Origin of the sequence: Methylobacterium iners, from assembly GCF_022179305.1 — a bacterium.
GTDB classification, from domain to species: domain Bacteria; phylum Pseudomonadota; class Alphaproteobacteria; order Rhizobiales; family Beijerinckiaceae; genus Methylobacterium; species Methylobacterium iners.
The window spans coordinates 1-40414 of record NZ_BPQP01000042.1; the positions used below are offsets into that span (position 1 = coordinate 1).

Consider the following 40414-nt stretch of genomic DNA (forward strand, 5'->3'; position numbering starts at 1 on the left):
TCACGGCCGCGTCGGCGCGCACGCGCTCGATATGGGCCCAGCAGCGCTCCGTCACCTCGCGGATGAGGTTGAGGTCGTAGGGGGTCCAGGCCCGCGGCACCCGGTCGTGGATCGCCATGAGGGCGGTCAGCCGGTCCTCCTTGGTCAGCGGCATGCAGATCGTGGCGGTAATGCCGATGGCCTGGAAGGTCGCCGCCTCCTCGGGCGGGAGCTCGGAGAGGTTGTCGTTGATGATCAGCGGCTCGCCGGCGCCGAGGTTGCGCACCGCGAGCTGCCCGAAATCAGCGAGGCTGTAATGGCCGACGATGCTCGGCGAGCCCTCGGCCGCCCAGTCGCCGCGGATGGTGAACCCGTCCTCGTCCGGGTCCATGTCGGCATAGGCGCAGTTCGAGAGGCCGAGATGCTCCGCCACCATCCGCGTCGTGGTGGCCAGGATGGCGTCGGCGTCGGTGCTGGTGACGGTGGCCCGGCCCAGTGCGTCAAGGAAGCTGAGGCGGGCCTCGTTCTCCCGCGATTCCTCCTGCGCCCGGCGCCGCGCGGTGATGTCGATCGCGGTGCCCAGTGCCCGCACGCAGCGGCCGGTCTCGTCGAACATGCCCCGGCCCTTGGCGGCAACCCAGCGCACGAGGCCGTCCTCCCGGCCGATCGTGCGGTACTCCACGTCGTAGGTGGCCCGCTTCATGGGATCGAGGGCCGAGGCGAAGGCCGCGGCGGTCGCCTCGCGATCCTCGGGGTGCAGCCCGGCGTAGAAGTCGTCGATGCTGCAGGGCGCGTCCGACGAGATGCCGAACATCGCCTTGGTGCGGTCCGACCAGGTCAGCACGTCGGTGAACGGGTTGAAATCCCAGGTGCCGATCTCGGCCGCCTCGATGGCGAGGTTCCGCGATTCCTCGCTGAAGGCGAGACGTTCCCGGTCGGCCTGCCGCTCGGCCGTCAGGGCCGCGTTCTCGCTCTCGAGGGCGGTCACGCGCTCCCGCTCCAGCGTCACGTCGAGCTGGCTGGCGAAGAAGTAGGCCAGCTTGCCGGCGGCGTCGTGGACCGGCGCCATGAGCAGCCGGTTCCAGAACGGCGTACCGTCCTTGCGGTGGTTGCGGATGTCGGTCTCAACGGCGCGCGGCGCGGCGATGGCCTCGCGGAGCTTCTGCACGACGGCCGGATCGGTCTCCGGTCCCTGCAGGAAGCGGCAGTTGCGCCCCACGATCTCGTCGCGATCGTAGCCGGTCAGGCGGCAGAACGAGTCGTTGACGAAGACGATTGGGTTGTCGGGCAGCCGCGGGTTCGTGATGATCATCGGCATGCGCGTGGCGTGCACGGCCGCGACGAAGGGATCAATCCCCCCATCCGTACCCGCTATCTCGGCGCTGATCCGCGCCTCGTCCCGTTCGACCTGCTCCGGAATCGCCCGCGGGTCCGGCGGTTTGGCGAAGTCACTCATGGGGCGGAGGCTCTACCAGACAACGCGCGGCTTTCCACCGCGATGTTGTCGCGATCGGGGCGGCGATGCGGGTGCGCCCGGGGACAGGTCAGCCGGGCGCGCGTCCCCTCCCGGTTCACCAGTAAAAGCACGAGGAGATCCTCGCGCGGGCTCTACAGCCTCGGGTTGTCGAGCCGCCACGACTGTTTTGCCCTGTACAATCAAGTCTCCATCCTCCGGGCCGGACGCCCGAAACCAGCAGACGGCGCGCCGCTCGACCCTCATCTGTCCGCGAAAACAAACTTATGTAGAAAATACCGGCCCGTTAACCGGCGCTTAGGTGGGATTGCGGTTCCCTATCCTTCGCCGCCACGCCTTGGCCTTTAGGCGAATTGACGGGTCTTGTCGTGGCACTCTTCAGCACGGACGTCGCAGCGAAGCTCGCGGCCCTGGATCGCTCCCAGGCGGTCATCGAATTCGCGCTGGACGGCACCATCCTGACGGCCAACGCGAACTTCCTGGCGGCCGTCGGCTACAGCCTGCGGGAGGTGAAGGGCCAGCATCACCGCATGTTCGTCGACCCGGCCGAGCGGGAGAGCGAGGCCTATCGCGGTTTCTGGGCCTCCCTCGGTCGCGGCGAGTTCCAGGCCGGCGAGTACCGCAGGGTCGCCAAGGGCGGGCGCGAGATCTGGCTGCAGGCGACCTACAACCCGATCCTCGGGCCGACCGGGCGCCCGCGCAAGATCGTCAAGTTCGCCAGCGACATCACCGCGCAGAAGCTGAGCAACGCCGATTCCACCGGCAAGGTCGCCGCCATCGGCCGGTCTCAGGGCATCATCGAATTCGCCCTCGACGGCACGATCCTGACCGCCAACGCCAACTTCCTCGCCGTGGTCGGCTACGGGCTCGAGGAGGTCCAGGGCCAGCACCACCGGATGTTCGTCGATCCGGCCGAGCGCGAGAGCGAGGAGTACCGCGCGTTCTGGGCGGCCCTGCGCCGGGGCGAGTTCCAGGCCGCCGAGTTCCGCCGCATCGCCAAGGGCGGTGGGGAGATCTGGATCCAGGCCACCTACAACCCGATCCTCGACCCGGCCGGACGGCCCATCAAGGTCGTGAAGTTCGCCACCGACATCACGGCCGAGGTCGCCAAGCGCCGGCAGTTCCAGCTTCTCTCGCTGGTCGCCAACGAGACGGACAACTCCGTCATCGTCACGGACCCCCAGCAGCGCATCCTCTACGTCAACGGCGGCTTCGAGCGGCTCACCGGCTACGCGCAGGCGGAGGTGCTGGGCAAGAAGCCGGGGGAGGAGGGGTGTTTTGGAAGGGCATGGCGCGCTCCTGGAAGACGCCGGCATCCGGCACGAGAAACAGCTTCACAGGGGTGCGACGCATGGCATTGCACCGAGGCAAGCATACGGCAACCACCCCGTCTGAGCAAATGATAGCATGGTTTTCAGATGCGGGCGCAAGATTTTTACGGATTAAAAATCCGCGACTTCAGGCGTAAACATTTTCATCATTCAAATGATATTTCAACGAAATCTAGATTTATATTTTCCACTCTCCACAAAAATACGTATTGCTTATCAACAGCGTGGGTCGAAAATTGGATGTTTTCCCATCAGCCAAACGCGATCTTCTGTCACCGTGTAGTTTCGCAGATGGCGGTTGCCCCCAGGGCCCGTCGACCCTTCAAGGCCAAGGCAAATCTGTCCCTCCGGCGAGCGGAGGTCGCTTACTTCGTGCAGGCATGCAAGGAGTACTCATGTCGTCCATCATGCGAACGTCCGCTTCGCGTGACGACGAGGCGAGGCTTCTCCGGCCAGTTTTCGTCGAGGCGGAACGTCCGCTTAGGGGCGAAAGGCCAGTCCGGTTGCTGCCCGTAGCAGACCTCCACACGGGCAAGCTGATTGAGTTCGGACCCTGTTACAGACGAAGCCGAGCGTCCAAGGCCCTACCGCTTTGCCATCACCATTCGCGCACTCTCCAACGGCGCCGCGCTCAACGCCAACGGCCCGTCGAAAGGCCGCTCGTGCAACGCGATGACGCCGAGCGTCGTCACCATCGCGGCCGAGAACAGCAGGAGGGTCACGGCCTGGGGCACCGGCTTGTCCACGTGGATCAGGGCGAGCGCGATCAGCGTCAGGCCCGCCAGCACCATGAGGGTCAGCCATTTCGACTGGTCGCCCTGGGCGTCGCTCAGCGCCAGGCGCTCGCCGCGGGCGGCGCGCAGGTTCATCACGGCGTCGAGCAGCGCGGCGTGGGCGGGTGCGCCCGCCTCCGTCGTGTGGCGCGGATCGGCCACCGCCTGCATCAGCGCGCCGAGCGCCTCGCCGGCCGCGTTCGAGGAGGCACCCTCCGTCATCCTCGGCCATTCGTCGGCGATCAGCGCCTCGGCATAGGCGAGGAGCCGCTTGCGGATGTCGCTCATGTCCGAGGCCGTGGCGAGGCTGAGATCGTGGGCGGCGAGCAGGTTCGTCCGCTCGGACTGGACGATGCGGCTCGCCTGGCGCTGCCGCTCCCAGGCGTCGTTGGCCACGAAGCTCGTGAGCAGGGCGAGCATCACCGAGATGGCGTTGAAGTAGGGAGCGACGATGCCGAGCCCGAGCCTGCGCAGCAAGGGCTGCGTCGGGCGCAGGTTCGAGACGAGCCAGAGCAGCCCGCTCACGACGGCGAAGCTCGCCCCGAGAAGCGTGAAGATGAGCCAGACCGGCTGGTCGAGCCAAGCACCCAGGATCACGTGCGCGCCTCGCGCCGGTTGCGACGGCGGTGAGCGTAAGGGAGTGGGGCTACGGAAGGGTGAATGGAAGCACCTCTCCTCCCCCTTGTGGGGAGAAGCCGGAGGTGGGGGTGGTTCCGCTTGGTGAGCGGCAGGGTCGGCCAGCCACCCCCACCCCTGACCCTCCCCACGAGGGGGAGGGGAGCCCTCACCGCCCCTTGCGCGTCGTCTCGTCCTTGCAGGGCTTGATCGTCCTGGGGTCCGGCCGGGCTTCCGGCGCCGGGGCCTCGAAGATCGCGAGGTAGTGGCTGCCGCCCTCGAGCTTGTGGAAGCCGGTCTCGCGGTAGCCGACCGCCGAGAGCTCGCAGCGCAGCAGCGCCGGCGGGGTGCCGTGGCGGGAGGGGATGTCGTCCTCGTCGACGATGCCGACGCGCCCGCCCGGCTTCATCGCCGCCGCCAGGTTGTGGAGCAGGCCGAAGGGCTGGCTGATCTCGTGGTACATGTGGACGAGCACCGCCGCGTCGACCGAGGCCGGCGGCAGCCGCGGGTCGTGGGCCTCGCCGCGCACTACGCGCACGTTGGTGAGGCCGCTCTTGGCGACCCGTGCCCCGAGCTCCTTAAGGTAGCGGGGGATCACGTCCTCGGCGAAGACCTGGCCGCCCGGCCCGACGCGCTCGGCGAGCCGCACCGTGTAGTAGCCGGAGCCCGCGCCGATATCGGCCACCGTCTCGCCGGGCGTGATCCGCATGAGGCGCGCGACCTGGCCGACCTCGTCGGCCTTGTCCCGCCCCGCCTCCGGCGCCCAGACCGAGGTGATGATCTCGGCCACCGGCCGGTCGGGCTTCGGGAAGGCCTGGGCCGGCGCGCCCGGGGGCGCCAGCGGCTCGGCCCGAGCCGGCGCCGCCAGGCAGAGCCCGACCAGCAAAGCCGCCGTCGCGGCGGCGAGGGGAAAGCGTCCTGCGTGAGCCATTACCCCATAACGCTCGGAGGCCCGCGGGGATGCGCTTGCGTCAAGACGCCCGCCGGACCGCGTGGCCCGGCGCGCCGCCTGTCGCCTCAGGCGGCCCGGACGGTGGCGAGGAACCGGGCGACCTCCGCGCTAAGGTGCCCGGACTGGCGGGACAGTTCCGAGGCGGAATCGAGGACCTGCCGCGCGGCCTGGCCCGTCTCCTCCACGGCGCTCGCGACGCCCGAGATGTTGCTGGTCACGTCGCCGACGCCGGAAGCGGCCTGGGCGACGTTGCGGACGATCTCCTGGGTCGCCGCGCCCTGCTGGTCGACGGCGTCGGTGATGACGACCGCCATGCCGCTGATCTCGCGGATGCGGTCGGCGATTCCCGTGATCGCCGCGACCGTCTGCCCGGTCGAGCCCTGGATGCGGGTGATCTGCCCGCCGATCTTGTCGGTCGCGCGCGAGGTCTGGGCGGCGAGCTCCTTGACCCCGGTGGCGACGACGGCGAAGCCCCGGCCGGCCTCGCCGGCACGCGCCGCCTCGATGGTGGCGTTGAGCGCCAGCAGGTTGGTCTGGCCGGCGATGGTCGAGATCATCGCCACGACGTCCCCGATCTGGGACGCCGCCGCGCTCAGCTCGTGCACGAGGTCCGCGGTCGCGGCCGCCTCGGCCACGGCGCGCTTGGCGAGGTCGGCCGACCCGCCGACCTGGCGGCCGATCTCGGCCACGGAGCTCCCCAGCTCCTCGGCCGCCGCGGAGACCATGGTGACGTTGGTGCTCGCCTCCTCGGCGGCGGCGGCCACGGTCGTGGACCGGCCGTCCGCGTCGCCGTCAAGGTCATGACTTCGGCCGTCGCCTGCAGCTCGGCGGCGGAAGCCGAGACCTGGCCGATGATGCTGCCCACCGCGGCCTCGAACCGGTCGGCCATGTCCTGCATCGCACTCTGCCGGTCGCGGGCCGCGACGGCGTCGGCGGTCAGGCGCGCCTCCGCCTCCTCGGCGGCCTTGCGCTGGGCCTGGACCTTGATGGCCTCGACGGAGCGTCCGACCGTGCCGATCTCGTCGCCGCGCGCGGCCTCCGCGATGTCGACGCCGAAATCGCCCTGCGCCATGCGGTCGAGGGACCGGACCAGCGACCGGAGCGGGTGCGTGATGTTCATCATCAGGTAGAGGGCCGACGCGAACAGGATCACGATGGTAACGGAGTGGGCGGTCACGCCGACCCGCGTCGCGAGCGTGAGATGTTCCCCGACCTCGGTGCTCGCTTCGTTGGTGAAGCGGCGCGCGTTCGTCAGCGCCTCGTCGGTCTGCTTGCCCGCATCCGCGAGGAGGGCCTGGATCGACTGCCGGATGGCGCCGACGGCGGCGGCATCGACGGCCTGGTTGCGCAGGTCCGCGCGTCCGACGCGCGCGAAATCCTCGATCATCGCGGCCAGGCGCGTCAGGTCGTGCTGCGCCGCCTTCAGGACGTCGGGCTTCAGCGCGATCGCGATCGGGCGCTCCAGCTCGCGCGCCGCCTTGACGGCCTCGGCCTTGCTGTCGGCGACCGCCTTCGCGGCCTCGGCCGGCGAACGCGCGAAGTCGATGGTCTTGTAGCCGGTTTCCATTCGGCTCAGCGCAACATTGGCGCCGGCAATGCTTTCGAGAATCGTCTGCTCACGCACGAGGGCTTCGGTGAGATGCCCTGTATTGGTGTTGGCGATGTATTCGCCAAAGAGCATGATGCCAACGAGCAGTCCCGCGATACCCGACGAGATGCCAAGCTTCTTGCCAATTGTGATGTTAAACATGGACCAATGAAATCCCCTCGAACTTGGATGAGATTCAACCGATCCGAATGAAGTTTCCGTTGACGCGTCGATCGATGGATTTGTGTCTCTATCCCGGCCGATCATTGCGCATCGGCGCGGCAGAACCGGCATCGGAAGGCGTCGATCGTCCGGAGGAACGGGGTCGGGGCAGGCAGCGCCCAGCCCGGGAACGTTGACGCTCAAGGCTCCCGCACGCCACACCGGATCCATGGATTGCGCCCTTCCCTCCCCCGTCCCGCCCTGGCGGGCGACGGTGCTGACCCTCTACCCCGAGATGTTCCCGGGGCACCTCGGGCTCTCCCTCTCGGGCGACGCGCTGGCCCGGGGGATCTGGGCGCTGGACGCCCACGACATCCGCGCCCACGGGCTCGGCCGCCACCGCGCCGTCGACGACACGCCGGCCGGCGGCGGCGCCGGCATGGTGCTGCGCTGCGACGTGCTCGCCGCCGCGATCGATGCCGCCGTTCCCGCCGGCGACCCGCGCCCCCGCCTCCTCATGAGCCCGCGCGGCCGGCCGCTGACGCAAGGACGCGTCCGCAGTCTCAGCGAAGGCCCCGGCCTCGTCCTCGTCTGCGGCCGCTTCGAGGGCGTCGACGAGCGGGTGATCGCCGGGCGCGGGCTCGAGGAGGTCTCGATCGGCGACTACGTGCTCTCCGGCGGCGAGCCCGCCGCGATGATCGTCCTCGACGCCTGCGTGAGGCTCCTGCCCGGCGTCATGGGCCGGGCCGAATCGGGCGTCGAGGAGAGCTTCGAATCCGGCCGGCTCGAATACCCGCACTACACCCGGCCCCGGGACTGGGAGGGCCGCGCGATCCCCGAGGTGCTGATGGGCGGCAACCACGCCGCGATCCGCCGCTGGCGCGAGGCCGAGAGCCTGCGCCTGACCCGCGAGCGCCGCCCGGATCTGCTGACCGACGTGGTCTGAGGCGCATAGCAGGCGTGATCATGTGCAATTTCGAGGCGAGAACGCGCATGTTCGGATTGATCACGGCTGGCGTCTTGATCACCGCCCGGTGCGCTTTTCGCCGAGTGTGGCCGGCCGGCGCTTGACCGGACCGATCATCTGGATCATCCCCGGCGACGGGACACCTCCCCCCAACGGGAGGCGCCCATCTGTAAGGATGGATCAGATGTCGAACCGCCCCACCGCGCGCCCCCGCGTGCCCAATTTCTCGTCTGGCCCCACGGCCAAACGCCCCGGCTGGAACCTTCAAGCGCTCTCCGACGCGCCCTTCGGCCGCTCCCACCGCTCCGCGATCGGCAAGGCGAAGCTCGCCGAAGCCATTGAGCGGACACGCAAAATCCTGCGCGTCCCGGCTGATTACCGCATCGGCATCGTGCCCGCCTCCGACACCGGCGCCGTCGAAATGGCGATGTGGTCCATGCTGGGGCCGAAGCCCGTCGAGGTCATGGCCTGGGATTCCTTCGGGGCCGAATGGGTCACCGACGCGCTGAAGGAACTCAAGATCGCGCCGCTCGTGCGCACCGCCGAGCACGGCGTTCTGCCGGCCCTCGACGCCATCGACACCAAGCGCAACGACGTCGTCTTCACCTGGAACGGCACCACCGCCGGCGTCCGCATCCCCCACGCGGACTGGATCGCCGACGACCGCGACGGCGTCACGATCTGCGACGCTACCTCGGCCGCCTTCGCGATGCCGCTGCCGTGGGACAAGCTCGATGTCACGACCTTCTCCTGGCAGAAGGTGATGGGCGGCGAGGCCGCGCACGGGATGCTGATCCTCTCGCCCCGCGCCGTGGCGCGCATCGAGAGCCACACCCCCGCCTGGCCGATCCCCAAGGTCTTCCGCCTGCAGAAGGGCGGCAAGCTCATCGAGGGCATCTTCAAGGGCGAGACCATCAACACGCCCTCGATGCTGGCGGTCGAGGATTACCTCGACACCCTGAGATGGGCCGAGTCCATCGGCGGCCTCGACGCGCTCTTCGCCCGTGCGGATCGCAACGCCGGGGTGATCCACGACTGGGTCGCGCGCACCCCCTGGATCGGCCACCTCGCCGTCGACCCATCGACCTACACCAACACGGGCGTCTGCCTCGTGATCACCGACCCCGACGTGCTTGCCAAGGGCGACGCCGTCGTGGCCGCGGTCGCCAAGGGCATGGTGGAGCGGCTCGATGCGGAGGGCGTCGCCTACGATCTCGGCGCCTACCGCGATGCGCCTCCCGGCCTGCGCATCTGGTGCGGGGCGACCGTCGAGGCCTCGGACCTCGAGGCGCTTACGCCCTGGCTGGACTGGGCTTTCGCGGCCGAGAAGGCGAAGCTGCTCGCTGCGGCGGCCTGAATTGAGATCAACCCTCCCCCCTCTGCGGGGGAGGGTGCCTGCGAAGCAGGCGGGAGAGGGGACCGCGACCTCTCCAGAAAAACCTGTGCTCCCCTCTCCCGCCCCTCGCTGACGCGAGGGCCGCCCTCCCCCGCAGAGGGGGAGGGAAAATGCACGCCACCCGCCATCAGAAATCCCCTTCCCTCAAGAGCCGGAGGCCATCATGCCCGCTCCCAAGGTTCTCATTTCCGACGCCCTCTCCGACGCTGCCGTTCAGATCTTTCGGGATCGCGGCATCGAGGTCGATTTCCAGCCCGATCTCGGCAAGGACAAGGAGGCGCTCGCCCGCATCATCGGCCGGTATGACGGGCTGGCGATCCGCTCCGCCACCAAGGCGACGGCCAAGCTGCTCGCCGAGGCCGCGAACCTCAAGGTGATCGGCCGGGCCGGCATCGGCGTCGACAACGTCGACGTGCCGGCCGCGACCGCCAAGGGCGTGATCGTGATGAACACGCCCTTCGGCAACTCGATCACCACCGCCGAGCACGCCATCGCGCTCCTGCTGGCGCTGGCCCGCCAGATCCCGCAGGCCGATGCCTCGACGCAGGCCGGCAGATGGGAGAAGAACCGGTTCATGGGCGTCGAGCTCACGGGCAAGACGCTCGGCGTGATCGGCTGCGGCAATATCGGCGCCATCGTCGCCGACCGGGCGATCGGCCTGAAGCTCAAGTTGATCGCCTACGATCCCTACCTCTCGCCGGAGCGGGCGATCGAGATCGGCGTCGAGAAGGTGGAGCTCGATGCGCTGCTGGCGAGGGCGGATCTCATCACGCTCCACGTGCCGATGACGGAGAAGACCCGCAACATCCTCTCGGCCGAGAACCTCGCGAAGACGAAGCCCGGCGTGCGCATCGTCAACTGCGCCCGCGGCGGCCTCGTCGACGAGGTTGCCCTGCGCGCCGCCCTCGACAGCGGTCATGTCGCCGGCGCGGCCTTCGACGTGTTCGTGACCGAGCCCGCCACGGAGAACCCGCTCTTCGGGCACCCGAACGTGATCTGCACCCCCCATCTCGGCGCCGCGACCAACGAGGCGCAGGAGAACGTGGCGCTGCAGGTGGCCGAGCAGATGTCCGACTATCTGCTGCAGGGCGCGATCACCAACGCGATCAACTTCCCCTCGATCTCGGCGGAAGAAGCGCCGCGCCTCAAGCCCTTCGTGGCGCTCGCGGAAAAGCTCGGCTCCTTCCTCGGTCAGCTCACCGACGCGCCGGTGCGCGGCATCCGCATCACCTACGAGGGTGCGGTGGCCGGCATGAACACGAGGGCGCTGACGGCGGCGGCGGTCACCGGCGTGCTGCGGCCGTTCCTGCAGGACATCAACATGGTCTCCGCGCCGGCCATCGCCCGCGAGCGCGGCATCGTCGTCGAGGAGGTGAAGCGCGAGGGCGGCGCGAGCGACTACGAATCGCTCGTCCACATCACCGTCGATGCCGAGGACATGCCCCGCGACGCGGCCGGCACCGTGTTCCACGACGGCAAGCCGCGCATCGTCGAGATCCGCTCCATCGCCATCGACGCGGCCTTCGCGCCGCACATGCTCTACGTGCGCAACCACGACAAGCCGGGCTTCATCGGCCGCTTCGGCAGCGTGCTCGGCGAGGCCGGGGTGAACGTCGCGACCTTCAATCTCGGACGCGAGACGGAAGGCGGCAACGCCATCTGCTTCTGCGCCGTCGATGCTCCGGTCCCGCCGGACGTGCTCGCCGAGATCGCCGCCATCCCGCAGGTGAAGCGGGTTCGGCCCGTGAACTTCTGAGACACCGCCGCAAAAGGGCCACCGGCTCGGGCGAGGGCGTCCCGGACAGGAGCCCACGAATGGTCCGAGGGATTACCCGACGCACGGCACTCGCGGGGACGGGTGCGCTCATCCTGAGCCCGGTCCGCGCTGCCGGACCGGAAGCCCGCTTCGCCGCCCTCGAGCAGAAGGCGGACGGACGCCTGGGCGTCGCCATGCTCGACACGGTTTCGGGACGCCGGATCGGCTATCGCGCCGAGGAGCGCTTCGCGCTTTGCAGCACCTTCAAGCTGCTCGCCGGCGCGCAGGCCCTGTCGCGCGTCGATCGCGGCGAGGACCGGCTCGACGCCCCGATCACCGTGACGAGGCAGGACCTCGTCACCTACTCTCCGATGACCGAGACGCGGCTCGGCACGGGCCTGACCATCGCCGAGGCTTGCGACGCCGCCATCACGCTCTCGGACAACACGGCTGCCAACCTTCTCCTCGATCGGCAGGGCGGCCCTGCAGGCCTGACCGCCTATCTGCGCAGTCTCGGCGACGCGGTGACTCGTCTGGACCGAAGGGAGACGGCCCTGAACGAGGCGACGCCGAGTGATCCTCGCGACACCACCACGCCGGGCGCCATGCTGGAGATGCTCCGCCGCCTCATCCTCGGCGACGTGCTGACGCCTGCCTCACGCGCTCAGCTCGCGACGTGGCTCGTCGCGTCCAAGACCGGCGGCCGACGGCTGCGCGCCGGTCTTCCCGAGGGCTGGCGGATCGGCGATAAGACCGGCACTGGTTCGCACGGCGCGACGAACGATGTGGCGGTGGCTTGGCCGCCGGGTCAGGGGCCGCTCCTCATCGCCGCCTATTTCGCCGAATCCTCGGCACCGGCCGAGCAGCGCGAGGCGGTGCTGGCCGAGGTCGGTCGCATCGCGGCCGAGCTTCTGGGAGGTTAGAACAGTGAAGATCGGCGGCCAGCCCTATCGCACCATCTTCCCCGATGCCGACGGCGCGTCGGTCCAAGTCATCGATCAGACCCGCCTGCCCTTCGCCTTCGAGCTGAAGCGCCTCGCGACGTCGGCCCAGGCGGCCGAGGCCATCCGCACCATGATCGTGCGCGGCGCCCCGCTGATCGGGGTGACCGGCGCCTACGGGCTGGCGCTGGCCATGCGCGAGGACGCCTCCAATGCGGGGATCGACCGAGCCGTGGCCGAGCTCGGGGCCACCCGGCCCACCGCCATCAACCTGCGCTGGGCTCTCGACCACGTCGCCGCCCTCCTGCGCCGCCTGCCCGAGGACGAGCGGGCGGGCGCGGCCTTCGCGGAAGCCGGCCGCATCGCCGACGAGGACGTGGCGAGCTGCCGGGCGATCGGCGAGCACGGTGCCCGGATTCTCTCCCAGCACGCGGCCGCCAAGGGACGGCGGATCAACGTGCTGACCCATTGCAACGCCGGCTGGCTCGCGACCGTCGATTGGGGCACGGCGCTGGCCCCGATCTACGTCGCGCACGATGCCGGCGTGCCGGTCCATGTCTACGTCGACGAGACCCGGCCCCGAAACCAGGGCGCGGCGCTGACCGCCTTCGAGCTGAACGCCCACGGCGTGCCGCACACCGTGATCGCCGACAATGCCGGCGGGCACCTGATGCAGCACGGCGAGGTCGACATCTGCTTCGTCGGCTCCGACCGCACGACGGCCTCCGGGGACGTCTGCAACAAGATCGGCACCTATCTGAAGGCGCTGGCCGCCCGCGACACCGGCGTGCCGTTCTACGCGGCGCTGCCCTTCTCGACCATCGACTGGACGCTCATGGATGGCGTACGGGACATCCCAATCGAGGAGCGCGACGCCCGCGAGGTCACGCATCTCACCGGGCGCCTCGCCGATGGCGGTTTCGCGACCGTCGAGGTGGTCTCGCCGGGCAGCCCCGTCGCCAACCCCGCCTTCGACGTCACGCCGGCGCGTCTCGTGACCGGCATTATCACCGAGCGCGGCGTGGCCCGGGCCGATGCAGAGGGGCTGCTCGGACTCTACCCGGAGCGGCGCGCTGCGGCCTGAACGATGACGGCGGGGACGAAGCCCTCGGTCACGGCTCCCACTGCCAAAACACCGAGCCGGTGAACGCGAACACCTTCTCGCCGCGCTGGTTCTCGGCGGTGTTGTGGTGGGTGGCGAGACCCCAGCCCGGACGCGAGGCCGTGGCGCGGCGGTCGGTGAGCGTGCAGGTGTAGCGCAGCGTGTCGCCGGCATAGACCGGGGCGAGCCAGCGGAGATCGCGAAAACCCGGCGAGGGGCCGAGCTGCGGTACCGGACCGGACGCCGCGGTCAGGGCCATGTCGCGCGCGCGGGTGATGTGCAGGCGCTTCATCCAGGCGGCCGTCGTGTGCCAGCCGGACGCGCAGAGCGCGCCGAAATGGGTCTGCCGCGCCGCCTCCGGATCGAGGTGGAAGACCTGCGGGTCGTAGGCGCGGGCGAAGGCGACGATGGCCTCCTGCGTGAAGACGTATCGTCCGAGGTCGCGGGTCTGCCCGAGCGGGGCGTCCTTCAGGAAGTGCAGCGGCTCCGCGTCGTCGCCCTCGATCACCGGCTCGGGCTCCGCGAGCGTGACGGCACGGGGCGGCAGGGCGTCCCTGCCGCGGCGGGGGAACATCACCTGGAAGGCCTGGGTCATCACCCGCTCGTTGCGGCCGTTCAGGAGCGTCATGGCGAAGCGGACGAAGCCGCGGTCCGGCTTGGAATTGGAGACCCGGCAATCCTCCACCCGCACGGACGCGTGAAGGCTGTCGCCGGGCAGGATTGGGCGCAGCCAGCGCAGCTCCGTCACGCCCGGCGAGCCCATGGAGCTCGCACCGCGGAAGATTCCGGCCTGGAGAAGGCGCATGCCGAGCCCGGCCGTCTGCCAGCCGGAGCCGATCAGGGTGCCGACGAAGGTCGCCTCCGCCGCGGCCTCGTCGAGGTGAAAGGGCTGCGGATCGAACTCGGCCGCGAAGGCGACGATCTCGTCGCGGCTCACGGTGATAGAGTCGGTTTCGATCACCGTGCCGGGGGTGAAATCCTCGAAGGCGATGCCGGTCATCGGCCGGCTCAGTTGGCGAAGCGGAAATGCAGCACGTCGCCGTCCTGCACCACGTACTCCTTGCCCTCCAGCCGCAGCTTGCCCGCGTCCCGGGCACCAGCCTCACCCTTGAGCGCGGTGTAATCCGCGAAGGCGATGGTCTCCGCCCGGATGAAGCCCTTCTCGAAATCCGTGTGGATCACGCCGGCGGCGGCCGGCGCCCGCGTGCCCTTCTCGATGGTCCAGGCCCGGGCCTCCTTCGGCCCGACGGTGAAGTAGGTGATGAGGCCGAGGAGATCGTAGCCGGCGCGGATGACGCGGTTGAGGCCCGGCTCGGTCAGCCCGACCGCCTCCAGGAACTCGGCCTGGTCGGCCCCCGGCATCACCGCGATCTCGCTCTCGATCTTGGCCGAGACCACGACGGCCTTGGCGCCCTCCGCCTTGGCGCGGGCCATGACAGCATCCGAATAGGCGTTGCCCTTGTCGGCGTCGGCCTCGTCGACGTTGCAGACGTAAAGCACCGGCTTGGCCGTCATCAGACCGAGGCTCTGGAACAGGCGCTCCTCCTCCGGCTTGCGCTCGACGAGGCGGGCGGGCCGGCCCTCGCGCAGCAGCGGCAGGGCGCGCTGGACGAGGTCAAGCGTCTCCTTGGCCTCCTTGTCGGCGCCCTTGGCCTTCTTCTCCAGGGCGACGACGCGCTTCTCGAGGCTGTCGAGGTCGGCCAGCATCAGCTCGGTCTCGATCGTCTCGATGTCGGCGGCCGGATCGACCTTGCCCTCGACATGGGTGACGTCGCCGTCGGTGAAGCAGCGGACCACGTGGGCGATGGCGTCGACCTCGCGGATATTGGCGAGGAACTGGTTGCCGAGCCCCTCCCCTTTGGAGGCGCCGCGCACGAGGCCGGCGATGTCGACGAAGGTGAGCCGCGTCGGGATGATCTCCTTGGAGGCGGCGATCCTGGCGAGATCGTCGAGGCGCGGATCGGGCACGCCGACCTCGCCGACATTCGGCTCGATGGTGCAGAACGGATAGTTCGCCGCCTGCGCCGCGGCCGTCTGCGTCAGCGCGTTGAAGAGGGTCGACTTGCCGACGTTCGGCAGGCCGACGATGCCGCATTTGAAGCCCATGATCGTCCTCAGGAATTTGGCAGGATCGTCTCAGGAGGAGCCCGAAACGGGGTCACGATGGCAGTGCCTGCGATGTCCCGGCCGTGCTGGTCCTCCTCGGAGGGAAGGAGGCGGCACCCCGTCCGGATCGCGGCTCCAAGGATGATGCCATCCCACTATTGGAAGCCGGTCCGCTCGTACAGCGACCAGGCGTCATCAATGCGACCAAGATCGGTAGGGAGATCAAGATCAGTCCCACCCAGCGCCCACCCCTTGCCATCGCGCGCTGCGGCGCCTCGCGCATGATGTCGAAGGCTCTCGTCCATCGTTACGACCACGATCTTGATCGCAGACCATCCGCTCAGCGAGCCGATAACCTGTCCCCGTGCTTTCGTGTCAATTCCTGGGATCGCTGGCGCGCTCGCCGATACCCTTGACGCCGTCCCAGCCGCGGCCGGCCATGGCGAGATGGACCTTGTTCTGGAACCCGGCATCGTCGCCGGATGCCATCAGGGCGGCGTGCTCGGCGATGGCTCGGCAGAGGTCTTCGACCCAGGCGTGCTCCGACTTCGCGAAGTCGTTGAGAACGTAGGTGTGGACCAGGGCCTTGTCGCCGGGATGGCCGATGCCGAGGCGAACGCGGCGATAATCGTTGCCGCATTGCGCGGTGATCGAACGAAGACCGTTATGGCCGGCATTGCCGCCGCCGGATTTCAGCCGGATCTTGGCCGGGGCGAGGTCGAGCTCGTCGTGCAGAACGATGACGTCGGACAGCGCGATCTTGTGGAAGCGTTGCGCTTCCGCGACCGAGCGGCCGGATTCGTTCATGAAGGTCTGGGGCTTGAGCAGGATCGCGCGTTCGGAGCCGAGACTCGCCTCGGCGATCTCGCCCTGGAACTTGCGCCGCCACGGGCTCGCCCGATGCATCCGCGCGATCTCGTCGAGGGCGAGAAAGCCGATATTGTGCCGGTTCCTCGCGTAGCGCGGACCCGGGTTGCCGAGGCCGACGATGAGCCGCATGGCGAACGCTCCGTGGCGTTGAACGAAAAGATGCCCCGGCCTCGCGGCCGGGGCATCCGTAGGGTGGGTCGAGACGAGGGCGAAACCGCCCCCGCGCCTCAATCCTCCTTCTTCTCGCTCTCGGCAGCCTCTTCGGGCGCGTCCTCGGCCTTCTCCTCGGCCGCTTCGCTGGCCTGGGCCTCGGCGATCGCAGCCTCCTCGGCTTCGACCTCGGCGCCGAGCACCGTCGGCGGCACGATGGTGGCGATCGGAGCGTCGGGGTCGCCCGCGAAGGTCGCGTTGGCCGGCAGCGTCACATCCGAGATATGGATGGAGTCGCCGATCGCGCGGCCCGTGAGGTCGATCTCGATCGCGTCGGGGATCGCATCGGCCGGCACTTCGAGGGGCAGAGTATGCAGCACGATGTTCAGCGTGCCGCCGCTCTGCTTGATGCCCGGCGCTGCATCCTCGTTCACGAAATGCGCCGGCACCTCGACGGTGAGGGTCTGGCCGGCCACGACGCGCAGGAAGTCGACGTGCAGCGGCACGCCGTTCACGGGGTCGAGCTGGAAGTCTTTGGGGATCGCGCGGGTCTTCTTGCCGCCGGCATCGATCTCGAACAGCGTCGTCTTGAAGCCGCCGGCATAGATCAGCGTGCGCGTGCGGACGAGGTCGATGGCGATGGGCTGCGGCGGCTGACCGCCACCGTAGATGATGGCGGGAACTTGACCCTGGCGACGAACGGCCCGGGCGGCCCCCTTGCCGACCCGGTCGCGTGCCACGGCCTCAAGCGGCTTTACGGCGCTCATGGCGTGATCCTTTGCGTTGATGATGGTGCCGAGTAAACGACGAAGGCCGCCCGAAACGGACGGCCCAACCGACCCCGACTGCGCCCGTGCCTCCAAGGGTGTCTGGCGGGCGCGGGGAGCCTATAGCCGCAAGAGGCCCCGAGCGCAACGTCGCGGGCGCCGTGCACGGCACCCAGAACATGGCGGGCGACGGTCCCGCCGTGAGGTCGACCGCAATTCCTGAAGTCGAGGTGAGGTCAGGGAAACCATGCTCCCCGCATGGCCGCGATGTCCCGCGATTTCGGGCACGGCGCTGACCCTTTGTTCAGGGAGTCGGCCGACCGTCCGCGCAGACGAGCGAGCGGATGCCATGACGCGACCGATTTTCTGGGCCCTGGGCGTGACGGCCTGCGCCGCCGTGTGGGGCGTCGGCCTCGCGGAGCGGTTCGACCGGCCGCGCTCGCAACCGGCGCCGATCACGGCGGCTGCCCTGCAGGTGCAGGCGGCCTCCGCGCCCGAGACGTCGTCCAATGCCCTGATCCTTCATGCCGACGCGAAGGGGCAGTTCTCCACGCAGGCGACCGTCGATGGCATGCCCCTGCGCATGCTGGTCGATACCGGCGCCACCCATTGCGCCTTCTCGGAGGAGGATGCGGAGCGGGTCGGTATCCGGGTCTACGAGCGGGACTTCACCCGCAAGATCCAGACGGCGAACGGCACTGTGGCCGCCGCCTACGTCCGCATCCCGATGATCCGGGTCGGCGCCATCAGCGTCAGGGACGTGGAGGCCGTCGTGGTCCCGCGCGGGCGCCTGTCGACCAGCCTGCTCGGCATGTCCTTCCTGCGCCGGCTCAGCGACGTGAACATGAATAAGGGCCGCCTCACCCTGCGCGGGTGAGCGCTCCCCGCGGAGGGGCTGCGGCCTTTCCCTCAAGGGTCCGTTCCGGTAAGTCGCGGTGACGCCTCGACCTCTCGTGACAAAGGCCCGCGATGTTCCCCAAGCCGCACGCTTCGCTCACGCCCAACACCTTCGAGTTCGAGCAACTCCCCCTGGTGAAGCCGACGGGCTTCCGGGAATACGACGCCCGCTGGCTGTTCCCGAAGGAGATCAACCTGATGGGCGTGCAGGCGCTGGGGCTCGGCATCGGCACGCTCGTGCACGAGATGGGCGTGCGGCCTGACATCGTGACCGGCCACGATTTCCGCGGCTATTCCTCCTCGATCAAGCTCGCGCTGATCGCTGGCATGCAGGCGGCGGGCCTCCGGGTGAAGGATGTCGGCCTCGCGCTCTCGCCGATGGCCTATTTCGGCCAGTTCGCCCTCGATTGCCCCTGCGTGGCGATGGTCACGGCCTCGCACAACGACAACGGCTGGACCGGCGTGAAGATGGGCGCCAACCGGCCCATGACCTTCGGCCCCGCCGAGATGGGGCGCCTGAAGGAGATCGTGCTCGGCGGCACCTATCAGTACCGGGACGGCGGCTCCTACGAGTTCGTCGAGGGCTTCGCCGAGACCTACCTCGCCGACCTCAAGGCCCGGGCCAAGCCGATCACGCGCAAGCTCAAGGTGGTGGCCGCCTGCGGCAACGGCACCGCCGGCGCCTTTGCCCCGCGGCTGCTCGAGGCGATCGGCTGCGAAGTGATTCCGCTCGATGTCGAGCCCGACTACACCTTCCCCCGCTACAACCCGAACCCTGAAGACCTGGAGATGCTCCACGCCATCGCCGCGAAGGTGCGGGAGACGGGCGCCGATGTGGGCCTCGGCTTCGATGGCGACGGCGACCGCTGCGGCGTCGTCGACAACGAGGGCGAGGAGATCTTCGCCGACAAGATCGGCGTGATGCTAGCCCGCGACCTCTCCAAGCTCCACCCCGGCGCGACCTTCGTCGTCGACGTGAAGTCGACCGGCCTCTACAAGACCGACCCCGAGCTCCAGGCGCAGGCCGTGAAGGCGGATTACTGGAAGACGGGTCACTCCTACATCAAGCGTCGGGTGAACGAGCTCGGCGCGCTGGCGGGCTTCGAGAAGTCCGGGCACTTCTTCTTCAACGAGCCGATCGGGCGGGGCTACGACGACGGCCTGCTGACGGCCATCGCCGTGATCGAGATGCTCGACCGCAATCCCAGCGCCTCCATGGCCGACCTCTATCGTGCCCTGCCCAAGACCTGGGGCTCGCCCACCATGTCGCCCCATTGCGACGACGAGGTGAAGTACGGGATCGTCGAGAAGGTGACCGAGCGCTTCACGCGCATGAAGGAGGCCGGCGAGACCATCGGCGGCGCCGCGATCACCGACCTCGTCACCGTCAACGGCGTGCGCGTCTCGACGGAGGACGGCACCTGGGGTCTGGTGCGCGCTTCGTCCAACAAGCCCGAACTCGTCGTTGTCATCGAGAGCCCGGTCTCCGACGCGCGGCTGCGCGAGATGTTCAAGGCCGTCGACACAGTCCTGCGCGAGAACCCGGAAGTCGGGGTCTACAACCAGACGATCTGAGGTACCGTCATGCCCGCCCGAGCGGCGTGCAACGCGCGTCGCCCGGTCAGGCGAGGGCGCGGACGTAATCCCGGAAACGGTTGCCCCGCTCCTCGAAGCTCTTGAACTGGTCGTACGAGGCGCAGGCCGGGGAGAGAAGCACCACGGGCTCAGGCGCATCCGAGGCCGCCGCGGCCTCGGCGGCGGCTTTCGTCGCAACGTCCAGGGTACCGCAGCGGGTATAGGGCACTTTGCCCTCGAGCGTCGCGGCGAAGGCCTCCGTCGCGGCGCCGATCAGGTAGGCGTGGGCCACGCGGTCGAAGAGGGGCGAGAGCGGCGCGATGCCGCCCTCCTTCGCCTTACCGCCGAGGATCCAATGGATGTCGCGGAAAGCGGAGAGCGCTTTTTCCGTGGAATCGGCGTTCGTCGCCTTGGAATCGTTGACGAAGAGCACGCGGCCGCGATGCCCGAGGGGCTCCATGCGGTGCGGCAAGCCGGGGAAGGAGCGTAGACCCGCGTCGAGCGCCGGACCCGTCACCCCGAGTGCCCGGACCGTGGCAATGGCGATGGCGGCATTCTGCCAGTTATGTGCGCCCCGCAACGTGCCGATTCCGTCGAGATCCGCCAGGCGCTCGTCGTTCGTTCCATACACCGCCGCAGCCCTAGCCGTCAGGGTGTCAGGAGCCGAGGACCCTTCGGCGACCTGAATGCGCACGAGCGCCCCCTTCCGACGCTCGGCAATGGCGCGGCTCGGCTCGTCGTCGATCCCGACGACCGCAAGATCTGCAGCTACGATCAGCCGCTCCTTGATCGCCGCGTAGTTCTCCATCGTCCCGTGTCGGTCGAGGTGATCCGGCGTGATGTTGAGGAGGACGCCGACGCTCGGATCGAGGGTGGGCGTCAGGTCGATCTGGAACGAGGACATCTCGATCACGTGGACGCGGTTCGCAGCCGGTGGGGCCAGCGAGAGGATCGCCGTGCCGATATTGCCGCCCATCTGCACATCCCAGCCGGCATGGGCGAGGACGTGAGCGATCAGGGCCGTCGTGGTCGACTTGCCGTTGGTGCCGGTGATGGCGATGAAGGGAGATCCCTGCGCAACGGCGCGACGCTCGCGACAGAACAGCTCGATGTCGCCGATGATCTCGATGCCGGCGCGCTTCGCGAGGGCAACGGTCCAATGCGGTTCGGGATGGGTGAGCGGTACGCCCGGCGACAGGATGAGCGCCGAAAAGGCCGACCAATCCGCATCGCGCAGATCGCCGGTCACAACGCCCTGAGCTTGCGCCCGCGCCATGCTCTCCGGGCTGTCGTCACAGGCGACGACGCGGGCGCCGCCCGCCTGCAGCGCCAGGGCCGTGGCAAGCCCGGAGCCGCCCAGCCCGAACAGGGCGACGGTGCGGCCCGCGAAGGTGATGACGGGCGTCATGGCACTAGCGCAGCTTCAGGGTCGCGAGCCCGGCGAGCGCCAGGATGAAGGCGATGATCCAGAACCGGATCACGACCTGCGGCTCCTTCCAGCCCTTCTGCTCGAAATGGTGATGGATCGGCGCCATTCGGAAGACGCGCTTGCCCGTCAGCTTGAAGGAGGCGACCTGGATGATCACCGACATCATCTCCAGCACGAACAGCCCGCCGACGATGGCGAGCACGATCTCGTGCTTCGTCGCCACCGCGATGGTGCCGAGGAGACCTCCGAGCGCCAGCGAGCCGGTGTCGCCCATGAAGATCTGGGCCGGCGGCGCATTGAACCAGAGGAAGCCGAGCCCCGCCCCGATCACCGCGCCGCAGACGACCGCGAGTTCGCCGGTGTCGCGGACGTAGTTCACCTGGAGGTAGCCCGCCGTGAAGACGTTGCCGACGAGGTAGGCGATCACGCCGAAGGTGCCGCAGGCGATCATAACGGGGACGATGGCGAGCCCATCGAGGCCGTCGGTCATGTTCACGGCGTTGCCCGAGCCCACGATCACGAAGGCGGCGAACAGCACGTAGAACCAGCCGAGGTTCAGCAGCGCGTCCTTGAAGACGGGAAAGGCGAGCTGGTTCTGCAGCGCCGGCGGCGAGTAGACTGCAATCAGCGTGCAGGCCGCGATCGCGATGGCCGCCTCGAGGAGCAGGCGGAAGCGGCCGGAAAACCCCTTGTGCGACTGCTTCGTGACCTTGAGGTAGTCGTCGTAGAAGCCGATCGCCCCGAAGCCCAGCGTCACGGTGAGCACGATCCAGACGTAGTGGTTGCGCGGGTTGGCCCAGAGCAAGATCGCAACGATGGCGCCGGCCAGGATCATCAGCCCGCCCATGGTCGGCGTTCCGCGCTTGGTGAGCAGGTGGGTCTGCGGCCCGTCCTCGCGGATCGGCTGGCCCTTGCCCTGGCGCAGGCGCAGCAGCGAGATGATCCAGGGCCCGAACCAGAACACGAACAGGCCCGCCGTGAACAGCGCGCCGCCGGTCCGGAAAGTGATGTAGCGGAAGACGTTGAGGGGCGAGAGCGTCCCGCTCAGGTCCGACAGGAGATACAGCATCGGGACTCGATCGCGGTGAGTTTCAGGAGGATGGCTCGGGTCCGGAAGGCCGCGGGCCTCGGCCCCTGGATCAGGGAGCCGCCGCCTTCGACGACTCGCGCCCGCTTTCCGGGCTCGCGTAGCGGGCTTTGAGGGCTTCGACAATCCGGCCCATGCGGATGCTGTTCGAGCCCTTCACCATGACGGCGTCGCTCGGGCGCAGGGCGCCGAGCACAGGATCGACGAGGTCGGCCGAATTCAGGGCCGCGATGCCGCGGCGGCTGAGCGGCAGCGCTTCGAACAGGTGCCCCATCAGCGGCCCTGCCGTGAAGACGAGGTCGATCCCGCTCGCCTCGACCGCCTGTGCGAGGTCGCGATGATGCTCCTCCGCCGAGCCACCGAGCTCCAGCATGTCGCCGAGCACGGCGATGCGGCGGCCGCGGGAACCGATGTCGAGGGAAGCAAGGGTCGCCAGCGCCGCCCGGATCGAGGCCGGGTTGGCATTGTAGCTCTCGTCGACCAGCACGGCCTCGCCGTCGCCGACGGACAGCATGGTGCGCTCACCGCGCCCGACCGGAGGCTTCAGACCCGCAAGAGAGAGCGCGGCGCGGGCGAGGTCGGCGCCGAGCGCGTGAACGACGGCCATGACGCCAAGTGAGTTCATGGCAACGTGCCGGCCCGGGGTGCCGAGCTGGTAGGTGACGGGAATCCCCATGACCGTCGCGTCGATGATGGATAGGTCCGGACGCAGGACGATGCGCAGCGCGCGCACATCCGCTTCCGGATGCTCGCCGAAGCTGATCACGCGACCCGCCCGCGAGGCCAGGGCGTGGGCGAGCAGGCGCGAGAAATTCGGGTTGTCCCGGTTGACGATGGCGACGCCGCAGGGCTCGAGCCCGAAGAAGATCTCGCCCTTGGCGTCGGTGATGGCGGAGAGGGAGCGGAAATGCTCGATATGGACGGGCTCGACCGTCGTGATCAGCGCAATGTCGGGCCGAACCATGCGGGTCAGCGGCACGATCTCGCCGCCGTGGTTCATGCCGATCTCGAAGACGCCGAAGCGGCTCGCGGCCGGCATCCGCGTCAGGGTCAGCGGCACGCCCCAATGGTTGTTGTAGGAGGCGAGCGAGGCGTGCGTCGGCCCCTGCGCCGCGAGCACGTGGCGCAGGGCCTCCTTCGTGCCGGTCTTGCCGACGGAACCCGTCACCGCGACGATGGCCGCGCCGGTTCTCTCGCGGGCGGCCTGCCCGAGCCGACGCATGGCGCCCAGGACGGGATCGTCGGCTCCGGCAGGGACCGCCAGGACGCCGCCCGCGCCTGCGAACTCCCCGGCCCGCGCCGCCTCGACGACGGCCGCGCCGGCGCCGCGAGACAGCGCGTCACGGACGAAGTCGTGACCGTCGCGGGCCTCGCCGCGGATGGCGAAGAACAGGTCGCCTGGCTGCAGCGTCCGCGTGTCGATCGAGGCGCCGGTGATGGGTTTCAGGATGCCGTGCAGGGTGCCGCCGGTCGCGGCGATCAGGGCATCGGGCGTCCAGAGGGGAGCTTCAGCCAGGGGGGTGGTCATGTCTGCCGCTCCGCGATCGCCGCCCGGACCGCATCGTGATCCGAGAAAGGCAGCACGCTTGTCCCGACGATCTGGCCGGTTTCGTGGCCCTTGCCGGCCACGACGAGCACGTCGCCGGGCGCGAGGCCTCGCACGGCTGTTCGAATCGCGTCGGCGCGATCACCGATCTCGCGGGCGCCGGGCGCCGCGGCGAGGATCGCGGCGCGGATGGCGGCAGGGTCCTCGGTCCGCGGATTGTCGTCCGTGACGATGACCAGATCGGCCTTCTCGGCGGCGATGGCACCCATGATCGGCCGCTTGCCGCGGTCGCGGTCGCCGCCGCAGCCGAAGACGCAGGTCAGGCGGCCGGTGGCGAAGGGCCGGAGAGCGGTGAGCACGCTGTCGAGCGCCTCGGGCTTGTGGGCGTAATCCACGAGACAGAGGGCGCCGTTGACCTCGCCGACCCGCTCCATGCGGCCGGGCACGCCCGTGAGATGTTCGAGGGCCGAGAGGATCGGCGCCGTCGCACTCGTGCCGGTCGCCGCCATCACGAGGCCGGCGGCGACCAGGGCGTTCTCGACCTGAAAGGCGCCGACGAGGGGCAGGCGCACGAGGTGCCGTGTCTCGCCTCCCCTCCCCGCAGCGATCGTCAGGACCTGTGAGAAGCCTTCGGTGCGCGCATCGAGGAGCGTCAGGTCCGTTCCGGCGCGGCCCGTGGTCATCACCTCGTGGCCCGCCCGACGCGCCGCCTCCGTGACGCGATCGGCATAGGCGCCGTCCGCGTTGACCACCGCCGGGGCGCCCGCAGGCAGCAGCTCGGTGAAGAGGCGAAGCTTGGCTTCGAGGTAGGCCTCGATGGTCGGATGGTAGTCGAGATGGTCGCGGCCGAGATTGGTGAAACCGGCCGCCTTGATCCGGACCCCGTCGAGCCGGCGCTGCTCGATGCCGTGGGAGGAGGCCTCCATGGCAAGATCGGTGATGCCCTCCTCGACCAGCCTCGCCAGCGTCTGGTGGAGCGTCACAGGGTCGGGCGTGGTCAGCGAGCCGTAGGCCGTGCCCTTGGCGGTGACGATGCCCACCGTCCCGAGGCTGGCGGATTCCCGTCCTAGCCGCTGCAGGATCTGGCGGACGAAATCGGCGACCGAGCTTTTTCCGCTCGTGCCGGTCACGGCCAGGATGGTGTCGGGTTGGCGCCCGCAGAACCGGGCCGCCACGAGGGCGAGCGCCCGGCGGGCATCGGCCACGGCCACCCAGACGGCGTCCGGTGCAAGATCCGCCGGCCGCTCGCCCTCGCCGACGATTGCCGCGGCGCCGGCCTCGAAGGCCTTGTTCGCGAAGGTCCGGCCGTCGACGACGGTGCCCGGCACGGCGACGAAGACGCCGCCGGAGACGACACGGCGGCTGTCCGCCGTGATGCCATGGACGCGACGGTTCGAGGCCGGGGTCTTTGCCGCCTCGGGCAGCAGATCGCCGAGCGTCGGCTCGGTCATCGCCCGTCGACCTGCGTCGCGTGGTAGGCGCCGAGCTTCACCATCAGCGGGAAGGGCTTCACCGGCGGCTCGAATTGCGGGGGCAGGCCGAGGACGGGGGCGACGCGCTCGATCACGCGTCCCGTGACCACACCCGAGTTCCAGGCGGCGGTGGCGTAGCCGCCCGTCTCGGGCAGGCCCTGCGGCTCGTCCATGAGCGTCACGAAGAGATATCTCGGCTTGTCCATGGGTGCCGCCGCCATGAAGGTCGTGAACAGGCGGTTCTTCACGTAGCGCCCGTTGATCACCTTTTCCGCCGTGCCGGTCTTGCCGCCGATGTAATAGAGGGGCACCGAAGCCTTGCGCGCGGAGCCTTCCGTGGCGTTGAGGCGCATGATGAAGCGCATCGCCTCGCTGGTCTGCGGCTGCAGGACCCGCACCGCCTTTGCGCGCGCCGTCGCCTCGTCGGTCTTCAGGAAGGTCGGGGTAATGAGTTCGCCGCCATTCACGATGGCGCCGACGGCCGCGGAAGCCTGGAGGGGCGCCACCGCGAGGCCGTGACCGAAGGCGATGGTGATCGTGTTGATCTCGGTCCAGCGCCCCGGGACGATCGGCTCGGCGCTCTCCGGCAGCTCGGTCCGCATTCGGTCGAGGAGGCCCATCTTCTTCAGGAAGGCCTTGTGCCCGGGCACGCCGACGCCCAGCGCCATCTTGGCCGAACCGATGTTCGAGGAATGCGTGAACACCTCCGGCATCGTGATGACACGGTTGGTGCCGTGATACTCGTGGATCTTCTGGCGGCCCCAGCTCAGCACGCCGCCACGGGTGTCGAAGGTCGAGTTGACGTTGTACTTGCCGGAATCGAGCGCCATCGCCAGCGTCATCGCCTTGAAGGTCGAGCCCATCTCGTAGACGCCGACATTCATCCGGTTGATCCGGTCGGGCAGCTGAGCGTCCGCGGGCTCGTTCGGATCGAAGTCCGGCAGGGAGGCGAGCGCGATCACCTCGCCCGTGTTCACGTCGAGGATGAGGCCCGCGGCGGCTTTGGCCTTGAAGTGGCCGACGCCCCAGGCGAGCTCGTCGCGCAGCGCGTGTTGCGCCCGCAGGTCGAGGGAGAGCTGGACGGGCTTCAGGTCGGTCTGCTTCGAGACGAAGCCGAGGCTGTTGAGGTCCTTCAGGCCGCGCGAGTCGATGTACTTCTCGATGCCGGCAATGCCGGCATTGTCGAGGTTCGTCACCCCGAGGATGTGGGCGGCCGCAACCCCGTTCGGGTAGACGCGCTTGTGGTCTGGCAGGAACCCGACGCCGGGGATGCCGAGCCTGTGGACTTCCGCCTGCTGCTTCGGGGTGATCTCGCGCTTGACCCAGACGAAGCCCTTCTTGGTCGAGAGCTTGGCGCGCAGCTCCGTGGCGTTCACCTCGGGCAGGACGGCGGTGAGGAGCTCGACCGCCTCGTCCTTGTCGTAGATGTTCTTGGGCTCGGCGAAGACCGAGACCGTGCGGATGTCGGTCGCCAGGATCTCGCCGTTGCGATCGACGATGTCGGGCCGGAAGGCGGTATTGGCCGAGGCCGCCACCCGCTGCTCGGAACCGTCGCGGACGGGAAAGGCCGCCATCGTGACGAGCCGCACGCCGATCGTAGCGAAGACGGCGGCGAAGCCGAGCCCGACGAGGCCGACGCGGGCATGGCTGCGCTCGATCGCGAGACGGAACATCGCGCGGAACGTGTCGAGGAATGGCCGCGCCGGCTCTGCGACGACGGTCTCCGCGTCCGGATCCTGCACGGTTTCAGTGGAAGCGCCTTCGGACACGGGGACTACCTCGAAGCCGTGGTCGGTGTTTTGGTGGGCGTGGTCGTCGTGCGCGTCGGCGTCGTGCGAACCAAGGTCGAGCCCGTGGTGCGCGGCTCGCCAATGGCCGGCTTCTCCTTGGGCGTCGCCGTGGCCGCGAGCAGGCGGCCGATCTCGTCGCCGCGGTTGGCTCGCGGCGGCAGGTCGGCGAGCCGCGCGAGATGGGTCGTGCCGATCGGCTCCAGGGCGAGGTGGCGCTCGACGGCAGCCTGAAGCCGGTCGGGCCGGGTCAGGAGCTGCCATTCCGCGCGCAGGACGGCGATCGCCTGCCGCTCCTTGTGAAGCTGCGACTTCGCCTTGGAGACCTGACCAGCCTGATAGAGCGTGTCGTATTTGATCGAGTAGGCGTAGGCCGCCGATCCAATCAGGCCGAGCACGGCGAGGACGTTGAGAAGGCGGATCACCGGCGCGTTCCTCCGCTCTTGCCCGTTCGTGCCGGCAATGCGGCGAGCGCCTCGATCGCCGTCAGCGGCGCGGGCGTCGGAGCCTCCGTGCGCTCGACGGCCCGCAGCTTGGCGGAGCGGGCGCGCGGATTGGCGGTCAGCTCCGCGTCTGAGGGCAGGACGGGCCCCTTGGTCGCGAGGGTGAAGCTGCGCGGGGCCGGCGCCTCGAGGCTCGGCACGTGACGCGAGGCCTGCGCCGCACGGCCGCTGCGCGTCGCGAAGAACTGCTTCACGATCCGGTCTTCCAGCGAGTGGAAGGTCACCACCGCGAGGCGTCCGCCCGGCTTGAGGATGCGCTCGGCGGCGTGCAGCGCCTGCACGAGCTCGCCGAGCTCGTCATTCACCGCGATGCGCAGGCCCTGGAACGTGCGGGTTGCCGGATGGATGCCGTTGGCGGGGTCGGACCAGACGACGCCGGCGACGAGTTCGGCGAGCTGCGCCGTGGTTTCGATTCGCGCGCGCCGACGCGCCTCGATGATGGTGCGGGCCACGGCGCGGGCGCGCCGCTCCTCGCCGTAATGGAACAGGATGTCGGCGAGGTCGGCCTCGTCGGCGTCGTTGACGAGGTCGGCGGCGCTGGTGCCCGAGCGCTCCATGCGCATGTCGAGCGGGCCGTCGTGCCGGAAGGAGAAGCCGCGCTCCGCCTGGTCAAGCTGCATCGACGAGACGCCGATATCGAGCACGATCGCGTCGACCTGCTGATGCCCGTGCGTGCGAAGGATGTCGTCGAGCGTACCGAAGCGGCCGTGTGCGAGCGTCAGCCGTCCCTTCGCCTTCTTGGCGAGGTCCGCCCCGGCCGCGATGGCGCCGGGGTCGCGATCGATGGCGATGACGTGCACGTCGCCCTCGGCGGCCAGCATGGCCCTCGTGTAGCCGCCGGCGCCGAAGGTACCGTCGACGGCCAGCGTCGCGCCAGTGAGATCCAGTGCCGTCATCACCTCGTGCAGCAGAACCGGCACGTGGGGGGTGCGGTCGGCAGTCGGAGGAACGGTGCGCGCGGGGGGCTTCATCGCGTCAGTCCGGCCCCGCGCCGACCGGCGCCACCTGCAGGATTGGGGGAGGCAGTCGGTGAGCGGCTCATGCGTCCCTGCGAGCGGCATGGGCCGCGTTGCGGCCCGTCGAGACGTGGTGATCCCGGGCGAGCGGCTGTCGCGGCCGGAGGCGCGGCGACGCGCCCTGGTATCACCGGGTGCGTCCGCTGATCCGAAAATCGCCGCTGACGGGATGAGTCCGGGTACCATGTGCCTCTGAGCGTCGTCAACGCGCCGAGCGGACGCGAACGGCTTCAGGCCGGACGGCGTCGATCGTGAAGCGATCTGACCTCAGCAAGGTTAACCGAGCGTAAGTTTTTCGCCGCGAGCTGTCTCGGATTGGAGCGAGCCGGGGCGCGAGCGGATCAGCCGGCCTATAAGCCGGGTTCTGTAGGGCCCGGGAGCAAGCTCCCGGACGTGGCGGCCATTCCTCTGGGACGATCGTTGCCGAACGCCTCGAGCAACCAACCCGGGCGACTGAGCCTGGAGAGCGGGCTTGCCCCGCCCCTTCCGAGGCGGCGCGTATCGCCCCTATTCGGTCTTGCTCCCGGTGGGGTTTGCCGTGCCGTCCGCGTTGCCGCGTCCGCGGTGCGCTCTTACCGCACCCTTTCACCCTTACCCTGAAGACAGGGCGGTCTGCTCTCTGTGGCACTATCCCTGGGGTCGCCCCCGCCGGAGGTTATCCGGCACCGTCTCTCCATGGAGCCCGGACTTTCCTCCCCGGACCGGAATCCGGAGCGGCCGCCCGGCCGGCTGATCCGGCCCGGATGTGCGCCGCCGGAGGCGACCGGGTCAAGCGCGGCGACCCCTAGGCTGGTGCGATGGGTCGGTTGCCGCGCCGCGCAAACGCGCCATTTCCTGGCGGCGGGGCTCGGCGCCTTCGTGGCCCGGCTCCGAATTCGAGGAGACGAACATGGCGACGAATTACACGGCATGGACCCTCGATGCGGTCCAGCAGCTCACCGAGATGGCGCGGGAGCGCGTTCCGGTCTCCGTCATGAGCCTCAAGCTGAAGCGGCCGATCGAAACCGTCTCGGCCAAGCTCGCCGAGCTCGGCATCGTCCCTGCGCCCGAGACGCCGGAGGGCTGAACCGCCAACGCGTATGGCCCCGCGAGGCGCCCTCGCCCCGCGGGTGCCGGTCGGTTCACCAGGTCCCAGTGTTCTCCATGGAGGCCCAGGGCTCCTGCGGCGGCTTGGCCTCGCCCTTCTGCAGGAGCTCGATCGAGATCCCGTCGGGCGATTTGACGAAGGCCATGTAGCCGTCGCGCGGCGGCCGGTTGATGGTGACGCCCCGCTCCTGCAGGCGCGCGCAGAAGGCGTAGATGTCGTCGACCTGATAGGCGAGGTGACCGAAGTTCCGCCCGCCCGAATAGCTCTCCGGATCCCAATTATAGGTGAGCTCGATGAGGGGCGCCTTGGTCTCCTTGGCCCTCTCATAATCGCCGGGTGCTGCGAGGAAGACGAGGGTGAAGCGGCCCTTCTCGTTCTCGATGCGGCGCGTCTCCTTGAGGCCGAAGGTGTCGACGTAGAAGGCGAGCGCCTTGTCGAGGTCCGCAACGCGAACCATCGTGTGCAGATATTCCATGACTTCGAACTCTCCCGGCTGGTGAAGGCCTATCTGGGTTGGCCCAGGCCGGCGTCAACGCCGGTCGCAGGCACGGTTCGATCGCCCGCGGGAATGCGCTAGAGCCTTCCTCGGCGCCCCGAGCCGGAGACCGTGATGCGCACCGAAACGCCGACCATGATCCGCCTGGAGGATTATCGCCCCAGCGACTACCTCATCGATCGCGTCGAGCTGGACGTCCGGCTGCATTCACGGGAGACGCGAATCACAGCGACGCTCGCGATGCGCCCGAATCCGGTCGGTCGTGCGGGTGCGCCGCTGGTGCTCGACGGCGAGGATCTGACGCTCGTCTCGCTCGCCCTCGACGGGCAGCCGCTCTGCCCGGACGCTTACGGTCTCAATGCGACGAGCCTGACCCTGCCGAACCCTCCGTCCGAGTCCTTCACCCTACGGATCGAGACGCAGGTCAACCCCACCGCGAACACCCGCCTGATGGGCCTCTACCGCTCGAACGGCGTCTACTGCACACAATGCGAGGCGGACGGCTTCCGGCGGATCACCTACTTCCTCGACCGGCCCGACGTGATGGCGGTCTACACGACCCGCATCGAGGCGGACCTTGACGAGGCGCCGGTGCTCCTCGGCAACGGCAACCCGGCGGACTCGGGTCCGGCCGGGGACGGCAGGCACTACGCGATCTGGCACGATCCCCATCCCAAGCCGGCCTACCTTTTCGCGCTCGTGGGCGGTCGCCTTGATCGCGTCTCGGGCTCCTTCACGACGATGGAGGGGCGAACGGTCGATCTCGGGATCTATGTCGAGCCAGGCCAGGCGGCGCGGGCGGAATATGCCCTGGACGCCGTCATCCGCTCGATGGCCTGGGATGAGCAGGCCTTCGGCCGCGCCTACGACCTCGACGTCTTCAACGTCGTCGCCGTGTCCGACTTCAACATGGGCGCGATGGAGAACAAGGGCCTCAACATCTTCAACGACAAGTTCGTGCTCGCAAGCCCGGAGACCGCGACCGACGCGGATTACGCCAACATCGAGGCGATCATCGCCCACGAGTACTTCCACAACTGGTCGGGCAACCGCGTCACCTGCCGGGACTGGTTTCAGCTCTGCCTAAAGGAGGGGCTGACGGTCTTCCGCGACCAGGAATTCTCGTCGGACACCCGCTCGCGGGCCGTGCACCGGATCTCGGAGGTGCGCACGCTGCGCGCCCGGCAGTTCCCGGAGGATGCTGGACCCCTCGCCCATCCGGTCCGACCGAACCAATACGCCGAGATCAACAACTTCTACACGGCCACCGTCTACGAGAAGGGCGCGGAGATCGTCCGCATGCTCCGCACCCTGATCGGTGGGCAAGCCTTCCGGACCGGCATGGATCGCTACTTCGCGACCTGCGACGGCACCGCGGCGACGGTCGAGGATTTCCTGGCGGCCTTCGAGGCCGTCACGTCCCGGGACCTCTCGGCCTTCGCGCGCTGGTACGAGCGGCCGGGCACGCCGACCGTCAGCATCACGGGCGATTACGACCCGGAGGCAAAGACCTATCGGATCAACTTTCGCCAGAGTCTTCCCGGGACGGAGGGACCGCCCCTGGTGATTCCGGTGGTCCTCGGACTCGTCGGGCCCGAGGGGGCCATGGACGAGGCACGGGCGGAGCGCGCGCCCGGCGGGGTGTTCGCGCTGGAGCAGGAGACCGATACACTCACCTTCTCGAACGTCGCGGCGGCGCCCGTCCCCTCGCTGTTCCGAGGGTTCTCGGCACCCGTGCGGGTCGCGTTCGAGGCAACCGACGCGCAGCACCTGCTGCTCCTGCGACACGATACGGACCCGTTCAACCGCTGGCAGGCGGCCCAGAGCGTCGGCATGCGCCTCGTGATCCGCTGGGCGGGAAGCGACAGCCCCGAGGCCGCGGAGGCCGATGCGCTCGTTGAGGCGCTTGGCGCCTTCCTGGACGCGGAAGCGCTGCGCGACCCCGCCTTCGCGGCGCTGATTCTGAGCCTGCCTAGCGAAGGCGACATCGCCAACGAGATCGGAATCGGGAGCGCCGTCGATCCCGACGCGATCCGCATGGCACGCGAAACCTTGCGGCGTCGGATCGGAGAGAGATTGTCCGACCGCCTCGCCCAGCTGCGCGGCGACCTCGCCGACCGGCCCGGCACGCCCTTCAGCCCGGATGCCGCCTCTGCCGGCCGCCGGGCGCTCCGGAACGCAGCCCTCGACCTGATCGCCGTCGCCGACCCGATCGCGGGCGTCGATCTCGCAGGCGAACAGATCGCAACGGCGACCAACATGACGGACCGCCTCGCCGGTCTCGGGGTCCTCGCCCTGATCGCGGGTCCGCAGCGCGAGGCGGCCCTGAAGGATTTCGCGGAGCGCTTCAGGTCGGAGCCCCTCGTCCTCGACAAGTGGTTCGCGATCCAGGCCACGATTCCCGAAAGTGGAACGTTGGAGCGGATCGCCGCCCTGCGCCAGCATCCCACCTTCTCGAACACCAACCCGAACCGGGTGCGGGCGCTGATCGGAAGCTTCAGCTCCGGAAATCCGACCCAGTTCAACCGCGCCGATGGCGCCGGCTACGCCCTGGTCACCGATGCGGTTCTCGCCCTCGATCAAAGCAATCCTCAGCTGGCCGCCCGGCTCCTGACGGCGTTCGGATCGTGGCGGATGCTCGAGCCGAACCGCCGATCTGTGGCGCACAAGGCACTCGACCGAATCAGGTCGCAGACGGAGCTCTCGCGCGACGTCTCGGACATCGTGACGCGAACACTCGCTGAGATGGTAAACATTTGAAATTTCAAGTAATTTTCGGTCTCGTCCCCGGACGCGGCCGTGGATGTTGCCGCTCTGCAGAGTCAAGGATCCCACGAAGAAACCCGTGGACAAATCGCCTGTGGAAATGTTCATATACCAGCGATTCGGAGCGTGACTCGACACCACGCGGCGGACGACTCACCGTTATTGCGAGGTCTGGTCATGCTGGAGGCGGATTCCGCTTCCCTGTCCGCGCGCGCGGATACGATACTGGGCATCCACCGGCCGCAGCATGGCGCGCACCTGCGCTTTATCCGTATCGAGACTTGGCTGCGCTACGCGTTGCCGGCTCTGCTCGCGACGTTCCTGATTTGCCTGGCGACGACGGCTTTCCTGCACCTGCGGACGCAGCGTGACGACGCGATCCGCAACGCTGCCGCCGATGTCGAGGTCTTCACGCGGCTTGCCGCCGCCGCGCTCGCCGATTCCGATCTGTCGCCGTCTACCGGCGCCAAACTCACCCGTCGCCTCGCCGATCTTCTCCCGCTGCCCCTACTGAGCTCCGGGCGGCGCGTGCTGGTCGTCTCGGCCGATGACGCCATCCTCGCCGCTCATCCAGCCGTCTCCGCGCCCTCGGCTACGCTGACGGGCTACGTCGGCGAGTTGCAGGTCCTCACCACCCTGGGCGAGCACGCCGGCGTCATGACCCTGACGCTGGCAGGCGGCGAGACTGTCATCGCCGCCGTCCGGAGGCTTGCCGGCGGCGGCCAGGTGGCCGTGTTGCAGCCCATCGAGGAGATCACGAGTGCCTGGGCTCTGCGCATGCGCAACCAAGCGATTCTTCTCGGGGCCGCGAGCCTCGTGATCATCGGCATCGGTTTCGCCTACGCCCTGCAGACGCGCCGTGCCCACGCGGTGGATCGGGTCTGCGAGCAGATCAAGCAGCGCCTCGACACCGCACTCGGGCGCGGGCGTTGCGGCCTTTGGGATTGGGACATTCCCCGCGGCCGCATCTACTGGTCGGATTCGATGTACGCCCTGCTCGGCTACCAGCGCGAGCGCGAGTTCCTTTCCTTCGGCGACGTGAACGCCCTCGTGCACCCCGACGACGGCGACCTCTACAGCCTGGCGCGTCATCTCGCGGCAAGCCAATCCACCGTCGATCACGAGTTCCGCGTCCGCGGCGCGAGCGGCGCCTGGGTCTGGCTCCGCACCCGCGCCGAGATCGTGCCGGACCCGGCCGATGGTGGACGGCACCTCGTCGGCATCGCCGTCGACGTCACCGAGCAGCGCAACATCGCCGAATCCAGCGCCACCGCCGACATACGCCTGCGCGATGCGGTCGAGGCGATCTCGGAGGCCTTCGTGCTCTGGGACACGAGCAACCGCCTCGTTCTCTGCAACTCGAAGTTTCGCGACCTTCACGCTCTCGGCCCGGACGATACGGCGCCCGGTCGGCGCTACCACGAGATCATGGGCCGCGGCGCGCTCCCTCCGGTGCGAAGAGAGCTTCGAGACATCGAAGCGTCCGGGGCGACAGCGCGAACCTTCGAAGCGGAACTCACGGACGGCCGCTGGCTCCAGGTCAGCGAACGTCGGACGAAGGACGGCGGCTACGTCTCCGTCGGCACAGACATCACCAATCTGAAGCGGCACCAAGAACAACTCGTCACCTCGGAACGTGAGCTGATCGAGACCGTCAAGGACCTGAAGCGGTCGCGGCGAACCCTGGAGCTGCAGACGCAGCAGCTCGCCGACCTTGCCGAGCGCTACCTCGACCAGAAGGCGCAGGCCGAGACCGCCAACCAGGCGAAATCCGAATTCCTCGCCAACATGAGCCACGAGCTGCGCACGCCACTCAATGCGATCATCGGCTTTGCCGAGCTGATGGAGACCGAGGTCTGCGGTCCGCTCGGATCACCGCGGTATTCCGAATATTGCCGGGACATTCGTTCGAGCGGCGACTACCTGCTCTCGGTCATCGACGACATCCTCAATATGTCGCGCATCGAGGCGCAGAGCGTGAGGCTTGCCAAGCGGGAGATCGCCGTCCAGCCTGCCGTCGACAACGCGCTCAAGCTCGTCGCGGAGACGGCCAGGGCAAAGGCCCTGACCGTCACGGTGGATCTGGCGCCGGGGCTACAGGTGCTCGCCGACGAGCGCGCCTTTCACCAGATCCTGGCGAACCTCCTCCAGAACGCCGTGAAGTTCACGCCCGGCGAGGGCCGCATCATCGTCCGTGCCAGGCCCGCCGGCGAGTACGTGCACCTCTACATCGAGGACAGCGGCATCGGCATTCCCAAGGCGGCCCTGCGCCGGCTCGGCCAGCCGTTCCAGCAGGTCGAGAACAACCTCACGCGCAGCTACAAGGGCTCGGGCCTCGGCCTCGCCATTGCCCGCTCGATGGCCGAGCTGCATGGTGGCGGCCTGCGCATCCGCTCCGAGGAGGGGTTCGGAACGATCGTCCTCGTGCGACTGCCGGTTCCGACCGCTGAGCGGCTGCGGGATGTCGCCTTCGAGGCCACGCAGGAAACCGTCGCCTCCCTGCGCGACGCGGCCGGGGCGAGCCCCCGTGCCTGTGACCGCCTGTCTCCGACCGCCTGAGAGTCGCAGCTTAAGTCAGCAGCCGGTCGAACAGGGTCCGCACTGCTGCACGCTCGGCCTCGAGTTGTGCCGCGAGACTCTTGGAATCCGGCAGGCCGAGGGCCGAGGCGAGCCGCGACAGTGCGATCGGCGAGGCAACGGTTGGATCCCCCTCCACCATGAGGCGCTGCCAGTGATGCACGTCGTCGAACAGGCGGTAGGCGCTTGTCAGCTGCTCCGCAGCGTCCGGACTGAGGAGCCCGTCGGCGGTTGCACGCTCGAAAACTTGGCTGGTGTCGAGACCGACGAGTTCAGGTAGGCGATCGGCATGGCCGAGCGTGAGGGCTTGGCCCAAGAAATCGAGGTCGAGGAGCCCACCCGGTGCAAGTTTCAGGTCGAGTGGGCCACGGGCCGGCTTCTCGCGCTCGACCGTCACCCGCATCTCGCGCACCGCCCGGTTCACCGCGGTCGGCTCCCGAGGGGTGGAGAGCGTGGCACAGATCGCATTCTGCAGATCCCGGCCGAGGGTCGCGTCGCCCGCGACGACCCGCGCCCGCGTCAGAGCCATATGCTCCCAGAGCTCGGCCTCCTCACGCTGGTAGGTCAGGAAGCCCCGAAGCTGCGTTGCGATGGGCCCCTGACCGCCGCCGGGACGTAGGCGGAGATCGACCTCGTAGAGCCGACCGCGGCGCGTGGGCACCGTGAGGGCTGCGACGAGGCGCTGAGTCAGCCGGTTGTAGGCCACCGCAGCGTCGAGGGGACGGGGACCCGTGCTGACGCGATCCTCGGGATCGAAATCGTAGACGACGACGAGGTCGAGATCGGAATCGGCGGTGAGCTGATGCGAGCCGAGGCGCCCAAACCCGAGGACGGCGAGGCGACCTCCGGGAACATGACCGTGCTCTGCAAAGAAGGTCTCCGACACGGAACGGACCGTCGAGGCGATCACGGCATCGGCGATCGCCGCGAAGGCCTTGCCGGCGCCGACTGGGGCAATGATGCCGGACAGCAGACGGGCGCCGGTTACGAAGCGCAACTGCCGGGCGGCATCGCGACTGCGATCGAGGAAATCCTCCTGATCCGTCGGACGCCCCACGAGCCCGTCATACTGCGCAGCCATGCCGGAACCATCGTCCGGCACTACGAAGGCCGGGTCGATCACGGCGTCGAGCACGTGCGGGCTGAAGGCGACGATCTCGGCCAAGCGCGGCGCCGTACCGAGAATGTCGGCGAAGAGCAGCCGCAGCCGCTCGTTGGAGCGCAGGATCGTCAGAAGTTCCAGCGCCGCCGGCATGCGGGCGAAGGCCCGATCGAGCGTGTCGAGCGCAGCATCGGGCTGCGCCGTGCCCCCGAGTGCCTGAATCAGACTGGGCACGAGCTCGGTCAGAACTTCGCGTGCCCGCGCGGTCCGGATGGCGGGTCTGCGCCCGAAGTGCCAGCCGCGCACCGTTTCCACCGCGCGCTCCGGCTCGCGGAAGCCGAGCTTGCTCAGAGTCGCGAGGGTCGCAGGATCGTCGCCGGTGCCGCTGAAGACGAGATCGCCCGCCTCCGACGACAGGTCCGGCTCGGCCTCGAAGAGCAGGGCGTAGTGGCCCTGCACATGACGGGCATGGTCGAGCAGAACCGCCTCGAACGCGGCAGCCGAGCCAAAGCCGCTGAACTGCGCGAAGCGCTCAAGCGCGTCGGCATCGGACGGCAGGCGTTGAGTCTGCTCGTCGCGGAGCATCTGCAGTCGGTGCTCGACCGTCCGCAGGAAATCGTAGGCCGCGGTGAGGTCGTCCCGAGCCGCCGCATCGATCCAGCCATCGGCGGCGAGGTTCGCCAGGGTCTCGACGGTCCGCCGTCCCCGCAAAGACGGACGACGTCCGCCGAAGACGAGCTGCTGCGTCTGCGCGAAGAACTCGATCTCTCGGATGCCGCCGCGCCCGAGCTTGATGTCGTGACCGGCGACCGCGATGGTGTCGTGCCCGCGCACCGCATGGATCTGCCGCTTCATGGCGTGCACGTCGGCGATCGAGGCGAAGTCGAAGTACTTGCGCCAGACGAAGGGTCGGAGATCCGAGAGGAAGCGCGTGCCCGCAGCCAAATCGCCGGCGACCGGCCGCGCTTTGATGAAGGCGGCGCGCTCCCAATTCTGACCGAGCGTCTCGTAATAGATGAAGGCGGAGGCTACCGAGAGCGCCGGCGGCGTCGAGCCGGGATCGGGCCGCAGACGGTAATCGACGCGATGGACGTAGCCGTCGGCCGTGCGCTCCTGCAGCAGCTTGGCAACGCCTTGCGCCAGCTTGGAGAAGAAGGGCGTCGGCTCGAGACCGGGCTTCAGCGGTGCGATGTCGGGATCGAAGAAGAGAACAAGATCGACGTCGCTCGAGTAGTTCAGCTCTCCTGCCCCGAGCTTGCCGAGCCCGAGGACGATGAGGCCGGAGCCGGCTTGCGGGTCGGCGGGATTGGGCGGCAGGAACCGCCCGGCCGCCGCGGCCTGGCGCAGGAGCGCTTCGGTCGCGGCTGCGATCGAGGCATCCGCGAAGTCGGAGAGCGCCGCAGTGACCGCATCGAGCCGCCAAACCCCACCGATGTCGGCAAGAGCTACGAGAAGCGCGTGATCACCCCGATTTCGGCGCAGAAGGCAGCCGATTTCGGTCAGGTCTGCGCCAGCGCCTGCAGCCCGTTGCCTGGCAACGATCTCGGCATTCGCAACTTCCGGCGAGGTCTGACACAGGGCAACGAGACGCGCTGGGTCACGAGATGCCAGTTGCCAGAGGAAGGGCGAATGGTCCGCAAGCCCGAGAAGCAGGGCACGCAATGGCTCCGTGAGGAAGCGTTTGGGAAACTTCCCTGCGATCTCGGCCAGCCTTGCAGCAGCGCCCTTCTGATCCGAGAGCACCGGCGCCTTCGTCAGGCGAGCCCTGAGTGAGTCGTCGCCCCTCATGATCGCCCGAATCCCGCCAGGGACGGCAAGGCCAGGATCGCTCGCAAACCGGGAGCGTTGTCCTCGAGGACCAGGGTGCCCTGGTGAAGCCGGGCGACCGCGTTGACGAGACTAAGACCGAGCCCGAAGCCTGGGCGCGACCGCGCCTCCTCCAGGCGTACGAAACGGTTGAGAACCCGGCCCCGCTCCGTCTCCGGAACGCCAGCTCCCTGGTCGACCACGAGGAGACGGACCACAGGCCCATCGCGGCGCGCCTCGACGCGAACGCCTTTCGCACCGTACTTTGCGGCATTGTCGATCAGGTTGGCGAGCGCCTGTCCTACGAGCTCGCGACTGCCGCGCAGCATCAATCCCTCCTCGGCCACGACGTCGAAGCTGAGACCACGCTCGGTCACGAGCGGCTCGTAGAGTTCAGCGACCTCCCGCGTCACGCGACCCGCGTCGAACACGGACATGGTCTCGGTGCCGCCAGCTTCCAGCCTCGCGATCATGAGGAGCGCATCGAAGACCCGCATCAGCGCGTCGCTCTCCTCGATCACCCCCTCCAGCGCCATGCGCATCGCCTCGGGCGTTTCAGCGGTCCGTAGCGCCTCATCCGCCCGGTTTCGCAGGCGTGTCAGGGGCGTCTTGAGATCATGCGCGATGTTGTCCGAAACCTCACGCAAGCCTCGCATCAGCTCGCTCATGCGTCCCAGCATGGCGTTGAGATTGTTCGCCAAGCGGTCGAGTTCGTCACCAGTCCCGGCGACGTTGAGGCGCCCGTCGAGATCGCCTGCCATGATCCGGCGCGTCGTCTCCGTCATGTCATCAACCCGTGCGAGGACGCGGCGAGCCACGAACCAGCCACCCGCCACGCCGAGGATCACCACGAGAGCCAGGGACGAACTCAAGGTCCGGCCGATCACGGAGCGCAGGCGGTCGCGCTCCTCGACATCGCGCCCGACGAGGAGCCGGAAGCCCCCGGGAAGCGTGAAGATCCGCATGATGGCGCGGTGGTCGAGATCCTCGGACTCACCGCGCCGAGCATAGGCCGACTCAGTCTGACCGGGCGCAGCCAGGATACGGGGCGGCACGGCCCCGACATTGCCGACGAGGCGCTCGCCCGCAGCTGTCGTGACGAGATAGAGAGAGGCGCCGGGCTCGTTCGCCCGTCGCTCGACGGTGGCGATGAGGCGGCGTAGCCCGCCGGCGTTGTACTGCTCGGACAGACCGTTGATCTCGGCCTCGATCGTCGAACCGATCTGATCGTCGAGAGCCCTGCTTGCATTCCAGGCCACGTAGCCGAGGGCCAGGAAGGCGAAGGTCGCGAAGATGATGAGATAGACGAAGGACAGCTTGAACGCCGTCGTGCGGAAGAGCTTCCCGAACCGCGCCGATGCGCTCTCGCGCAAGTGGGCGGCCTGCACGCCCGTCACGAGGCGCGCGCCTCGTCGGTCCGAAGCATGTAGCCCGTGCCGCGGATTGTATGGATGATCGGGCGCTCGAAGCCCTTGTCGACCTTGGCCCTTAGCCGGGAGACGTGGACGTCGATGACATTGGTCTGAGGATCGAAGTGGTAGTCCCAGACATGTTCGAGCAGCATCGTGCGCGTCACGACCTGTCCCGCATGCTGCATGAGGTACTCGAGGAGCCGGAACTCCCGAGGCTGCAGCGGGATCTCCTGACCATCGCGGCTGACCCGGTGCGAGAGACGGTCGAGTTCAAGGCCACCAACCCGGTAGGACGTCGCTTCTCCGGCAGCCGGCGCGGTGCTGCGGCGGGCCAGGACCTCGACGCGCGCGAGAAGCTCGGAGAACGCGTAGGGCTTGGGCAGATAATCGTCGCCGCCGGAGCGAAGACCTTTCACGCGATCATCGACCTGCCCGAGGGCGGAAAGGATGACGACCGGCGTTGCAATCCCCTGCTCCCGAAGCGAGCGGATCAAGGACAATCCGTCGAGCTTGGGCAGCATCCTGTCGACAACGAGAACTTGGTAGCCGCCCTCCTGAGCGAGAGCGTAGCCTTCAAGCCCGTCAATCGCGAAATCCGCGACGTGTCCGGCTTCCCGGAAAGCCTTGACGAGGAAGGAGACCGCTTCGCGGTCGTCCTCGATGATGAGGAGGCGCATGCGAAACAGATAGAAGCTGTTCCAGAACGCCGAAAGGGCCGACCCTTGCGAGGGCGGCCCTTTTCGGAGGCTCGTTCGTCTACTTCATCGTTTGTGAGGGGCTGTGTTTGTCCTGTGCCGGTCTGGTGGCTCGAGCGGTGTGCCCAGAACCCGATCCCATCTCGAACTCGGCCGTTAAACACACCAGCGCCCATGGTACTGTGTCTCAAGACACGGGAGAGTCAGTCGCCGCCAGACCCGCTCAAGACAA

29 protein-coding genes, 1 rRNA gene, 1 other RNA gene and 1 pseudogene are annotated in these 40414 nt (G+C 68.6%); 12 read left to right on the plus strand and 20 right to left on the minus strand.

The annotated features are described in order from the left end of the window. Positions 1-1435 (minus strand): PAS domain-containing protein (locus MFF55_RS14320; protein WP_238244783.1); only part of this gene is annotated, 1435 nt, incomplete at its 3' end. Positions 1436-1806: 371 nt separating this feature from the next. Here MFF55_RS14320 and MFF55_RS14325 point away from each other — a divergent pair. Further along, entirely contained in the window at positions 1807-2856 is a 1050-nt protein-coding gene (locus MFF55_RS14325) for a PAS domain-containing protein (RefSeq protein WP_444980375.1), read from the plus strand. Between the two features lie 512 nt (positions 2857-3368). Here the strand turns inward: MFF55_RS14325 and MFF55_RS14335 are convergent. The 3 genes and pseudogenes from MFF55_RS14335 to MFF55_RS14345 form a co-directional block, all read right to left on the minus strand. Beyond that, a complete protein-coding gene (locus MFF55_RS14335; RefSeq protein WP_238244784.1) occupies positions 3369-4154 on the minus strand; it encodes a bestrophin-like domain in 786 nt (261 codons plus the stop codon). 187 nt (positions 4155-4341) lie between these two features. Beyond that, positions 4342-5103, minus strand: a complete 762-nt coding sequence (locus MFF55_RS14340; RefSeq protein ID WP_238244785.1) for a class I SAM-dependent methyltransferase — start codon at positions 5101-5103, stop codon at positions 4342-4344. An 86-nt stretch (positions 5104-5189) separates the two neighbouring features. Continuing rightward, positions 5190-6874: pseudogene (locus MFF55_RS14345) on the minus strand (methyl-accepting chemotaxis protein). 229 nt (positions 6875-7103) lie between these two features. Between MFF55_RS14345 and trmD the strand changes: the two are divergent. The 5 genes from trmD to mtnA all read left to right on the plus strand — a co-directional run bounded on the left by trmD (position 7104) and on the right by mtnA (position 13018). Further along, a complete protein-coding gene (trmD, locus tag MFF55_RS14350) occupies positions 7104-7820 on the plus strand; it encodes a tRNA (guanosine(37)-N1)-methyltransferase TrmD (protein WP_238244786.1) in 717 nt (238 codons plus the stop codon). A gap of 205 nt (positions 7821-8025) precedes the next feature. Then, complete coding sequence (locus tag MFF55_RS14355) at positions 8026-9198, plus strand: phosphoserine transaminase (protein ID WP_238244787.1); 1173 nt, start codon at positions 8026-8028, stop codon at positions 9196-9198. 202 nt (positions 9199-9400) lie between these two features. After that, positions 9401-10993, plus strand: coding sequence for a phosphoglycerate dehydrogenase (serA, locus tag MFF55_RS14360; RefSeq protein ID WP_238244788.1), 1593 nt, complete (start codon positions 9401-9403; stop codon positions 10991-10993). 59 nt (positions 10994-11052) lie between these two features. Then, entirely contained in the window at positions 11053-11916 is an 864-nt protein-coding gene (gene bla / locus MFF55_RS14365; RefSeq protein ID WP_238244789.1) for a class A beta-lactamase, read from the plus strand. Positions 11917-11920: 4 nt separating this feature from the next. After that, the gene (gene mtnA / locus MFF55_RS14370) at positions 11921-13018 is read left to right on the plus strand and encodes an S-methyl-5-thioribose-1-phosphate isomerase (protein WP_238244790.1); all 1098 of its coding nucleotides are present in this window, start codon (positions 11921-11923) and stop codon (positions 13016-13018) included. 28 nt (positions 13019-13046) lie between these two features. Here the strand turns inward: mtnA and MFF55_RS14375 are convergent, their stop codons facing one another. The 4 genes from MFF55_RS14375 to MFF55_RS14390 all read right to left on the minus strand — a co-directional run bounded on the left by MFF55_RS14375 (position 13047) and on the right by MFF55_RS14390 (position 16929). Beyond that, entirely contained in the window at positions 13047-14036 is a 990-nt protein-coding gene (locus MFF55_RS14375) for a MaoC family dehydratase (protein ID WP_238244791.1), read from the minus strand. 8 nt (positions 14037-14044) lie between these two features. Next, positions 14045-15142: a redox-regulated ATPase YchF gene (gene ychF / locus MFF55_RS14380; protein ID WP_238244792.1), complete on the minus strand. Its 1098-nt coding sequence runs from the start codon at positions 15140-15142 to the stop codon at positions 14045-14047. Between the two features lie 375 nt (positions 15143-15517). Continuing rightward, positions 15518-16141, minus strand: coding sequence for an aminoacyl-tRNA hydrolase (gene pth, locus MFF55_RS14385; RefSeq protein ID WP_238244793.1), 624 nt, complete (start codon positions 16139-16141; stop codon positions 15518-15520). A 98-nt stretch (positions 16142-16239) separates the two neighbouring features. Further along, on the minus strand, positions 16240-16929 hold the full coding sequence (locus tag MFF55_RS14390) for a 50S ribosomal protein L25/general stress protein Ctc (RefSeq protein ID WP_238244794.1): 690 nt from the start codon (positions 16927-16929) through the stop codon (positions 16240-16242). Positions 16930-17278: 349 nt separating this feature from the next. On the opposite strand from MFF55_RS14390, the gene MFF55_RS14395 reads away from it, so the two are divergent. After that, positions 17279-17806 (plus strand): retropepsin-like aspartic protease family protein, encoded by a 528-nt coding sequence (locus tag MFF55_RS14395; protein WP_238244795.1) that lies wholly within the window; start codon positions 17279-17281, stop codon positions 17804-17806. Between the two features lie 92 nt (positions 17807-17898). Beyond that, a complete protein-coding gene (locus MFF55_RS14400; RefSeq protein ID WP_238244796.1) occupies positions 17899-19401 on the plus strand; it encodes a phosphomannomutase/phosphoglucomutase in 1503 nt (500 codons plus the stop codon). A gap of 46 nt (positions 19402-19447) precedes the next feature. Here MFF55_RS14400 and murD read toward each other — a convergent pair whose 3' ends face one another. The 8 genes from murD to rnpB form a co-directional block, all read right to left on the minus strand. After that, on the minus strand, positions 19448-20809 hold the full coding sequence (gene murD, locus MFF55_RS14405; RefSeq protein WP_238244797.1) for a UDP-N-acetylmuramoyl-L-alanine--D-glutamate ligase: 1362 nt from the start codon (positions 20807-20809) through the stop codon (positions 19448-19450). 4 nt (positions 20810-20813) lie between these two features. Next, positions 20814-21899 (minus strand): phospho-N-acetylmuramoyl-pentapeptide-transferase, encoded by a 1086-nt coding sequence (mraY, locus tag MFF55_RS14410; protein WP_238244798.1) that lies wholly within the window; start codon positions 21897-21899, stop codon positions 20814-20816. Positions 21900-21969: 70 nt separating this feature from the next. Next, a complete protein-coding gene (locus MFF55_RS14415) occupies positions 21970-23445 on the minus strand; it encodes a UDP-N-acetylmuramoylalanyl-D-glutamyl-2,6-diaminopimelate--D-alanyl-D-alanine ligase (RefSeq protein ID WP_238244799.1) in 1476 nt (491 codons plus the stop codon). Next, positions 23442-24914 (minus strand): UDP-N-acetylmuramoyl-L-alanyl-D-glutamate--2,6-diaminopimelate ligase, encoded by a 1473-nt coding sequence (locus MFF55_RS14420; protein WP_238244800.1) that lies wholly within the window; start codon positions 24912-24914, stop codon positions 23442-23444. The genes MFF55_RS14415 and MFF55_RS14420 overlap by 4 nt, the downstream gene beginning before the upstream one ends. Next, on the minus strand, positions 24911-26704 hold the full coding sequence (locus MFF55_RS14425) for a peptidoglycan D,D-transpeptidase FtsI family protein (protein ID WP_238244801.1): 1794 nt from the start codon (positions 26702-26704) through the stop codon (positions 24911-24913). The genes MFF55_RS14420 and MFF55_RS14425 overlap by 4 nt, the downstream gene beginning before the upstream one ends. Before the next feature lie 5 nt (positions 26705-26709). Continuing rightward, positions 26710-27147, minus strand: coding sequence for a cell division protein FtsL (gene ftsL / locus MFF55_RS14430; RefSeq protein ID WP_238244802.1), 438 nt, complete (start codon positions 27145-27147; stop codon positions 26710-26712). Further along, entirely contained in the window at positions 27144-28196 is a 1053-nt protein-coding gene (gene rsmH, locus MFF55_RS14435) for a 16S rRNA (cytosine(1402)-N(4))-methyltransferase RsmH (protein WP_238244803.1), read from the minus strand. Before rsmH ends, ftsL begins: the two co-directional genes overlap by 4 nt. Positions 28197-28578: 382 nt before the next feature. Beyond that, an RNA gene (gene rnpB, locus MFF55_RS14440) (RNase P RNA component class A) lies at positions 28579-28974 on the minus strand. A gap of 156 nt (positions 28975-29130) precedes the next feature. Between rnpB and MFF55_RS14445 the strand changes: the two genes are divergently transcribed. Next, positions 29131-29307 (plus strand): hypothetical protein, encoded by a 177-nt coding sequence (locus tag MFF55_RS14445; RefSeq protein WP_238244804.1) that lies wholly within the window; start codon positions 29131-29133, stop codon positions 29305-29307. A gap of 55 nt (positions 29308-29362) precedes the next feature. Here MFF55_RS14445 and MFF55_RS14450 read toward each other — a convergent pair whose 3' ends face one another. Further along, entirely contained in the window at positions 29363-29803 is a 441-nt protein-coding gene (locus MFF55_RS14450; protein ID WP_238244805.1) for a VOC family protein, read from the minus strand. A 135-nt stretch (positions 29804-29938) separates the two neighbouring features. On the opposite strand from MFF55_RS14450, the gene pepN reads away from it, so the two are divergent. Further along, positions 29939-32584 (plus strand): aminopeptidase N, encoded by a 2646-nt coding sequence (pepN, locus tag MFF55_RS14455; protein WP_238244806.1) that lies wholly within the window; start codon positions 29939-29941, stop codon positions 32582-32584. A 183-nt stretch (positions 32585-32767) separates the two neighbouring features. After that, entirely contained in the window at positions 32768-35149 is a 2382-nt protein-coding gene (locus MFF55_RS14460; protein WP_238244807.1) for a PAS domain-containing sensor histidine kinase, read from the plus strand. Between the two features lie 10 nt (positions 35150-35159). Here the strand turns inward: MFF55_RS14460 and MFF55_RS14465 are convergent, their stop codons facing one another. The 3 genes from MFF55_RS14465 to MFF55_RS14475 are packed head-to-tail and all read right to left on the minus strand — an operon-like array spanning position 35160 to position 40164. Continuing rightward, on the minus strand, positions 35160-38057 hold the full coding sequence (locus tag MFF55_RS14465) for a bifunctional [glutamine synthetase] adenylyltransferase/[glutamine synthetase]-adenylyl-L-tyrosine phosphorylase (protein ID WP_238244808.1): 2898 nt from the start codon (positions 38055-38057) through the stop codon (positions 35160-35162). Beyond that, on the minus strand, positions 38054-39472 hold the full coding sequence (locus tag MFF55_RS14470; RefSeq protein ID WP_238244809.1) for a sensor histidine kinase: 1419 nt from the start codon (positions 39470-39472) through the stop codon (positions 38054-38056). Before MFF55_RS14470 ends, MFF55_RS14465 begins: the two co-directional genes overlap by 4 nt. Next, positions 39469-40164: a response regulator transcription factor gene (locus MFF55_RS14475; RefSeq protein ID WP_238244810.1), complete on the minus strand. Its 696-nt coding sequence runs from the start codon at positions 40162-40164 to the stop codon at positions 39469-39471. Before MFF55_RS14475 ends, MFF55_RS14470 begins: the two co-directional genes overlap by 4 nt. Before the next feature lie 121 nt (positions 40165-40285). Between MFF55_RS14475 and rrf the strand changes: the two genes are divergently transcribed. Further along, positions 40286-40401, plus strand: a 5S ribosomal RNA gene (gene rrf, locus MFF55_RS14480). The last annotated feature ends 13 nt before the right edge of the window (positions 40402-40414 follow it).

Coding starts and splice junctions, on each gene's coding strand:
- MFF55_RS14340 (WP_238244785.1), bottom strand. CDS start 5,103: ATGGCTCACGCAGGACGCTTTCCCCTCGCCGCCGCGACGGCGGCTTTG.
- trmD (WP_238244786.1), top strand. CDS start 7,104: ATGGATTGCGCCCTTCCCTCCCCCGTCCCGCCCTGGCGGGCGACGGTG.
- MFF55_RS14355 (WP_238244787.1), top strand. CDS start 8,026: ATGTCGAACCGCCCCACCGCGCGCCCCCGCGTGCCCAATTTCTCGTCT.
- serA (WP_238244788.1), top strand. CDS start 9,401: ATGCCCGCTCCCAAGGTTCTCATTTCCGACGCCCTCTCCGACGCTGCC.
- bla (WP_238244789.1), top strand. CDS start 11,053: ATGGTCCGAGGGATTACCCGACGCACGGCACTCGCGGGGACGGGTGCG.
- MFF55_RS14375 (WP_238244791.1), bottom strand. CDS start 14,036: ATGACCGGCATCGCCTTCGAGGATTTCACCCCCGGCACGGTGATCGAA.
- ychF (WP_238244792.1), bottom strand. CDS start 15,142: ATGGGCTTCAAATGCGGCATCGTCGGCCTGCCGAACGTCGGCAAGTCG.
- pth (WP_238244793.1), bottom strand. CDS start 16,141: ATGCGGCTCATCGTCGGCCTCGGCAACCCGGGTCCGCGCTACGCGAGG.
- MFF55_RS14390 (WP_238244794.1), bottom strand. CDS start 16,929: ATGAGCGCCGTAAAGCCGCTTGAGGCCGTGGCACGCGACCGGGTCGGC.
- MFF55_RS14395 (WP_238244795.1), top strand. CDS start 17,279: ATGACGCGACCGATTTTCTGGGCCCTGGGCGTGACGGCCTGCGCCGCC.
- MFF55_RS14400 (WP_238244796.1), top strand. CDS start 17,899: ATGTTCCCCAAGCCGCACGCTTCGCTCACGCCCAACACCTTCGAGTTC.
- murD (WP_238244797.1), bottom strand. CDS start 20,809: ATGACGCCCGTCATCACCTTCGCGGGCCGCACCGTCGCCCTGTTCGGG.
- mraY (WP_238244798.1), bottom strand. CDS start 21,899: ATGCTGTATCTCCTGTCGGACCTGAGCGGGACGCTCTCGCCCCTCAAC.
- MFF55_RS14415 (WP_238244799.1), bottom strand. CDS start 23,445: ATGACCACCCCCCTGGCTGAAGCTCCCCTCTGGACGCCCGATGCCCTG.
- MFF55_RS14420 (WP_238244800.1), bottom strand. CDS start 24,914: ATGACCGAGCCGACGCTCGGCGATCTGCTGCCCGAGGCGGCAAAGACC.
- rsmH (WP_238244803.1), bottom strand. CDS start 28,196: ATGAAGCCCCCCGCGCGCACCGTTCCTCCGACTGCCGACCGCACCCCC.
- MFF55_RS14445 (WP_238244804.1), top strand. CDS start 29,131: ATGGCGACGAATTACACGGCATGGACCCTCGATGCGGTCCAGCAGCTC.
- MFF55_RS14450 (WP_238244805.1), bottom strand. CDS start 29,803: ATGGAATATCTGCACACGATGGTTCGCGTTGCGGACCTCGACAAGGCG.
- pepN (WP_238244806.1), top strand. CDS start 29,939: ATGCGCACCGAAACGCCGACCATGATCCGCCTGGAGGATTATCGCCCC.
- MFF55_RS14460 (WP_238244807.1), top strand. CDS start 32,768: ATGCTGGAGGCGGATTCCGCTTCCCTGTCCGCGCGCGCGGATACGATA.
- MFF55_RS14465 (WP_238244808.1), bottom strand. CDS start 38,057: ATGAGGGGCGACGACTCACTCAGGGCTCGCCTGACGAAGGCGCCGGTG.
- MFF55_RS14475 (WP_238244810.1), bottom strand. CDS start 40,164: ATGCGCCTCCTCATCATCGAGGACGACCGCGAAGCGGTCTCCTTCCTC.